The organism is Ruminococcus sp. (genome assembly GCF_024684275.1).
In genome coordinates, this window is the sequence record NZ_JAIKXF010000010.1 from 57672 (window position 1) to 115342 (window position 57671).

At 41.5% G+C, this 57671-nt stretch carries 55 protein-coding genes and 1 other RNA gene (2 of these 56 cut by a window edge); 33 read left to right on the forward strand and 23 right to left on the reverse strand.

Translation table 11 applies throughout. The features are described 5' to 3' along the window. From K5677_RS01150 to K5677_RS01205, 12 genes are all read right to left on the reverse strand, one after another. Nucleotides 1-653 carry the 5' portion of a lactate utilization protein gene (locus K5677_RS01150; RefSeq protein ID WP_296723694.1) on the reverse strand. It extends 19 nt beyond the left edge of the window, so only the first 653 of its 672 coding nucleotides appear in the window; it begins with the start codon at nt 651-653; the stop codon falls past the left edge of the window. Between the two features lie 66 nt (nt 654-719). Further along, nucleotides 720-1247: a ribosome-associated translation inhibitor RaiA gene (gene raiA / locus K5677_RS01155; protein ID WP_028515516.1), complete on the reverse strand. Its 528-nt coding sequence runs from the start codon at nt 1245-1247 to the stop codon at nt 720-722. A 141-nt stretch (nt 1248-1388) separates the two neighbouring features. After that, complete coding sequence (locus K5677_RS01160) at nt 1389-2750, reverse strand: penicillin-binding transpeptidase domain-containing protein (RefSeq protein ID WP_296723698.1); 1362 nt, start codon at nt 2748-2750, stop codon at nt 1389-1391. Then, the gene (locus tag K5677_RS01165) at nt 2747-4039 is read right to left on the reverse strand and encodes an FtsW/RodA/SpoVE family cell cycle protein (RefSeq protein WP_296723699.1); all 1293 of its coding nucleotides are present in this window, start codon (nt 4037-4039) and stop codon (nt 2747-2749) included. Before K5677_RS01165 ends, K5677_RS01160 begins: the two co-directional genes overlap by 4 nt. Beyond that, nucleotides 4029-4448, reverse strand: a complete 420-nt coding sequence (locus K5677_RS01170; RefSeq protein WP_296723701.1) for an FHA domain-containing protein — start codon at nt 4446-4448, stop codon at nt 4029-4031. Before K5677_RS01170 ends, K5677_RS01165 begins: the two co-directional genes overlap by 11 nt. Nucleotides 4449-4689: 241 nt before the next feature. Beyond that, the gene (gene ftsH, locus K5677_RS01175) at nt 4690-6597 is read right to left on the reverse strand and encodes an ATP-dependent zinc metalloprotease FtsH (RefSeq protein WP_296723703.1); all 1908 of its coding nucleotides are present in this window, start codon (nt 6595-6597) and stop codon (nt 4690-4692) included. A gap of 17 nt (nt 6598-6614) precedes the next feature. Then, a complete protein-coding gene (gene tilS, locus K5677_RS01180; protein ID WP_296723706.1) occupies nt 6615-7949 on the reverse strand; it encodes a tRNA lysidine(34) synthetase TilS in 1335 nt (444 codons plus the stop codon). Then, nucleotides 7949-9304 carry a replicative DNA helicase gene (gene dnaB / locus K5677_RS01185; protein ID WP_296723707.1) on the reverse strand — a complete coding sequence of 452 codons (1356 nt, stop codon included), beginning with the start codon at nt 9302-9304 and terminating at the stop codon, nt 7949-7951. The genes tilS and dnaB overlap by 1 nt, the downstream gene beginning before the upstream one ends. Nucleotides 9305-9316: 12 nt before the next feature. Next, entirely contained in the window at nt 9317-9763 is a 447-nt protein-coding gene (gene rplI, locus K5677_RS01190; RefSeq protein WP_296723709.1) for a 50S ribosomal protein L9, read from the reverse strand. 18 nt (nt 9764-9781) lie between these two features. Further along, nucleotides 9782-11758: a DHH family phosphoesterase gene (locus K5677_RS01195; RefSeq protein WP_296723711.1), complete on the reverse strand. Its 1977-nt coding sequence runs from the start codon at nt 11756-11758 to the stop codon at nt 9782-9784. 55 nt (nt 11759-11813) lie between these two features. Beyond that, complete coding sequence (locus K5677_RS01200; protein ID WP_296723713.1) at nt 11814-13643, reverse strand: ribonuclease J; 1830 nt, start codon at nt 13641-13643, stop codon at nt 11814-11816. 527 nt (nt 13644-14170) lie between these two features. After that, nucleotides 14171-15409, reverse strand: a complete 1239-nt coding sequence (locus K5677_RS01205) for an amino acid carrier protein (RefSeq protein ID WP_296723714.1) — start codon at nt 15407-15409, stop codon at nt 14171-14173. Nucleotides 15410-15515: 106 nt separating this feature from the next. Between K5677_RS01205 and K5677_RS01210 the strand changes: the two genes are divergently transcribed. The 3 genes from K5677_RS01210 (at nt 15516) to rnpB (ending at nt 17799) form a co-directional block, all read left to right on the forward strand. Continuing rightward, the gene (locus K5677_RS01210; protein ID WP_296723717.1) at nt 15516-15968 is read left to right on the forward strand and encodes a PH domain-containing protein; all 453 of its coding nucleotides are present in this window, start codon (nt 15516-15518) and stop codon (nt 15966-15968) included. Then, complete coding sequence (locus K5677_RS01215) at nt 15958-17421, forward strand: PH domain-containing protein (RefSeq protein ID WP_296723722.1); 1464 nt, start codon at nt 15958-15960, stop codon at nt 17419-17421. Before K5677_RS01210 ends, K5677_RS01215 begins: the two co-directional genes overlap by 11 nt. Before the next feature lie 31 nt (nt 17422-17452). After that, nucleotides 17453-17799, forward strand: an RNA gene (gene rnpB / locus K5677_RS01220) — RNase P RNA component class A. A 32-nt stretch (nt 17800-17831) separates the two neighbouring features. On the opposite strand, the gene K5677_RS01225 is transcribed toward rnpB, so the two are convergent. Genes K5677_RS01225 through K5677_RS01235 form a run of 3 tightly spaced genes read right to left on the reverse strand, consistent with a single transcriptional unit; the run spans nt 17832 to nt 19856 of the window. Beyond that, nucleotides 17832-18692: an AraC family transcriptional regulator gene (locus K5677_RS01225; protein WP_296723724.1), complete on the reverse strand. Its 861-nt coding sequence runs from the start codon at nt 18690-18692 to the stop codon at nt 17832-17834. 40 nt (nt 18693-18732) lie between these two features. Continuing rightward, nucleotides 18733-18984 carry a hypothetical protein gene (locus K5677_RS01230; RefSeq protein ID WP_296723726.1) on the reverse strand — a complete coding sequence of 84 codons (252 nt, stop codon included), beginning with the start codon at nt 18982-18984 and terminating at the stop codon, nt 18733-18735. A 50-nt stretch (nt 18985-19034) separates the two neighbouring features. Continuing rightward, on the reverse strand, nt 19035-19856 hold the full coding sequence (locus K5677_RS01235; protein ID WP_296723728.1) for a DNA glycosylase: 822 nt from the start codon (nt 19854-19856) through the stop codon (nt 19035-19037). Nucleotides 19857-19957: 101 nt separating this feature from the next. On the opposite strand from K5677_RS01235, the gene K5677_RS01240 reads away from it, so the two are divergent. From K5677_RS01240 to K5677_RS01260, 5 genes are all read left to right on the forward strand, one after another. Beyond that, nucleotides 19958-20848 carry a TPM domain-containing protein gene (locus K5677_RS01240; RefSeq protein ID WP_296723730.1) on the forward strand — a complete coding sequence of 297 codons (891 nt, stop codon included), beginning with the start codon at nt 19958-19960 and terminating at the stop codon, nt 20846-20848. Nucleotides 20849-20868: 20 nt separating this feature from the next. Next, nucleotides 20869-22737, forward strand: a complete 1869-nt coding sequence (locus tag K5677_RS01245; RefSeq protein WP_296723732.1) for an ABC transporter ATP-binding protein — start codon at nt 20869-20871, stop codon at nt 22735-22737. A gap of 18 nt (nt 22738-22755) precedes the next feature. Then, nucleotides 22756-23448 carry a GTP pyrophosphokinase family protein gene (locus K5677_RS01250; protein ID WP_296723735.1) on the forward strand — a complete coding sequence of 231 codons (693 nt, stop codon included), beginning with the start codon at nt 22756-22758 and terminating at the stop codon, nt 23446-23448. A gap of 146 nt (nt 23449-23594) precedes the next feature. Beyond that, a complete protein-coding gene (locus K5677_RS01255; protein ID WP_296723738.1) occupies nt 23595-23897 on the forward strand; it encodes a hypothetical protein in 303 nt (100 codons plus the stop codon). A gap of 106 nt (nt 23898-24003) precedes the next feature. Beyond that, nucleotides 24004-24240: a PC4/YdbC family ssDNA-binding protein gene (locus tag K5677_RS01260; protein WP_296723741.1), complete on the forward strand. Its 237-nt coding sequence runs from the start codon at nt 24004-24006 to the stop codon at nt 24238-24240. 35 nt (nt 24241-24275) lie between these two features. On the opposite strand, the gene K5677_RS01265 is transcribed toward K5677_RS01260, so the two are convergent. After that, the gene (locus K5677_RS01265; protein WP_296723743.1) at nt 24276-25139 is read right to left on the reverse strand and encodes an undecaprenyl-diphosphate phosphatase; all 864 of its coding nucleotides are present in this window, start codon (nt 25137-25139) and stop codon (nt 24276-24278) included. 100 nt (nt 25140-25239) lie between these two features. Further along, nucleotides 25240-25908: a Crp/Fnr family transcriptional regulator gene (locus K5677_RS01270; RefSeq protein ID WP_296723746.1), complete on the reverse strand. Its 669-nt coding sequence runs from the start codon at nt 25906-25908 to the stop codon at nt 25240-25242. 102 nt (nt 25909-26010) lie between these two features. Between K5677_RS01270 and nrdD the strand changes: the two genes are divergently transcribed. From nrdD to K5677_RS01305, 7 genes are all read left to right on the forward strand, one after another. Continuing rightward, nucleotides 26011-26277 carry an anaerobic ribonucleoside-triphosphate reductase gene (nrdD, locus tag K5677_RS01275; protein WP_296723749.1) on the forward strand — a complete coding sequence of 89 codons (267 nt, stop codon included), beginning with the start codon at nt 26011-26013 and terminating at the stop codon, nt 26275-26277. A gap of 73 nt (nt 26278-26350) precedes the next feature. After that, nucleotides 26351-26902, forward strand: a complete 552-nt coding sequence (locus K5677_RS01280; protein WP_296723752.1) for an NADH peroxidase — start codon at nt 26351-26353, stop codon at nt 26900-26902. 142 nt (nt 26903-27044) lie between these two features. Continuing rightward, entirely contained in the window at nt 27045-29822 is a 2778-nt protein-coding gene (locus K5677_RS01285; protein ID WP_296723754.1) for a glycoside hydrolase family 3 C-terminal domain-containing protein, read from the forward strand. Nucleotides 29823-29824: 2 nt separating this feature from the next. Beyond that, the gene (locus K5677_RS01290; RefSeq protein WP_296723757.1) at nt 29825-30166 is read left to right on the forward strand and encodes an arsenate reductase family protein; all 342 of its coding nucleotides are present in this window, start codon (nt 29825-29827) and stop codon (nt 30164-30166) included. A 180-nt stretch (nt 30167-30346) separates the two neighbouring features. After that, nucleotides 30347-31693 (forward strand): SPFH domain-containing protein, encoded by a 1347-nt coding sequence (locus K5677_RS01295; RefSeq protein ID WP_296723760.1) that lies wholly within the window; start codon nt 30347-30349, stop codon nt 31691-31693. 225 nt (nt 31694-31918) lie between these two features. After that, nucleotides 31919-33757: a glutamine--fructose-6-phosphate transaminase (isomerizing) gene (gene glmS / locus K5677_RS01300; protein ID WP_296723765.1), complete on the forward strand. Its 1839-nt coding sequence runs from the start codon at nt 31919-31921 to the stop codon at nt 33755-33757. Between the two features lie 124 nt (nt 33758-33881). Beyond that, nucleotides 33882-34520 carry a class I SAM-dependent methyltransferase gene (locus K5677_RS01305; RefSeq protein WP_296723768.1) on the forward strand — a complete coding sequence of 213 codons (639 nt, stop codon included), beginning with the start codon at nt 33882-33884 and terminating at the stop codon, nt 34518-34520. Nucleotides 34521-34528: 8 nt separating this feature from the next. Here K5677_RS01305 and yunB read toward each other — a convergent pair whose 3' ends face one another. Continuing rightward, nucleotides 34529-35170 carry a sporulation protein YunB gene (gene yunB, locus K5677_RS01310; protein ID WP_296723771.1) on the reverse strand — a complete coding sequence of 214 codons (642 nt, stop codon included), beginning with the start codon at nt 35168-35170 and terminating at the stop codon, nt 34529-34531. Between the two features lie 135 nt (nt 35171-35305). On the opposite strand from yunB, the gene K5677_RS01315 reads away from it, so the two are divergent. The 14 genes from K5677_RS01315 (at nt 35306) to K5677_RS01380 (ending at nt 48886) form a co-directional block, all read left to right on the forward strand. Then, a complete protein-coding gene (locus tag K5677_RS01315) occupies nt 35306-37876 on the forward strand; it encodes a TetM/TetW/TetO/TetS family tetracycline resistance ribosomal protection protein (RefSeq protein WP_296723774.1) in 2571 nt (856 codons plus the stop codon). A 226-nt stretch (nt 37877-38102) separates the two neighbouring features. After that, a complete protein-coding gene (locus K5677_RS01320) occupies nt 38103-39500 on the forward strand; it encodes a pyruvate carboxylase subunit B (RefSeq protein WP_296723776.1) in 1398 nt (465 codons plus the stop codon). A gap of 12 nt (nt 39501-39512) precedes the next feature. Beyond that, a complete protein-coding gene (locus K5677_RS01325; protein ID WP_296723778.1) occupies nt 39513-39899 on the forward strand; it encodes an OadG family transporter subunit in 387 nt (128 codons plus the stop codon). A gap of 2 nt (nt 39900-39901) precedes the next feature. Beyond that, nucleotides 39902-40303 carry a biotin/lipoyl-containing protein gene (locus K5677_RS01330; RefSeq protein ID WP_296723779.1) on the forward strand — a complete coding sequence of 134 codons (402 nt, stop codon included), beginning with the start codon at nt 39902-39904 and terminating at the stop codon, nt 40301-40303. Between the two features lie 12 nt (nt 40304-40315). Then, the gene (locus K5677_RS01335; RefSeq protein ID WP_296723781.1) at nt 40316-41536 is read left to right on the forward strand and encodes a sodium ion-translocating decarboxylase subunit beta; all 1221 of its coding nucleotides are present in this window, start codon (nt 40316-40318) and stop codon (nt 41534-41536) included. A 108-nt stretch (nt 41537-41644) separates the two neighbouring features. Beyond that, entirely contained in the window at nt 41645-42406 is a 762-nt protein-coding gene (locus K5677_RS01340) for an alpha/beta hydrolase (protein ID WP_296723785.1), read from the forward strand. A 174-nt stretch (nt 42407-42580) separates the two neighbouring features. Continuing rightward, nucleotides 42581-43801 carry a phosphoglycerate kinase gene (locus tag K5677_RS01345; protein WP_296723790.1) on the forward strand — a complete coding sequence of 407 codons (1221 nt, stop codon included), beginning with the start codon at nt 42581-42583 and terminating at the stop codon, nt 43799-43801. Nucleotides 43802-43930: 129 nt separating this feature from the next. Beyond that, the gene (locus tag K5677_RS01350) at nt 43931-44152 is read left to right on the forward strand and encodes a hypothetical protein (protein WP_296723793.1); all 222 of its coding nucleotides are present in this window, start codon (nt 43931-43933) and stop codon (nt 44150-44152) included. Nucleotides 44153-44170: 18 nt separating this feature from the next. After that, on the forward strand, nt 44171-44947 hold the full coding sequence (gene tpiA / locus K5677_RS01355) for a triose-phosphate isomerase (protein ID WP_296723796.1): 777 nt from the start codon (nt 44171-44173) through the stop codon (nt 44945-44947). 49 nt (nt 44948-44996) lie between these two features. Continuing rightward, nucleotides 44997-46517, forward strand: a complete 1521-nt coding sequence (gene gpmI / locus K5677_RS01360) for a 2,3-bisphosphoglycerate-independent phosphoglycerate mutase (RefSeq protein WP_296723798.1) — start codon at nt 44997-44999, stop codon at nt 46515-46517. Nucleotides 46518-46630: 113 nt separating this feature from the next. Then, nucleotides 46631-47668, forward strand: a complete 1038-nt coding sequence (locus tag K5677_RS01365) for an FAD:protein FMN transferase (RefSeq protein ID WP_296723799.1) — start codon at nt 46631-46633, stop codon at nt 47666-47668. After that, the gene (locus K5677_RS01370; RefSeq protein ID WP_296723801.1) at nt 47661-48017 is read left to right on the forward strand and encodes a NusG domain II-containing protein; all 357 of its coding nucleotides are present in this window, start codon (nt 47661-47663) and stop codon (nt 48015-48017) included. Before K5677_RS01365 ends, K5677_RS01370 begins: the two co-directional genes overlap by 8 nt. A 1-nt stretch (nt 48018) precedes the next feature. Next, nucleotides 48019-48519: a Gx transporter family protein gene (locus K5677_RS01375; RefSeq protein WP_296723803.1), complete on the forward strand. Its 501-nt coding sequence runs from the start codon at nt 48019-48021 to the stop codon at nt 48517-48519. Between the two features lie 139 nt (nt 48520-48658). After that, complete coding sequence (locus K5677_RS01380) at nt 48659-48886, forward strand: hypothetical protein (protein ID WP_296723805.1); 228 nt, start codon at nt 48659-48661, stop codon at nt 48884-48886. Nucleotides 48887-48915: 29 nt separating this feature from the next. On the opposite strand, the gene K5677_RS01385 is transcribed toward K5677_RS01380, so the two are convergent. Next, a complete protein-coding gene (locus tag K5677_RS01385; protein ID WP_296723807.1) occupies nt 48916-49431 on the reverse strand; it encodes a cob(I)yrinic acid a,c-diamide adenosyltransferase in 516 nt (171 codons plus the stop codon). Nucleotides 49432-49552: 121 nt separating this feature from the next. Here K5677_RS01385 and K5677_RS01390 point away from each other — a divergent pair, with 121 nt between their 5' ends. From K5677_RS01390 to K5677_RS01400, 3 genes are all read left to right on the forward strand, one after another. Beyond that, nucleotides 49553-50341 (forward strand): HAD-IIB family hydrolase, encoded by a 789-nt coding sequence (locus tag K5677_RS01390; protein WP_296723809.1) that lies wholly within the window; start codon nt 49553-49555, stop codon nt 50339-50341. Nucleotides 50342-50525: 184 nt separating this feature from the next. Next, on the forward strand, nt 50526-51743 hold the full coding sequence (locus K5677_RS01395; RefSeq protein WP_296723864.1) for a 6-phosphofructokinase: 1218 nt from the start codon (nt 50526-50528) through the stop codon (nt 51741-51743). Between the two features lie 211 nt (nt 51744-51954). Next, nucleotides 51955-54051 (forward strand): glutamine synthetase III, encoded by a 2097-nt coding sequence (locus tag K5677_RS01400; RefSeq protein WP_296723812.1) that lies wholly within the window; start codon nt 51955-51957, stop codon nt 54049-54051. Nucleotides 54052-54084: 33 nt separating this feature from the next. Here the strand turns inward: K5677_RS01400 and K5677_RS01405 are convergent, their stop codons facing one another. The 4 genes from K5677_RS01405 to K5677_RS01420 all read right to left on the reverse strand — a co-directional run bounded on the left by K5677_RS01405 (nt 54085) and on the right by K5677_RS01420 (nt 57377). Then, complete coding sequence (locus K5677_RS01405; protein ID WP_296723814.1) at nt 54085-55638, reverse strand: hypothetical protein; 1554 nt, start codon at nt 55636-55638, stop codon at nt 54085-54087. Next, nucleotides 55628-56134, reverse strand: a complete 507-nt coding sequence (locus tag K5677_RS01410) for a sigma-70 family RNA polymerase sigma factor (RefSeq protein WP_296723816.1) — start codon at nt 56132-56134, stop codon at nt 55628-55630. The genes K5677_RS01405 and K5677_RS01410 overlap by 11 nt, the downstream gene beginning before the upstream one ends. Nucleotides 56135-56227: 93 nt before the next feature. Then, entirely contained in the window at nt 56228-57115 is an 888-nt protein-coding gene (locus tag K5677_RS01415) for a radical SAM protein (RefSeq protein ID WP_296723818.1), read from the reverse strand. Next, on the reverse strand, nt 57105-57377 hold the full coding sequence (locus K5677_RS01420; RefSeq protein ID WP_296723821.1) for a hypothetical protein: 273 nt from the start codon (nt 57375-57377) through the stop codon (nt 57105-57107). Before K5677_RS01420 ends, K5677_RS01415 begins: the two co-directional genes overlap by 11 nt. Nucleotides 57378-57549: 172 nt before the next feature. Here K5677_RS01420 and proC point away from each other — a divergent pair, with 172 nt between their 5' ends. Continuing rightward, nucleotides 57550-57671 carry the 5' end (the start) of a pyrroline-5-carboxylate reductase gene (gene proC / locus K5677_RS01425; RefSeq protein WP_296723823.1) on the forward strand. It continues 679 nt past the right edge of the window, so 122 of the gene's 801 nt are visible here — the first part of the coding sequence; the start codon lies at nt 57550-57552; its stop codon lies off the right edge, out of view.

Sequence of the window (57671 nt, forward strand, 5' to 3'; positions counted from 1 at the left end):
CCAACAATTATCACCTTGATACGGCCCTTATGGCGCTGTTGTGCGGAAATAAGGTAATTGCAGCATATTCTGCCGTCGCCGCCGCACCCGTCATACATCTGGTGATTTGCTTTTGTAAGTGATACACATTCGCCCTTTTCCTTACAGTAGGTATCACAGTTGAGGCGTACACAGTTAGGTGGTGCTGCCTCTCTTTTTACACGAAGCTCTGCTTCTTTAAGATCCTTTACTATTTTATTATATCCTGCAATAATGATGACAGACTTAGGACCGAAAGCGATTGCAGCGATTCGGTTGCTGTTGCCGTCTACATTATAGAGAACACCGTCCTCTGTAATAGCATTGGAGCTTGATATATATACATCTGCAAAGAAAGCCTTTCTGTATAGCTCTACAACCTCCTCTGGAGTTTCTACTTTTGCACGGTCGAGATATTTATACTTTGAAGATTCAAGCAGCGGTTTAAGTCCTATCTCTCCCATTGTCACTGTACCGCCGTTTGTGATAACATCTCCCTCTTTTAAAAGAGACTCAACTATAGGACAGACATCATCTTTTGTTTCGGCATAGTAGAACTCCATATTGTTCTTTTTCAGGTTTTCTCCCACCTTATTGATACGTTTTTCGATAATTGTTTTTTTATTAGCGTCCATTTTTATACTCCTTTATAAATTTAATATGCGGAACATAAAGTTCCGCATATTATTTCAATTAACAAATTAAGCGTTGTCAGGCTCAAGTACAGCGTAGTTTCCGTCGTCACGCTTATAAACTACGTTTATCAGACCTGTTTCGGCATTTGTGAACATGAAGAACTCATGATCGAGCATATTCATCTGAAGAATAGCCTCGTCGATGTCCATAGGTCTCATCTTGAACTTCTTGTGCTTGATTACCTCATATTCAACAGTCTCTGGTACGGGATAAGCAAAAGCCTCCTTGAAAGCTGCATCTTTGAGCTTTTTCTCGACCTTAGTCTTGTTCTTGCGGATCTGTCTGATGATCTTGTCGATAGCGTCATCGAGGGCAACATATTTGTCCTCAGCAGACCTTTCTGCACGGAAAATAATGCTGTTATATTTTACTGTGAGCTCAAGAACTATCTGAGTCTTGATCTCAGAAATTACGATTTTTGCATCAGCGTCCTCTCCAAAGAATTTTCCCAGACGGGAGTCGATTCTCTTTTCAGCGTACTCTGTAAAGTTTGTCGGAATCTGCATTTTTTTAGCTGTGATAGTTGTTTTCATATTGGTCCTCCTTTTTGCTTTGTAAAAACAAAGCATAAGTTTATGGTTATATTATACCATAATACTTTGCGGTATACAATAGATTTTTATTAATTTTGTTTAAATGCACAAAGAGTTTTCCATAATTTGTTTGTTTTGACATCAATAATTGTTTTTTAAATTATCAAGAAGCACCTGTGCAACTTGTTCAGTTGTAAGGTATCCGCTGTCCTTGTCCTCTATAAGAATACAGAAGGCGATAGGGAATAACGGATCGTCCACAAAGCCAACAAGCAGAGAATTTTCCTTTGCACCTTCGTCTACCTGAGCTGTACCGCTTTTTACACCGACCTTATAACCGCTGATGAGGTATGAATACCTGTCAGAACCGTTGGCAAGCATTATTTGCTTTACAGATGAAGCGGTGCTTTCAGAGAAAAGCTTTTCGCTGTAGCGAGTTTTTGCTTTCTCCTTCTGATGATCGTTAAGGTCAGTGACATGGTCAATAAGATAGGGCATTGTCATTTTGCCTGTACCGTTTGCAATTGCACTTTGCCACATCATGAGCTGGATCGGGCTTACAAGGGTATCGCCCTGACCGATACATCCCCACTGTGTCTTGAACTGGTATTTATCTTCAAGTGTTGTTGAAGCTGTTTCACACTGTATCCCGTTAATATCAATATAGGTCGGCTTCTCACCGTTGAGCACATATCCCATTTTTTCGTACTGTTTTTTGACCTTATCGAGAGGCATTGCGTCGTCCTCAATAAGCTGTGCAAAAAAAGGATTACAGCTGTTTTCAAAGGCTTCCTGGATATTCTGAGTGCCGTGACCGTAGATGTTATGGCAGTCTATATCATTGCCTGTTCTGTTGGTGTATTTGCCGTTACAGGTATAGCTTTTGGAAAACAGCTGAGCACTTCCCATTATTTCAACCGCAGAAATAACGGTTGAGACTTTCTGGGTAGAGCCCGGAACAGTTTTGTACATAGCTTTTGACCATAGCGTTCCATCCTTGAAGCTGCCAACATCAGCATAGCCTTTTGTAACATCAAGAGAGGGAAGACTCGTACAAACAAGGATTTCTCCTGTCTTATAGTTGTATGCTGCAACACAGCCCTCCATATACCCGTATGTATTGAATACAGCACGGTTGGAATTGTGGTCAAGAGTAGTGTATATAGCAGATTTTCCGTCTTTTTTCTTTAGTCCGTCGGAGAAACTGTAGTTATTCAGAGCTTGTAAATTCTGTGCTACAAGAGTGTTGCTCATCTGACCTGAATCATCACCAATGATATTTCCTACGTCGATAAAATAATTTTCAGGATACTGTCCCTGACCTGTACCGTCAAAAAGAACATCACCCTTGCGGTCATAAACAAAACCGAGCTGACGGGTATCTGAATTCATCATATAGAAATTGGCTTCGTGATTTATTTTTAATACAAGAAATGCCATGCCTGCAATAAAAAGCATGATGATCAGACTTATTATACGCTGTGTCCTTCTGATACTCTTCATTCCTGCCACCTCCAAGTCGGTACATCTTCTTCCTTTTTCTTATGCTTTGGTTCTTTGAAGGAGGGGGACTGAGCGGCCATAAGCATTCCCACCATGAAACCGCTTACCATAAGTGAGCTTCCACCTGCGGAAATAAACGGTATAGTTACACCTGTAAACGGTATAAGATTGCATGAGCCGAAGATATTAAGCGCCATTTGTACTATCAAGGCTGCGCATACACAAGCCGATATTGTTCCGTGGTAGTACGAGCGAGCGGGATTTACAAGGGGAACTGAGGTCATGACGAGGATAGCGAATATCGCCATAAGAGCGTAGATAAGTCCCCATTCTTCGCTTATAGTAGCAAATACTATATCATTTTCATAAGCGAAAACGTTTGAAAGGAAGCCCTTTCCGGGACCGACTCCGAACCAGCCGCCTTTAGCAATGGCAATAAGCGCCTGCGACTGCTGATAGCCATCACCCGTCTTATCGCTCCATATGTCAACATGAAGTCTGTGCTGAACGTACTCGGGAGCGTACTTTAAACCGATAAGAACGAATACTATTACAAGGGCTATAACGCCTATAAGCTTCTTTTTTGAGAATTTAGCCTTTGGATAGCATATCCTGAGAAGAAATCCTGCGGCAAATATGCTTAAAAATGTTGGGAGACTTCCGTAATCGTGTGATTTTACCTGAATAAGACAAACTATAGCCGTAAGTGCAAGCAGTGCGAGATTCTCATAAACAACGCTGAATGTCATAATTTTGTGTTTCTTCTGCTGGTCAGCAATAGATGTTGCACAGGCAAGAATGAACAGCGGTTTTGCAAATTCTGAAGGCTGTATCGCAAAGCTGCCTATTCTTATCCACATATCCTCGGGACTGGTAAATACGAGAACTATAAGCATAACAAAGATAACTCCGCCGTATATATATGGCTTTTTGTCCTGTAACAGCTTATGATTTCTGCAAAGGATATAACCCGCCTTGCAGGAAGCAAGACAAACGATACAGGTTATGAGGTGTTTTACATCAAATCCGACTTTCCCAAAGCAGGATTGAAAGATAAAGCTCATATTCAGCACGAGTATCAGAAGAAAATCAAGAACATATGATGTCTGCTTGAACAGCAGGATCACTATAAAGTAAGCAATATCAAGTATGAGAACTGCTGCACCGAGAACTGCAACATCTCTTGCTTCGGTATAGTTTCCGTTGAAAAAAATGTTCAGAAGCATTGCAATGTGAGCTATAAGTACAAAAATGCATGAGAAAACGTATGCAACGGGGTTAGCGTACACGTTCAGACCTCCTTTTTCTGAATATAAGTCGGCGGTTGCCGAGAGTAATGAGGTCGTTTTCGTGAAGAACTGCCTCACGAACCATACTTCCGTTTACAAAGAGTCCTGATTTAGAGCCCATGTCGTGTATTGTCCATATGCCGTCTGATACAGTCAGCATAGCGTGGTATCTGGATACGGACAGGTCAGGAAGTCTTATATCCGCCGAGGCATGACGTCCTATCAAAACCTCGTCGCAGCCTAATTCGTAGGTTACGTTTTGTTCGCTCAGCACCATATCGTGTGAAAGTTCATGCCATGTCTTCTTTGACGACTTTCGTTCGCGATAAGCTGTCAGAAGAAGAACGAATATACACACATCAAGTGCTGCGGCAGCAGCAATACATAATATCATATCGATTGATTCCAAAAATAGACCTCCGATCAGAGAATTTTTTTATAACCTTATGTGTATTCAATAACCGCTTATGCAGCTATTAAAAGCACTTTGAATATTATAACATATAAGTCTGAAAATAGCAATAATCGCGGTAAAAGTGGTGCAGATATTTATTTAAGCGCGAAAAAGCAGGTTCTTCGCTTATGCATTTTAACAAATGAACTTTGTAAAGCAAAGAAAATCCCGAAGAGCGGATCTTCGGGATAAATTCTTATAAATTACTGTCTGAATCCTCAAGATTTGTCTTTTCGTAAGGCGGAATCTCGTCAGGGATATCTGAAACATCAACTATGAGCTCGTTTCTCATAAGCTTTTCAAAGTCATCGCCGTCGATCTTTTCATACTTCAGCAGATATTTTGCAAGAAGGTGCATTTTATCTGCATTTGCCTTGAGTATCTCAAGACAATTCGCGTATGCCTTGTCGATGATTGACTTTACTTCCTCGTCGATCTGAGCAGCTACAGTTTCGCTGTAATTTTTAGTATGACCGTAGTCCTTGCCAAGAAATACCTCGTCGTTATCCGAACCGTAAACTACAGTGCCAAGCTTTTTTGAAAAACCGTATTTTGTAACCATTTTTCTTGCTGTTGATGTAGCTCTTTCAATATCGTTTGAAGCACCTGTACAGATATCATTTGTAAATAATTCCTCAGCACAGCGTCCGCCAAGCAGTGAAATGATATTTTCGAACATTGTTGTGCGTGAGAGATGCTGATCGTCTGTATCGGGACGATAAATTGTCATACCGGCTGCCATACCACGCTGAATAATAGTAACCTGATGAACTCTGTCCTGTGTCTTGAGGTTATAGGATGCAACTGCGTGACCGGCTTCATGATAAGCAGTAATAAAATTGTCACGAGGAGTAACGACCCTTGATTTCTTCTCAGGACCGGCTATTACCTTTAGAGTAGCTTCTTCAATATCAGCCTCTGTTATTGACAGCCTATCGTTTCTTGCAGCAAGGAGAGCAGCTTCGTTGAGCACATTTTCAAGATCAGCACCTGTAAAGCCTCGTGTCGTTCTTGCGATGCGCTTGATATCCACATCAGGTCCGAGAGGCTTATTCTTTGAGTGAACGAGAAGTATTTCCTCACGTCCCTTGACATCAGGATATCCGACAACGATCTGTCTGTCGAAACGGCCCGGTCTGAGAAGAGCGGGATCAAGGATATCTCGTCTGTTTGTAGCGGCAAGAACAATAACGCTGTCGTTGCCTGTAAAGCCGTCCATTTCAACGAGAAGCTGATTAAGCGTCTGTTCACGCTCATCATGACCGCCGCCGAGACCTGCGCCTCTGTGGCGTCCTACGGCGTCAATCTCATCAATGAAAATTATAGCAGGAGCGTGCTTCTTAGCCTGCTCAAAGAGGTCTCTTACACGTGAAGCACCGACACCAACGAACATTTCAACGAAATCAGAACCCGATATAGGGAAGAACGGGCAGCCTGCCTCACCTGCAACTGCACGGGCAAGAAGTGTCTTACCTGTACCGGGAGGACCGAGAAGAAGAACACCCTTTGGCACCTTTGCGCCGAGATCGGTATATTTCTTAGGATTTTTGAGGTAGTCAACTATCTCTATAAGCTCCTGTTTTTCCTCGTCAGCACCTGCAACGTCCTTAAAGGTAGCCTTGCGTCCGCTTGAGCCGTTTTTCAGGTTAGCCTTGCCGAATGTTGCGTACTTTCCGCCGCCGCCGCTCTGCTTCATCATAAAGTAGAGGATAGCTATACCGAGAAGTATGGTGAGGATTACCGGAATGAGAGAGTACAGCCATGTCCTGTCTGTTATCTTGATGTAATCCTGTTCAAGAGGCTTATCATGTGAGGCATTGTATTCCTTACGGTAATCCTTTGTATCCTCAAGGAAAATATTAACATTAGGAACAGTATAATGCCTGTCCTTCTCTTCGTCATTGATCCTGTATGTCAGTTCGCCTGTACCGAGGTCAAGCTCGTAATACGAGACATCATAATTGTCAAAGTAACTGATTATAGTTGTGTACTCGGTTTTATCGGTATTAGCATTGAGCTTTGAGCTTATAAGAATAAGACAAAGAACCGCAATGGTAATAACGATAAGGTAGGTGAAAACTCCCTTGTTTCTTTTTGGTGTCAAGTTATCCTCTCCATTCTTTAGTGTCTTTCTACTGAAACTTTAAGACATCTGACCGTATTATTATCAGGTGCAACACGGTCGGCTATACCTATGCCCTCCGCAAAAATTGTACCTGCTTCATCTTCGATGAAGTGAAGCGTAGGACGTAACTCAGCATCAATAGTTTCATTTATCAGCTTTTTTATCGAAGAAGTAAAGCGTCTTCCGCTAAGCATTATTTTGTCGCCGAACCTTCGGCTTCTTAATATAGCCCTTCCATTTATTTTATCATAATCAAGGAGATAAAATGTGGATTTTTTATGAACAGCTTCAATTTTCTTCAAATTATCACATTCGACAATTTCACAGATAAGCTCGCAATTGTCGAAAATTCGGTTTTTACCGATGATGAGCGGTGATCGTATTACATTATTTGACTGAGCAGTTATTTTTTTTAGTATCAAAGAATCACCTGTGCCGATCAGATAAATATCTCCCGAGATATTTATCTTTCCGCCGTTCATCAGGGCATTATCAGCTTCCTCAAGGCGTTTATGAGAGTAGGGAAGTTTATTTTCACTGAGTAGTCTTGATATACACCGCTTTCTGATGACAGGCGGATATATGCAAAGTCCATTCAGAGCATTTTGGTTTTGGCAATTATTCATTGCTTCATTTGTCTGAGCTTCAATATAGGCATTTTCTTCGCGGACAGTATTTATTGAATTTATAGACGTTTCCACGGCTGAGCAGTTTATTTCCGCAAGCATAGGCAGGATTTTATGCCTTATCTTGTTTCGGGTGTAGTCGTCCGAGAGATTTGTACTGTCGGTCACATATGACTGATGACGTTCTGAAAGAAAACTTTCTATTTCCTGCCGTGTAACAGTAAGAAGCGGTCTTATGATATTTCCGCGGACAGGAGGGATGCCGGCAAGTCCTTTTATCCCTGTACCGCGGGCAAGATTCAGGATAACTGTTTCAAGGTTATCGTTAGCATTATGAGCAGTTGCAAGCTTCTTGCCCTCGGAATATTCATTGAAAATACTGTATCTGAGCTTTCTTGCGGCTTCTTCAGTTGACAGGGAATTCAGCTCAGCATAGCTTCTCACATCACATGATACAGCTCTGAAAGGTACATTCAGTTTTTTGCAGAGTTCACAGCAGAACTGTTCATCGCCGTCGCTTTCAGCTCCGCGGAGACAGTGATTCACATGAAGCGCTTCAACGTTTATTCCAAGTCTTTGGCTGAGCTCAGATAAAGCAATAAGAAGTGCAACACTGTCAGCACCGCCGGACAGTCCGCATACGACTGAATCGCCGCAGGATATCATGTTATTAACAGTAATAAAATCATATATCTTAGTCAACATCATATATTCTCAGGCGGAGCATTGTAATCGGGATTTGAAAAGCGTGTGAACTGTCCGTCCCAGATGAGCTCAACAGTACCTGTTTCGCCGTGACGGTTTTTCGCCACGATACATTCGGATATATTCTGTCGCTGACTTTCCTTATTATAGTAAGCGTCGCGATAGAGAAAAAGCACTATATCGGCATCCTGCTCAATAGAACCCGATTCACGGAGGTCAGACAGCATTGGTCGTTTATCGGTACGGCTCTCAACAGCACGAGAGAGCTGTGAAAGCAGTATTACAGGAACATTAAGCTCCTTAGCCATGACCTTCAGCTGACGGGTTATTTCACTGATAACGGTAACACGGTTATCTGAACGCGAGGTGGATTCCATAAGCTGTAGATAGTCGATGATGACAAGTCCGAGATTCTTAGTTCTGCGGAGCTTTGCCTTCATCTTCTGAACAGTCATGCTCGCGGTATCGTCGATATAAAGGGGGAGTGTGCTGAGATAACCTGCACTTGTGGCGAGCTTTACCCAGTCATCACCTGATATTCTGCCGTTTCGGAGCGTATTTGACTCAACAAGAGCTTCTGTGGAAAGGATTCTTGTGGCAATTTGCTCCTTGGACATTTCGAGGTTGAATGTAACGACCTCTTTATCAGCTCGTCTTGCAACATTTGTTGCGATATTCATTGCAAAAGACGTCTTTCCCATACCGGGGCGGGCAGCGATGATTATCAGGTCGGATTTATTAAGTCCGGAGGTAATGCTGTCAAGTAGAGTAAATCCTGTCCTTGCGCCGACATACTTGTCCTTATCTGGACCTGAGATCTTTCCGAGGCGGTCATAAGCCTCAGAGATCGCCTCGGATAGTGGAACAAGACCTCTTACATCACGCCCCTGACGGATATCATAAATCTTTTGTTCAGCCGCATCAAGAAGAAGCTGTGCATTCTGCTCACCTGACTGTACTTCCTCAAGAATTGATCTTGCAACATAGCTTAGACTTCTGAGGAAGTATTTATCTGCAACAATTTTGCAGTAGCTTTCGATATTGGCGGTCGAGGGGAGAAGATTTCCTATCTCTGCAAGATAGCGTCTTCCTTCGGCAGGGCTCTCAAATATATGCTGCTTTTCAGCCTCATTGAGTACAGTTACGATATCAACGGGCAAACTCATTGAATTCATTTGCAGCATTATCGAATACAGCGCCTTATGCTGGTCGTTGTAGAAGTATTCGGGCTTAATTAGCTCAATAACGTCCGAAAGAACCTGCGGATCTGAGATTATCGCACCTAAAACAGACTGCTCCGCCTCGATACTGTGTGGCAGTTCTCTGGCGGAGAGCAGAATATCGTTTTCGTCCATATTACGCACCTATCAGCCTTCGCTGACTTCAACGTCGATAGTCTCTGCAATGCCGTTATAGAGCTTTACTGTTGCGGTATATGAACCGAAATTCTTTATATCTGTGCTGAGAACTATCTTTTTCTTATCTACATTTACACCAAGCTGGCGTGATAAAGCGTCGGCAACATTTGCAGCCGTTACAGAGCCGAAGAGCTTTCCGTTTGAGCCAGCCTTTGCGGTTATCTCAATCTTTTTGCCCTTGAGTTTTGCAGCAGCATCCTTTGCAGACTGAATATCAACGTCTATCTTGTGCTGAGCAGAAGCCTGAGCTCCCTCAAGCTTGTTCATATTCTCTGGTGTTGCTTCAACGGCATAGCCCTTAGGAAGAAGCATATTACGTGCATAGCCGTCTGCAACATTTTTTAATTCGCCTTTTTTGCCAGAGCCTTTAACGTCCTGTAAAAAAATAACCTTCATTGGTGATACCAACCTTTCTTACTGTGTATTTTCCGCATTTTTACGGCATTCATCTATTGCATATATAAGTGATTTTACAGCGTCTTCAACCGAGATACCTTCCAGCTGAGCTGCAGCCATAGTCTGATGACCGCCTCCGCCAAGCTGTTCCATAATTACCTGCACGTTGAGAGCGCCCAGTGATCTTGCTGATATGTTAAGTGTACTTCCTGTTTTGTAGATAACAAATGAAGCATCTACATCGGTTATTCCGAGCAGCTCATCAGCAGCCTGCGGAGCTACAAGGCGTATATCGTCAGACTTGAAATCAGCTGCGGCGATAGCGCAATTATTATGTATCTTCGCAGAAGCAACTATCTGAGTTTTTCTTCTGTATGAATCAATTGAATTCGAGAACAGCAGCTTTACGGCGACTGTATCAGCTCCCAGCTTTTTCAGGAAAGCGGCAGCTTCAAATGTCCTGACACCGGTCCTCATAACAAAATTCTTTGTATCCAGCATTATACCTGCAAGGAGAGCATCAGCATGACAGTTCATAAGCTTCTCTTCACCGTCATAATTGAAATACTCAAGAAGTTCCGTTACCATTTCAGATGCCGATGAAGCATAGGGCTCGTGGTGAAAAATGACTGCATTGTCAATAAAATTGACATTTTTTCTATGGTGGTCAATAACTACTATATTCTTTGATTTTTCATAGAGAGCTCTGCTTTCCACGTAATCCTTATTGTGGGTGTCAACTATAATGAGCAGATCGTTCTGTGCGATCATGCTTTCAGCCGCAGACGGTGTGATAAACAAATCACCGCCGGTCTCTTCGTCCACGATGTCAATAAGGTTTGAGGCGAGATTCTTTGTTCTGTCAACAGCTATATATACAGGCTTGCCCACAAGGGAGATAGCTCCTGCAAGACCGCAGGCAGCTCCTACTGAGTCAAGATCGCCGAAACGATGTCCCATAATGAATATCTTGTCGCTGTTCATTATCAGATCCTGCAAAGCGTTTGCGATGATACGTGTTTTTGAGCGTGAACGCTTTTCAACACCATTTGATACGCCTCCGAAGAAGCGGTATCCGTTATCTGTTTTTACTACAGCCTGATCTCCGCCTCGTCCAAGAGCCATATCAAGACACTGACGGGCGAATTTTTCGCTTTCTGCAAGGGAAGAAGCTCCCTGACCAACACCAATGGAGAAGGTGAGGGAATATTTTCCTGAGATCTTTATATTCCTTGCAGCATCAAGTATCTTGAACTTGCTGTCGATTATCTCATTTATATGATGATTTTCAAGTACTGCAAAGAAAGTGTTGGACGAGGTTTTTTTGATAAAGCCATTGGTCTTGCTCATGAAGTTCTCTATGAGCTTTTCTGTTTCAACAGAAGCCTGTGCCTTTTCGCTTTCCTTTGCATTCTGCATGATATCGTCATAGTTGTCGATGTTTATGATAACAACGTTGGGGTGTGACTCGTCCATTCGCTTTTTGACGGTATAATAGCTTGTATCGTCGTGAAAATACAGAACAAGGAATGACATATCGTTCTTGTCGAACTTTTCGGCTGTGACATTGTATATCGAGCCGTTCATGGGACATATTGCAGTGCCGTCTTTTAAAAGCATATTCATGTCTATCTTGACGAATCCCTCAAGTTCAAGCCCGTATACGTCCTGTCCCAGACCAATTTTTTCAGCAAATATCTGATTATACCAGACGAATTGACGGTTATCATCGATAACAGCCACAGGAGCAGGCAGTGAATTCATAAATTCAGCGGCAGAGCTTTCAAGATGCTGATTCATTTTAGAAATGCGCCGCATTGAATTCTTGGAATATATTATAGTATAGATAACACAAATCAGTATAAGTGTGACCACTGAGAGTATCAGTGTATTGAGCACTGTGTTTTTGCGGTCACTCAGCAGATATGTTGGGATAAGTACTCCAAGCACCAAAATATGGAGTATCATCAGAACTGCCGGAAATTTCTTTTTCAACTTTAAGCTCCTTTCGGATATGCCTGCCGAAGCTGTGAAGCCGCGGCACAGCTTATCATGTTTCCATGATAATGGGGAGTATCATAGGACTGCGCTTTGTTTTCTGATAAATATAATCAGAAAGCGCGTCGCGAAGCTTGCCTTTGAGTGAATTCCATTCTCTGAGCTCGCTTGCGGAGCATTTTGCGAGAGTATCGGTCAAAAGTCCCTTTGCTTCGTCCATGAGCTCCTCAGATTCACGGACATATACGAATCCGCGTGATATTATATCAGGACCTGCAACTATCTCATTGCTGCTTCTTTCGATACCGATAACGATGATGATAAGACCGTCCTGAGCAAGGTGTTTTCTGTCGCGGAGAACTATTGAACCTACATCTCCGACACCGAGGCCGTCAACAAGAACTCGACCGGCAGGGACCTGTGAAACGACTTTCATCGTACTGCCGTCAGTTTCGATGACATTGCCTATTTCAGCGATTATAACGTTATCCTTTGGCATACCGAGCTGGAGCGCAAGATCTGCGTGTTTTTTCAGGTGCTTGTACTCGCCGTGGACAGGGATAAAGAACTTTGGCTTTGTAAGTGACTGCATGAGCTTCAGCTCTTCCTGACAGGCGTGTCCCGAAACGTGGACCTCGTACATAGCCTCATAAACTACCTCAGCACCTGATTTCATCAGTTCATTTACTACTCTGGTAACAAATTTTTCATTGCCGGGAATAGGAGTTGCCGAAATAATGATAAAGTCCATAGGCGTAATATTGACCTTTTTATGGTCGTTCATAGCCATTCTTGTAAGGGCTGACATCGGTTCGCCCTGACTGCCAGTAGTTATAAGAACAATCTGCTCGCTTGCATAACGGTTCATCATTTCAATGTCGATAAATATACCGTCAGGAGCATCAAGATATCCCAGTTCGATAGCGGTATTGATAACATTGACCATGCTTCTGCCGAATACAGCTACCTTACGTCCATATCTTGCGGCGCAGTTCACTATCTGCTGAACACGATGTATATTAGATGAGAAGGTAGCGATAATTATACGTTTGCCTTCGCCCTTCTGGAAAAGCTTATCGAAGGAATCTCCGACGGTTCTTTCAGAATGTGTATAGCCCGGGCGTTCAGCGTTTGTAGAGTCAGCCATCAGCGCCAGTACTCCGCGGCTTCCGAGCTCACCGAAACGTGCAAGGTCTATAATTTTGCCGTCGATAGGGGAGTAATCTACCTTGAAATCGCCTGTATGGACGATTACTCCGGCAGGAGTATGGATAGCCATACCGACCGAATCAGGTATAGAATGGTTTACTTTTATGAATTCAACGGCCATGCAGCCCATTTTTACAGTCTTTTTGGGCTCAACGATGTTGAGATTCACCTTGCCGTAGAGTCCCTGTTCCTTGAGCTTGCCCTCAATAAGCCCGATAGTAAGTCTTGTAGCATAAACAGGTACATTTATCTTTTTAAGCAGATAAGCAAGACCGCCGATATGGTCCTCATGACCATGTGTTATGACGATACCTCTAACCTTTTCCTTGTTTCGTTCAACATAGGTAAAATCAGGGATAACTATGTCAACACCGGGCATATCAGCGTCAGGGAAGGCAAGTCCGCAGTCGAGGATAAACATATCGTTAGAACATTCAAATACGGTCATGTTCTTTCCGATCTCGTTAAGTCCTCCGAGAGGAATTATCTTAACAGGGGTTTTTTTGACTTCCTTAGGCTGTCTTGTACGTGCTTTAGTCTTTGCAGGTGTGGATACTTCAGCCTTTACAGCAGTATCCTTTACGGGCTTTTCCTTTGTGGAAGTTCTTCTTCTGTATGTCCTTTTAGGGGCAGCAGCAGACTTCTTTGTATTGTTTTTTTCTTTTTCGTTCACTATATGACCTCACTTTCAAAAATAGGGAAGACTTTCACATGAACGCAGTGAAGGTCTCTATGATATGTAAAAACGCTCCGAAATATTACAAACTGTAAATGTTATACAAAACTCACAACGAATGTAAAATTAATGTTATCAACAAAATAGCGATAAAAATACTGACCACATCAAGCAGGCAAACGTACAAGCTCTTTGAATTTGAGCCAAACCTGTTGGTATATGTGACCTGATAACATTATGATCCCGAAGCTGTTGACCGTATATCGCCGTGCGGTCTTATATCTTAATGGCGATTTTCCGCCATAAAAGCCTTTTAAAATACATTGTGGCATAATTTGCCAAGCATAACTATTCAAATATAATTATACATAATCAGATGACTGCTGTCAAGAGAAAAAGTGTGACTATTTCAACATTAGTCAAAATCAATAAATTTTTACAGAGAGTTGAATTTTTTGTATAGTGAAATCATTCATCTTCTATTCTTTTCTTCTCAGTTTAGTTATTGGCGCAGAAACGCTCTTTTATTCTCGTTTTACGTGTTTTATAAGCATTAGCAGTGCTAAAAGGTTTGGAAAAGCCATTAAACCATTAAAAATATCCGATAATGTCCATATGCTTTCAGCTTTGAATATTGCTCCGAGTGATGCTGTAAGAGAAAAAACAAAAGCGAAAAAGAAAGCTTTACTATTCTTAAAAAAGTATCTGAATGCAGTTTCGCCGCAGTAAAACCAGCCTATAACTGTACACAGAGAAAAAACAGACATGATGACAGCAAGAAAAATATCTGTTTTGCCGCCTGTGACATGAAAAAAAGCAGTTCTTACCGTATTGTCCTCTGAAGCACATAGAATAACTAAAGCTGTCAGCGTGCAGCAGAGCATTGTATCTATAAAAACCTCAAGCATACTGCTCATACCCTGCATAACACCACAGTCAGCGTTTTGGGACGAGCTATGAAGTATGGGCGAACTTCCCAGACCGGCTTCATTTGAAAAAACGCCCCTGCGAATGCCAGCCGAAACAGCTTTTGAAAGAGTATACCCTGATATTCCGCCTGCGGCTTGCTTTACTCCAAAAGCCTCTTTTATTATCTGTGAAAGAACTGACGGTAATCTATCCCTGAATTTAGTTATTGCAATGATGCATAATATAGTATATAAAACAGTTGCAAACGGCAGTAATATCTGTGAGGCTGTGCCTATACGCTTTGCTCCTCCGCATATTATTAAAAAAATCAGGCTAAATAATATTATTGCCAGAAAAAACGGCGAAATACCCGTACAGTTGATTACGCTTTCCGAAAGAGTATTTATCTGGACCATTCCGCCCATTCCAAAAGAAGCAAGCAAACAGCAAAATGCAAAAAAGCCTGCCAGATGCCTGCTTTTAAGTCCTTTTTCTATGTATGCCATTGTTCCGCGGACTTTTTTATCAGAATATATCGCTGAAAGACTGTTTTCTGCGTAAACTGTAGCCATTCCGAGAAAAGCTGATATCCACATCCACATAACAGCTCCGGCACCACCTATGGATATTGCAGAAGCAACACCTGTAATATTTCCTGTTCCCATTGCCGTTCCAAGAGACATACATACAGTACGGAATTGACCTTTGTTTTCACCGTTTTTCATACTTTTTAAAACATATGGAAACGATCTGAACTGTATAAATCTTAATTTAAAGGTGTATATTATCCCTGTTATCAAAAGCAGCGAGATCAAACCTACGCCCCATATATGTGAATTGATCTTTTCCAGCATACTGCAATAAGCTCCTTGTAAAGTTTACAATTTGTTATCAAATTTTGTTTTACAATAAATTGTATTTGTGATATAATATAGAGAAACCATTGAGAGGGGGCTGAGAATGAAGCAATACGTACCTGACAGACACTGCCTGTCGACATTGAGGATATTAATAACTGCGGCAGTCGTTATTATCAATTTTGCGGCTAAGTATTTTATACCTGTTGATAAAATAGTATTTTTCATAATGCTGCTAACTGTTTCTGCCGGCTGCATTGAAATGTTCATTCATTTACCGCTGTATTTTTCTTCAATAAAATATACAGCTACCGAAACGGAAGTAATGAAGAGCAGCGGCGTTTTTATAAAGGTACATCAGTCTGTCCGTTACTCATCTATACAGTATACGACCATAATCAGCAGCCCTTTTTCTCAGTATACGGGATTTAATTTCATAATATTCTTCGTTTACGGCGGACAGCTAAGACTTCTCTTTCTCAAGCAGTCAGATGCAAAGGAGATAATAAAGCTTTCCGGAAGCATAAGCGTAAAGGGGGACAGGTATGTACCATGAACACCCTCTGAAAATACTGAAATACTCCGCAAAGAATATCTGGCTCCTTATCTTTCCTTTACTTCGCGGAATCTATACCTACCATTTTGACAAAAACTGGCTGTACAGCTGGGTAAAAGGCGCATGGTTCGATATTGCAGTCCTCGGGGCGATCATTATATTCGGTTTTGTTCGCTGGTTCTTTTCACGCATTGACTTTACACAACAGGAGCTTGTACACCGTGATGGCGTATTCGTTCGTGTAAATACCTATATACCGTTTAAAAATGTAAGCTCCGTAACAATAGAAAGACCTTTTTATATGGCGCCTTTCAGGGCTATGCGGTTCAGATGTGATACCCGTGCCGGGATCTTCAAGACCGTTGACTTAAAGCTTCTTGTGAGCAAAAAGACTCGTAATGCTATAATGAAGCATATGCCGGATATTAACGAAAACGATAAGATAAACGGCATACCGCAGCCTACATCGCTGTCTGTTTTGCTTTTTTCTGTGTTCTTTTCCAGCGGATTTTCGGGAACTATCTATCTTGCCACGTTCTTTTTCAAGGGCGGAGACATCGCATATAATATCATCAGTCATTCCTTAAATATTTTGACAAGCGAAACTGAAAAGCTGACAGAAAAGCTTGTCTTAAAGATACCTACAGCAGCAATATTTATCGGTGTTTTCTTTATCGCTTCATGGTTTTTGTCCTTTCTTGTAAACCTTTTCAGATATGGCAGATTCAGTATTGACTGCGACAAAAGCTGCATGAAGGTCGCCTACGGTATTTTTGACCGTAAGGAATACAGGATAAAAAATTCTCATATTAATTATACAGACCTGCGTCAAAATCTTATAATGAAGCTTTTCAAGGCTGTTGCCGTCAATATAAGTTGTGCAGGCTACGGCTCTTCAAAGAACAGGCTTCCTGTTCTTCTGCCTGTTAAGCTTGAAAAGAAATTGGGCAGCAATCTACAGGTAATAGGTATCTACAGCGGCATAAAGAATGATTACAGTGCTCAGCCTGCCGGTATAGGTTCATATCTGCTTATTCCTCTGATAGTTGCCTCGATGATAATCCCTTCACATGACTGGCTGGCAAAGCTGTTTCCAAGTTTTTCAGAACTTTCATTCTTCGTTGCTGTTATGCTGGAGATACCTGCGGTTTGGTTTATCATTGTGAAATTTGTCGCGCTCCTCACAAGCGGTGTAGCGCTGTATGACGATAAAATAATGATACGCTGTTCCGCGTGGACACGCTTTCATACAGTGGTATCAGAGAGAGACAAAATAGTTAAGATAGAGCTTGAACAGAACCTTTTGCAGGCTATGAGCGGCAGATGTGCCATGAGCATATGGTTCGAGGGCGAAGAGCACAAAAGGTTCAAGATAAAGGCTATGAAAGCTGCTGATGTTAGGAAAATTGCTGATATTCTCGGATATAAGCTGGGTGAAAAGGTTGAAACTTGACTTTTTTTCAAAAAAATGATATTATATCATTAGAGCAGACTATGCGGTAGCGGAAACGATTTAGTTTACGAGGAAAGTCCGAGCATCATAGAGCAGGGTAGCTGCTAACGGCAGCCGAGGGCGACCTTAGGGCAAGTGCAACAGAGATATACTGCCGCATTTATGGCGGTGATGGTGGAAAGGCGAGGTAAGAGCTCACCAGAGCGCTGGAGACAGCGCTGCTATGTAAACCCTATCCGATGCAACGTCTATTGGTGCCTGTTATCTTAACGTCGGCTCGGCGGATAACAGGTAATGACGGCTGGAGCTTACCGGCGACGGTAAGCGTAGATAAATTACCGCACACGACAGAACTCGGCTTATCGGTCTGGTCATAAAAAAGAGAGCTTACGCTCTCTTTTTTTATATATTCAGTCGCGCCACATCTTTCTGTAGGAAAAACAGGTGAGATTTTCGGATCTTTTGAATTGTCTTGCAAAATAACTCTGGTCATTGAATCCACATAAATGAGCGATCTCCTCTACAGACTTGTCTGAAAAGCGAAGAAGCTTCTTTCCGTAGTTGATACGTGCTGTGATTATGTGCTGGAATATTGTTTTTCCGTAAATATGCTTATATTCGCGAGTTAAATAGTATTTGCTTATGTAGAACTCAGATGAAAGCTTTTCAAGTGAAATATCTTCTGTAAAATGGTCGTCTATGTATCTGTTTACAGCCGCCAGCTTTTGCTTCAGAGCAGAGTCGTACTGCTGTTCGCTGTTATTGAATGTTAGGGAAATAGTAAGCAGATCAACAATATATTTTGAAGTATAAAGCTCAGCATTTTGATCATTTTTCTCATGAAGCTCTATTATTTTGCTGATATCGGAAACCACCCTGTCAAAAAAAGGCGGTCTGAAGGTGTGTTTTGAATTTGATGAAAAGAAGTCATGATACTGCTGAGAGGTGCTTCCGTTAAAATGTACCCACATCAGCTCCCACGGCTCGGAATTTGAGCTTTTATATGAATGAATTTTGCGGCAGTCTATGAAAAAACAGTCACCCTTGACAAGTGATATGGTATCATCATCAACTGTCAGCTCGCCTCGTCCGCTGACAACTGCACCAATAAGGAACAGGTCGAGCTTGCGGCGATTAACGGTATATGCATCCTCTTTCATGGTACAGCCTGCTTCCTGTATATAAAAGAAAGCATTTTTTGCAGCAGGAGTCGGTGTGGATATTATTCTTTTTGAAAGCTTATTTGTGAATTTTTTTTCAGGTTGTTCCATGTTATGCCCCTTTTTTTAGATTTTTGATTAATGTCTTCTATCAGCGCATTAACTGTAATAATAAGAGACTCAGCGTTACTATCGCCGCTGAAATAATATATTTTCTTAGTTTCCTCTTTTTTCTTATCCTCGGATCAGGAAGAATGCTTCTAAGAAGTCTTTCGCTCTCTTTTCGCCTTAAAGTCTCAGGAAAAATCGTAACATTTGGTCTTACGTAGAGAACTGCTTTTTCAAAATAGAGACTGTCAGGATTTTTGATCTCGATGATATTTTTATTTACGCCTTTGATCATAGAATCTCCTCAATAGTTATTTATTTGGAGTATTGGCAGCTTTTGAGGATTTATTCGCCTTGTTTTGAGATGCTTCTTATATAATGGAAAAGATACTGCTGAGCTATACCGCCTTTTTCTCTGGCAAATTCGGGAAAACCATTTGGATAATACTGAGCAAGAACACGTTTTATCCAAACATCTATGGGGAAGGCTTCTGTTCGGTACATTCCGAAAAGGAGAACACATTCTGCTACTTTTGGACCTACGCCCTTAATTTGTTTCAGAGCTGAACGCGCCTCATCGATAGGAAGTGAAGCTATATTCTCAAGAGAAATCTCATTATTTGATGTTTTTCTTGCAGCGTCCGCTATATATTTTGCGCGGAATCCGCTTCTGAGATAAGCGAGGCTTTCCTCGGTTTCGCCGCCTAATTGCATCGGATCAGGAAATTTTTCGTGATAATGCTCGCAAAGACGGTCTATTATGCCTTTTATACGGGGAATATTATTATTCTGGGAAATAATAAAGGAAATAAGGCATTCCCAGCTATCCTGCCTGAGAAGTCGTATACCCTGAGCGAATTCACAGGCTTTCGAGAGTGTTTCGTCCTCGGAAAAACAGCGCTTGAGCTCGGAATAATCTGTTTCAAAGTCAAAATATTTTATCCATTTTGAGACAAAATCGTTTTCTGATGTATCATGAAATATGAAATTACTCTTGCTTTCCTGCGATATCATAAGCTTATCGTTTATAAAATAGCCTTCATATGTACATTCATAGTCGGACGGTATCTTTTTCCAGCGAAAAGCCTGTCCGCAGTCAAGTGTTTCGTCAAGATCAAGGTCAGGCTCATATACGATAATATCTCTGCCTTGTACGCGATAATCCATAACACAGCTCCTTTTTTAAATTTGTTGAACGGTTGTACTTGATTTTTCTATTAAATTATACTAAAATATAATAGTAATTACAAGAGTAAGGAATGATTTTTTTGAAAAAATTTTTATCCGCAGCGTTTTTTGCAGCTTCTGTCGCGCTTACAATATGCAGCTGTTCTTCAAAAAGCAGCAGCTTTTACGAACCCAAAAACAAAATTGAAACAACAAGTCAGCCCTTCACAGAGCGTGAGGTACGTGCTGCTGAGGGAAGCTATGTATATGATAAAGCAGGTATCCTAAGTCCCGAGGATATTAAAGCCTGCAATGACTACGCTGGCTGGCTGTATAACGAAAAGCTTGTCAATGCAGCAGTCATAACTGTCAATGAGCTTGGCGATAAATCACCATATGATTATGCTGCTGAAGCATTTGCCGATATTTACGAAGCAAAAGGCAGCGGTATGATAATCCTTATCAACAATGATACAAATGAAGATGTTGTATTCAAAACCGGCAATTGTTTGACCAATATAAGCGATAAAGCACAGGAAAACTCTGTTTATTGGGCGACAAAGGAAATAATGAGGGGCGATTACAGAAGGGGTATCATGCGGCTTTTGCAGCTTGGAGAGCTTTGTCCTGCACATATTGCCGATAATGTTCAGCTCTTTGAGTATGAGCAGTCAAGAGTTCTTGAAAAAGCGCTCGCTTCGTGCAAGGATGATATAACACTTTTAGCTTCAAAGAATAATTCTTCTGCGCCAAATGAAGAAATTTTAAAGACATATTATAAGCGGAAATACATAGACAGAGACGGAATAATGCTTATGATCGACACAAAAAGCAAAAAAATGATCGCATATTCCGATAAAAAGACACCAAAGGAGCTTGAAACAGCACTGAAATCAGCTAATGAGCTGACTGCTAAAGATGATTATTATGGTGCTGTCAATAAAATTGTTGAGGCATTGGACGGAAAAGCAGCTTCAGATAAAAAGGAATAATTATTAAGGAGTTGGTGCTTATGCCGCCTGTTGGTGGACCGCGAGGAATGGGATATCTTACCGATGAGGAAAAGAAAAACCGCCCTAAAGTTACAAAAGAGCTTCTAAAAAGGATATTTTCATATTTAAAGCCCTATTGGAAGCAAATGTTGATAGTTCTTGCAGCAATAATCATTTCATCTACACTTAATCTGCTTCCATCAGTGCTTACAGGTAAAATAATCGATGAAGGACTTATCGGAAGAAGCATCAATAAGCTTATATTCTTTATTGTCATGTCCCTTGCTGTAACTCTCGGAGCCAATCTCATAGGAGTTCTTGAAAGCTACATGAATACGTGGATAGCTCAGCATATAACCTATGATATGCGCAACAAGATGTACGCCCATTTGCAGAAAATGTCACAGAGATTCTTTACATCTAATAATCAGGGCGATATCATAACACGAATGACAAGCGATATATCCGGAGTTCAGCAGATAATAACCAATACGCTGACAAGTATCCTGTCAAATTCCATAACACTTATTGTTGCTATGATAGTTATGTTCAGGCAGAACTGGATACTTGCCATTGTAGGCATACTTGTTGTACCGCTGTTTGCGATCCCTACAAGAAGCGCAGGAAAGACACGCTGGTCCATAACCAAGGAATCACAGGCTTGCAGTGACGAGATAAACGGTATCCTTAACGAAACGATGTCTGTAAGCGGTCAGCTTCTTGTAAAGCTTTTCGGCATGGAGGATACTGAGTACAAAAGATATGAGAACGTCAACCGCAGGATGATCAAGCTGAATATCCGCGAGGGTATGGCAGGACGCTGGTTCAGAGTTGCACTTACTACTTTTTCAAGCATAGGACCTATGCTCATCTACCTTGCAGGCGGTATGCTTATGATGAGATTTGATTCTGACCTCAGTGTGGGAGATATAACAGTGCTTGTAGCACTTCTCGGAAGAATGTACGGTCCTGTTAATCAGCTTCTGAACATTCAAGTGGACTGGATTCGTTCTATGGCTATGTTTACAAGAATCTTCGAGTATTTTGATATGCCTGTTGAGATCAAGAATGCTCCTGACGCCATAACTCCCGATAAAGAGCCTGAGGGGAAGGTCGAGTTCAGAAATGTCGGCTTTTATTACGACAAAGAGCGACAGATCCTAAGCGATATCAATTTCGCTCTTGACAGCGGAAAATGTATTGCTGTTGTAGGTCCTTCAGGTTCGGGAAAGAGCACCCTTGTGAATCTTATCCCTCGCCTTTACGACGTTACCGCAGGAAGTGTGCTGTTTGACGGTATTGATGTTCGTAAGCTCGACCTTGCATATCTGCGCAAGCATATAGGCATAGTCAGTCAGGAAACATATCTGTTTAATGGAACTATCCGTGAAAATCTGCTTTACGCAAAGCCTGATGCCACGGAGCAGGAGCTGATCGAAGCCTGTAAGCAGGCAAATATCTATGAATTCATCGAAAAACAGGAGACAGGATTGGATACTGTTGTCGGAAACAGAGGACTAAAGCTCTCAGGCGGCGAAAAACAGCGCATTTCTATAGCGCGTGTACTGCTCAAGGATCCCGCTCTTATGATATTTGATGAAGCCACTTCTGCTCTTGACTCTATTTCAGAGCAAAAGATACAGGACGCTATTGAGCCTCTTATTTCTTCGCGAACAAGCATACTTATCGCCCACAGACTATCGACTATCCTTGCAGCAGACGAGATACTCGTCATAAAGGACGGTGTAATATCAGAAAGGGGTAAGCACAGTGAGCTTGTTAATCGGGGCGGAGTATATTCTGAGCTGTATAAGACACAGTTCAGCAAGGCTGAAAACGGGGCTGAGCGGTTTGAATACACGGAAGGCGAGGATAACACAGGTCAATGACAGAAAGGAAGGATTCATATGAGTGAAAAGGATTTCATAATAGAAGCATTTGACAATCTTCCTGCCCTCACTGATAACAGTGAGTCAATGAAAGAGATGTTTTCTCATGTTTTCTATGATTTTTTACAATTGCAGCATCTTTACGATTCAGCTATTGAAGTCGTAAGAACACATCTGAATATACTTGACAACGAATTCAGTGTGAAATTCCAGAGAAATCCTATTCATAATATAGAAAGCAGACTGAAATCACCTCAATCAATAATAGGAAAGCTCCAGAAAAAAGGACTGCCTATTTCAACAGACGCAGCAAGGAAAAATCTTCTCGATCTCGCAGGCATCCGTGTGACCTGTTATTACATATCGGATATATATGCAATTGTGGAAATGCTTAGCAGGCGAGATGATTTTACAGTGATCAAACGCAAGGATTACATAAAAAATCCAAAGCCGAGCGGCTACAGAAGCTATCATATGATACTGAATGTTCCTGTTTATCTGTCGACTCATAAGGAATATGCTCCTGTTGAGATACAGATAAGGACAATTGCTATGGATTTCTGGGCAAGTCTTGAGCATCAGCTCAAATACAAGACATCTTCGGAGATAACTCCGGAAATCTCCGAGGAGCTCCGCGAATGCGCAGAAAGAATTGCCGAGACAGACATACAAATGCAGAAACTATATATGCAGATAAACGATATTGATTAGGAAAACTCGCCTCATTGGCGAGTTTTTTCGTCAAAAAGCCGCTTAAAGCTTTCTGTTTTACAAAAAAACACCCGTTCACAAGGTGTTCTGTCGATGCTATAATAGTAATGTCATATGACGGAACAGAAATTGAAGGGAGCATAAAAATGTTCGGGATAGTAAAAAGAATAACACATGAGGTAAAAGACAAGACCGTATATATGGAGATATTCGGTGATAACAAGGTAGCATACAGAGTCCTCAGCGGCAGACTTTTCATGTACGGTGATGAATTTATTACATACGGAATAGAGGTCATTGACAGAAAAAGCGGGGAAAAGGAATGCATTCCTGATTTTTCACGCAATATCGAGGATGCAGTAGCCTTTGCGGAGCTTCTTATCTCTGAAAGATGCCGTCCGAGAAAGCTTTATAGTAAAGCACTTGATTTTCTGAGAGTATCTATCTGAAAAAAATTTACAGGTTATTTCTTCATGAGGCTTGCTATTTCAGAAATTATATGTTATAATCTTAAATTGAATGGTAAACAGCCAGAAATTGAAAGGAGAAATGAAAATGGCAGAGCTAAAATACGAGATCACAGAAAAGATAGGAGTTCTTTCAGAAAACGCAAAGGGTTGGACTAAAGAGCTTAATATGGTAAGCTGGAATGAGCATGAGCCTAAATATGATATACGCGAGTGGGCACCTGATCATTCAAGAATGGGCAAGGGTGTTACTCTCACAGCTGATGAGCTTGCAGAGCTTAAAGAGCTTCTTGTAGGCATTGATCTTGATTCGTTTGACGAATAATAATAAAAAAGGCAGCTCAGCTGAGCTGCCTTTTATCATTTAATAAGCGCTTTTGCACCAAAATATATAAGTACAAGTATACCGAGGATTATTCGATACCAGCCGAATACCTTGAAATCGTGCTTTTTGATATAATCCATAAGGAATTTAATGACAAATACAGATACAAGGAAGGAAACAACACAGCCAACAAGAAGAACAGCAAGCTCGCTTCCTGTAAAATCAAAGCCGAATTTAACAAGCTTTAGCAGACTTGCACCGAACATTACAGGTATTGCAAGGTAAAAAGTGAACTCAGCCGCAACTGTACGTGAAATTCCGATAAGAAGTGCTCCGACAATTGTAGCGCCTGAACGTGATGTTCCGGGGAAAATAGCTGCAATAAGCTGGAAACCGCCGATTATCAAAGCAGCATTGAATGTAAGCTCTGATATAGTTGTTACTTTAGGATTTTTGTTCTTGTTCCAGTTCTCGACAACAATAAAAGCTATGCCAAATACGATAAGAGCGATCGCAACTGTCCACGGATTATAAAAGTGCTCGTCGATCCAATCATCAAGCAGAAGCCCCACAGCAGCCGCAGGTATACAGGCAGCAAGTACCTTGAACCACATCATGAAAATATCTGTTTTTATCATTTGACCGAAAGGCGACTTATTTAACGGATGGGCATTATCCTTCTTTCCGAAGGGCCATAGCTTTTTCCAGAATATAACGACAACTGCCATTATAGCTCCGAACTGAATAACAACGTCAAACATTTCCTTGAATTCATCAGATTTATCAAGGTTCAGAAATTCACTGACAAGTATAAGATGCCCAGTACTGCTTATAGGCAGCCACTCAGTGATTCCCTCGACGATGCCGAGAATAATTGTTTTGATTATCTCCCATATCATAGTTTATTTTGTTCCTTTCAATTAAAAATCAACATTTATTAGTTTAACACTTCATTCAAGAAAAGTCAACATATTTTTTATTAATTCCAAAGTTGTTGTTCTAAATGTCGTGATCCGGATTATGCTGCAATTTGAATTTTCGCTTTGATATTGTAAGTATACCAGCCTTTTTCAGCCTTGAAATCTCACGCTGCAAGGCGCTTCTGTTGACACAGAGATAGTCAGACAGGGCAGTAGTTGAAAATGGTATCTGAGGTGATTTGCCTTTCGGAGTTTTTTCCTCGATTATACTCAGGCAGCTGATAAGCTTATCTTCTATAGAGCGCTGACTGAGAACTTCTATACGCTCATTCAGGGATATAGCCTTTTCTGACATAAGATCAAGAAGATTCTCAACCACCCGAGAATGACACTGACAGGCATTTTCACATCGTTTCGTTATTTCCGAGCGCCTTACGAACATGATCTCACAGTCAGTGTCGGCTGCTATTTCGATCCCGCTGCGCTGTGAAGCTGTAAAAGTAAAATAAACTCCAAATACGCTCTGCTCACCGAGGGATTCCATAATAGAACGCACTCCATTTGCATCGTATCGAACCATAACAGCAGTACCGCTAAGTACTATTCCAAGCTTGTCAGGATTATCAGAGTAATCCATGATTCGGCTGCCTGACTTGAATTTCCTTATATCAGCATTAAAACAGCCTATCATACGGCTGCAATCCTCACGTTCTATTCCTTTAAATAAAATATTATCTTCCGGTAACATAAAAACTCTCCAAAAGTTGCATATGCAACAGATTTTTGATTTCTTTTATGATACAATATATTCAGACATTTGTCAATACTATGTTTATGGAGGTCAAAAATTATGAAAATCAATGTAATTGGCGAGCAGCTCTCACAGGAAGAGATCAACGCCTATATCGACTATGGCAAGAAGAAGTACAGTGACAGAGAGATTCTTAGTATGACTGTTAAGACCGACGGTGAATACGTTGATCTCCGCTATGATTTTGCACAAGATGTTCCGTTTGACAGAATAAGAAGGATCACAGGATATCTTGTTGGTACTCTTGACCGCTTCAATAACGGCAAACGCGCCGAGGAGCGAGACAGAGTAAAGCATTCAGTTTAAAATGTCCATAACAGCATGGCTTTCAGCTTAGCTTGGACTAAAAAATTTTTTCAAAACAATGGAGGTAATTATTATGAAAACTTATGTATGTCCAGTTTGCGGATACGTTCACGAAGGAAATGAACCACCTGAAAAATGTCCACAGTGCGGTGTTCCGGGCTCAAAATTCATTGAAAAAGAAAAAGGTGAGAAGCTGGTTTTTGCTTGCGAGCATGAACTGGGAGTTGCAAAGGCTGTAACAGATCAGGAGATACTTGATGGCCTCAGATCTAACTTCAACGGCGAATGCTCTGAAGTTGGTATGTATCTTGCAATGGCAAGAGTAGCTTATAGAGAAGGCTATGCTGAGATCGGTGCTTACTGGGAAAAGGCTGCATATGAGGAAGCTGAGCACGCTGCTAAATTTGCTGAGCTTCTCGGTGAAGTTGTTTCAGCTTCAACAAAAGAAAATCTTGAAAAGAGAGTTGCTGCAGAGCACGGTGCTACTGAGGGTAAACTCAAGCTTGCTAAAAGAGCTAAAGAGCTCAATCTCGATGCTATCCACGATACTGTTCATGAAATGGCAAAGGATGAAGCTCGTCACGGCAAGGCTTTTGAGGGGCTTCTCAAGAGATACTTTGGTTAATAAATACATTGAAAGCGAGGCAAATGCCTCGCTTTTTTTATAAAAATGAATTTTTTGTATACTAATGACTAAAGTCCTTGCAATGATATAATAAATTTGATATAATGTATTCATAATATTTTTCACAAAGAGGTTAATAGCTATGAAAAGAACTCTTGATTGGAATAAATACCTTGAAAAAGCCGCAGAAACTGTTTCAGAGGGAATTGTTATGCTGAAAAATGATAACAATGCCCTTCCTCTTGATACAGGTAAAACAGTTTCCGTTTTCGGACGTATACAGCTTCACTATTATAAGAGCGGTACAGGCTCAGGCGGAATGGTCAATGTTTCAAAGGTTACGGGGATCGTTGACGGACTTATCGAAGCGGGCATAAGTATAAATGAAAAGCTTTATGACATATATCGAAAATGGGACGAAAAAAATCCCTTTGATCAGGGCGACGGCTGGGGCGGAGAACCGTGGAATCAGAAGGAAATGCCCCTTGATGAAAGCATAGTAAAAGAATCCGCTTCTGTAAGTGATACAGCCATTGTCATAATAGGAAGAACAGCAGGTGAAGAACAGGACGCTCGTCTTGAAGAGGGTTCATATCTTTTGACATCGACAGAGCTCGGTATGCTCAAAAAAGTGAGAAAGCACTTCAAAAAAGTCATTGTACTGCTTAATGTGGGCGGGCTTATTGATCTTGAACAGATACTGGAGTGTTCTCCTGATACATTATTATATGTATGGCAGGGCGGAATGACAGGAGGCACAGGCACAGCTGCTGTTCTTACAGGCAAGGTAAGCCCTTCTGGTAAACTGCCTGATACTATTGCATATAATATTTCAGATTACCCCTCTGATAGTTACTTCGGCGATAAGGAAAAAGCAGTTTATACCGAGGATATCTTCGTAGGATATCGCTGGTTCGAGACATTTGCCCCAAATAGAGTGCTTTATCCATTTGGCTACGGACTATCTTATACTAAATTTGATATAAAAACTGAAAATATCACAAGAAAAGGCAACGAAATAACATTTGAAGTAAAGGTATCAAATATCGGCGGATATAATGGAAAGGAAGTAGTACAGATATACTGTGAGGCGCCGCAGGGCAGACTTGGCAAGGCGTCAAGAGTTTTATGTGGTTTTGCCAAAACAAAGGAGCTTTCTCATGGCGAAGAACAGACTATATCGATTTCAGTTGATCTTAATGATATAGCTTCATATGACGATAGCGGCATAACAGGTGAACCCTATTGCTGGATACTTGAAAAAGGTGAGTACAGATTCTTCGTTGGAAGTGATGTAAGAAGCGCTGAATATGTATATTCAGCAGAGCTCGGTGAAGATACAGTAACCGAAAAATGCTCACAGGCTCTTGCCCCTGTTACTGAATTTGACAGGATAAAGGCTGTTTCATCGGATAATAGTGTAGCTTATGTTATGGAAAAAGCACCGCTAAGCAAGGTGGACGAGGAAAAGCGCCGGCTCGACAGGCTGCCTGCTGAAATAGCCTACACCGGTGATAAGGGTATCAAGCTTGCAGATGTAAAAAAAGGAAAATACACTATGGAGCAATTTGTTGCGCAGCTTTCCGAACACGATCTATCATGTATCATACGCGGTGAAGGAATGGGCAGTCCGCGTGTTACCGCAGGTACTGCTTCTGCTTTCGGAGGTGTCTCAGATGAACTCGTTAAGTTTGGAATACCGGCAGGATGCTGCTCTGACGGTCCGTCGGGCATGAGACTTGACTGCGGAACAAAAGCTTTCAGTCTGCCTAACGGAACTCTTATCGCATCAACTTTCAACCGCAAACTTATAGAGGAGCTTTTTGAGTTCACAGGAACTGAAATGATAGCAAACAGGGTGGATTGCCTGCTTGGGCCCGGTATGAATATTCACCGTCACCCTCTGAACGGCAGAAATTTTGAGTATTTTTCTGAAGATCCGTTTCTTACGGGACATATGGCATCTGCGGAGTTAAAGGGACTTCATAAAGCTGGAGTTGCAGGAACTATCAAACATTTTTGCGCAAATAATCAGGAAACCAATCGCCATTTCCTTAATTCCATAGTTTCCGAAAGAGCTCTGCGTGAAATTTATCTTAAAAGCTTTGAAATTGCAGTTAAGGTCGGAAAAGCAAAAACTGTGATGACTACATACGGAGCAATAAACGGTTTATGGACGGCAGGAAGCTTCGACCTTAACACCATAGTGCTGCGTGATGAATGGGGATTTAAAGGGTTTACCATGACAGACTGGTGGGCTAATGTGAATTACCGCGGAAAGGATCCTGAGCGGAACAACTATGTACCTATGGCAAGAGCCCAGAACGATGTATATATGGTATGTTCAGACAGTTCCTGCGTTGATGAGGACATTGAAGCTGCACTCAAAGACGGAATTCTTACAAGGGCTGAGCTTCAGAGGAATGCTTTGAATATACTTGGATTTATAATTGATACTCACGCCATGAAGCGTGTTATGGGTGAAGACGAAACCGTTGAGATAATTAACCGCACAGACGGCGAAGATGCTTCTGATGAGCCCGTTGTTTTCCATGAAGTTGACGATCACTTCAAGCTTGATCTCACAGGTGTAAAAAGTGAAAAGGGCAAAAATCATTCATTTGCACTTATTATAAGTAAACAGGGCTGGTACGATGTTACGATCACAGCTTCGTCAACTCAGAGTTCTCTGGCACAGATACCTGTTACAATATTTGCGATGGGGACTGCAAGCGGAACTCTCACATGGAACGGAACGGACGGCAAACCGGTTGCTTTGAAATGTGAAATTCCGTTTTTCTCGCGTTTTACAGCGATACGCCTTTATTTTGCTCAAAATGGTCTTGATCTTCACAGTATTGAATTCAGGCTTGTTCGTGCGGCTGATGATATGGACCTTGCATTTGCGGAGGATAATTGACGATGAATATACAGATATTTGGAACTAAAAAGTGCTTTGACAGCAAAAAGGCTGAGCGTTACTTTAAAGAACGAGGAATAAAGTATCAGTTTATAGATATGAAAGAAAAAGGAATGAGCAGGGGGGAATTCAATAATATCAAACAGGCTGTAGGCGGAACAGATAAGCTTATCAATAACGAACACAAGGATAAGGAGTTCCTAACGCTTCTTCAATATCTTTCCGACGAGGATAAAGAAGAAAAGATATTGGAAAATCCCCGGATAATTCGTACTCCTGTAGTCAGAAACGGCAAAAAAGCTACAATAGGTTATTGTCCGGATATATGGAAAGAATGGGATTAATATTGTTAAAAAATAAAAATATTATAAAATCCGTAGAAAATTGCTAAAAGGTAGTGCATTTTTTCTTAAAATATGTTATAATTACATTATGTTGGTTCGCATACTAACAGGATAATGACGGAAAACAGCTATTTTCCGTGAAATATTTATAGGGATTATTTCCCGAAAGGAGCTATAATTATGGGACTTATCAAGGCAGCTCTCGTAGGAGCAAGTCAAACACTGGCTGATACATGGCTGGAATTTTACGTTTGCGAGTCGATTCCGACCGATGTTCTTGTTGTAAGAGGCAAGAAGCAGCTTGGCAAACACTCTTCCAACACAAAGGGAAATGATAATGTTATCTCAGACGGAAGCGGTATCGTTGTTCATGAAGGTCAGGCTATGATCATGGTAGATCAGGGCGTAGTAACCGAAATTGCAACAGAGCCCGGTATCTATAAGTACGAAACAGGTACATCTCCAAGTATCTTCTCAAGCAGCTTCGGTGCAGGTCTGAAGGAAACTTTCGAGGAAATGTGGGATCGTATCAAGCATGGCGGTACAGCTGCTAAGGATCAGAGGATATATTTCTTCAACATGAAGGAGCTTGTTGATAATAAGTTCGGTACACAGAATCCTGTTCCTTTCAGAATGACATATCCCGATCTTGGCAGAAGCTTTACAGTAGGCGTTCGCTGCAACGGTATCTATTCCTATAGAATAGCCGATCCTGTAGTTTTCTACGTAAATGTTTGCGGAAATGTAACTGACAGATATACACGTTCAGAGCTCGATAATCAGCTCAGAGGCGAGTTCGTTGACGCTCTCCAGCCTGCATTTGCTGCTATTTCGGCAACAGGCATCAGATATGACGAGCTTCCCGGAAAGCAGAGTGAGGTAAAGCAGGCTTTCGAGACACAGGTAAATCCTGTTTGGATCGAAAAGAGAGGTCTTAAAATATGGTCTGTAAGCATCCTCTCTGCTACAGTCAGCGATGCTGATATGAAGCGAATCCAGGAATTTGAAGACAGAGCATGGAATCGTGACCCTGGAAATGCTGCTGCAACTCTTGTTGAAGCTCAGGCACAGGCTATGCAGAATGCTGCAAGCAATCCTAACGGCGCTGCAATGGGACTTTTTGGTATGGGTATGGCTCAGCAGGCAGGAGGTATGAACGCTCAGGCTTTATTTGGAATGGCTCAGCAGAATCAGGCACAGATGCCACAGGCACCTCAGGTACCTGCTGGCGGCGGAGCTCCTGCAGCTGATTCATGGAAGTGTGAGTGCGGCAAAACAAATACAGGCAAGTTCTGTGCAAGCTGCGGCAAGCCTAAGCCTGTAGTTCTTACTCCGGACGGCTGGACCTGCGACTGCGGTTCAGTAAACAAGGGAAGATTCTGTTCCAACTGCGGAAAGAAAAAGCCTGAGGGTGCACCGCTCTATAAGTGTGATAAGTGCGGCTGGGAACCCGAGGATCCTAAGAATCCTCCTAAGTTCTGCCCTGAGTGCGGTGATCCTTTCACTGATGATGATATTGTAAAGTAATTACATATGCTAAGAAAAAGCTGCGTATCCAAAAGATTACGCAGCTTTTATATTATTAAGGGCATATTTCCTGCTGAATAACCGATAAAAAAATAATATGGTCCGCAATATTTGAGTTGACAAAATCACCGCTTTGTTATATAATATTTATGTTATACTGTTTTCAATATAATTTATTGATATGCAAATAATTATTAAATAATATATGTTGGAGGAAATGAAACTATGTGCGGAATCGTTGGCTTTACAGGAAGTGCTCAGGCAGCACCTATTCTGCTTGACGGACTTTCAAAGCTGGAATACAGAGGATACGACTCGGCTGGTATCGCTGTTCGTGACGGAGAAAAAGATACTGAGGTCGTTAAGGCTAAGGGCAAGCTTAAAGTCCTTAAAGAAATGACAAATAACGGCGACGCTGTAAAGGGTGACTGTGGTATAGGTCATACACGCTGGGCTACACATGGTGAGCCTTCTGCTCTCAATGCACACCCACACAGCAGCGATGATGAGAATGTTATAGCTGTTCACAACGGTATCATAGAGAATTATCAGGAACTCAAGGAGAAGCTTGTAAAGAGTGGTTACACTTTCAATTCTCAGACTGATACAGAGGTAGCTGTAAAGCTTATCGATTATTATTTCAAAAAATACGGTCTTGGTCCTGTTGATTCTATTGCACGTGCTATGATAAGAATAAGAGGTTCTTACGCTTTATGTGTAATGTTCAAGGATTATCCGGGTGAGATATACACCGCACGTAAAGACAGCCCGATGATCATTGGTATCGCTAACGGTGAAACGTACGTTGCTTCTGATGTCCCTGCTATACTTAAATACACAAGAAATGTATACTATATCGGGAATATGGAAATAGCTAAGCTCGAAAAGGGTGCTGTAACTTTCTTTAATATTGATCGTGAAGAAATAACAAAGCCTCTCACAGAGATCAAGTGGGATGCTGAGGCAGCTGAAAAAGGCGGTTTTGAGCACTTTATGCTCAAGGAGATACATGAGCAGCCAAAGGTAGTTCGTGATACTATCAATTCAGTTATCAAGGACGGTAGGATCGATTTCTCAGATGTAGGTCTTACCGATGAAGAAATGCAGAAGGTAAGCCAGATATATATTGTTGCCTGCGGAAGTGCTTACCATGTTGGTATGGCTGTTCAGTATGTTATTGAGGACTTTACATCTATCCCTGTAAGAGTTGAGCTTGCTTCTGAATTCAGATACAGAAAGATGACTCTTGTCAAGGACAGTCTTGTTATCGTTATCAGTCAGTCCGGTGAGACAGCTGACAGCCTTGCAGCTCTCAGAGAGGCAAAGTCTAAAGGAATAATGACTCTTGGTATCGTTAATGTAGTCGGTTCTTCAATTGCCCGTGAAGCAGATAACGTTTTTTATACACTTGCTGGTCCTGAGATATCTGTCGCTACAACTAAGGCATACAGCACACAGCTTATCGCAGGTTATCTCCTTGCTCTAAGGTTTGCAGTTGCACGCGGTGAAATGACAGAAGAAAAGTGCGATGAGCTTCTCAAAGAGCTTTATACGATTCCTGACAAGATCGAGAAGATACTTGAAGATAAGGAGCGTATCCAGTGGTATGCCAACAAGCTTGCAAGTGCTAAGGACGCATTCTTCATAGGACGCGGCATAGACTATGCAATCGGTCTTGAGGGAAGTCTAAAAATGAAGGAGATCAGTTATATCCACTCTGAGGCATATGCAGCAGGTGAGCTCAAGCATGGTCCTATCAGCCTTATTGAGGAAGGAGTACCGGTAATCGGTGTACTTACTCAGCAGGAGCTTTATGAGAAGACTGTAAGCAATATGGTTGAGGTAAAGAGCCGCGGAGCTTCTCTCATGGGACTCACAACATACGGCAACTACAGCATGGAAGATCTCGCAGATTTCACAGTATATATTCCACAGACTGACTGCCATTTTGCAGGTAGTCTCTCTGTTATCCCGCTTCAGCTTCTTGGATATTATGTATCCGTTGCAAAGGGCTATGATGTAGATAAGCCGAGAAATCTTGCAAAGAGTGTTACAGTAGAATAATTATAAAAAGGCTGTCGTTTTACGTCAGCCTTTTTAGGTTGGAGTTATTATGGGCGATATGCCGCTTTTTCTGTAACCTTTTGCTCACCATTGAGCTGCAAAGCTGCTTGAAAGGAGAATAATTGTGAACGATAAAAAAGTATCAATAACTGAGTTGGGAGATCCAAGAAAGCCTCACGGAAAGGCAGGAGCAGAAATGCTGGCAGGCATGAATACTCATCATTCTCCTGTAACAGAGTGGGCTCTGGGATTTTTTGATTTCAATGATAACGACAGGGTGCTGGACATAGGCTGCGGCGGCGGTGAAACAATAAATAAAATTTCAAAAAGACTGAATAATAGTACTGTTTTGGGTGTAGATTATTCTGAATTATCGGTAAAGCTTTCAATGGAGCATAATGCTAGTGATGTGGAAAGCGGAAAAGTTCGCATAATTGAAGCCTCGGTTGAAAAGCTTCCGTTTGATGATAATTATTTTGAAAAAATAATCACAGTTGAAAGCTTTTATTTCTGGCCTGATCCGCAGGAAAATTTAAAGGAAGTATACCGCGTTCTTGCAAAAAGCGGCAGATTTCTTATTGTTGCCGATATAAATGGAGACGCAGAGCTTGACGAAGATGATATTGAAGGAGTACAGAAATATCAGCTTTTTAATCCAACTCTTGAAGAGTTTCGGATTCTGCTTGAAAATGCAGGCTTTAAAGATATAAAAATACATACTCAGGAAGGTAAAAAATGGGTATGTGCTGAGGGAAACAAGTAAATAATACTCTACCTGATATTGTAAGGTGAGATTTCTGGAACTCTCCCTACTATGACATTTTCAGCAAGTATAAACTCAAATTCTGTATTTATATCAAAACTGTAAAGCGGCACAGATGATGTCATTTTTACCGTGATCACCGCAGATATCCTGTGACAGGTCTGATTTAGTCCTCCGCTTGAAAACTCGTTCTCTATTTTTATCTGTGCTGAACCAACAGGTGATATTCGGATATTTATTTTTGGACCTTTTCCGGCTAAAATATTTGAGTTCATCAGGGAACCTACAGGTATTTCAGCTGCCTTTCCGCAGTTCCTTTCGAGATTCTTATTTATTAATGCTCCAAGCTCTGACTGCACTTTATTTATGTTATAGGGGATAGTCTCAATTGCTGACACTTTTTTCTCGTTATCATATAAAACTGCTGCAAAATCACTGTATGTAAATCTGTTAGCTTCAAGGTAATCCGAAACTGTTTTTTCGATTATCTGAGCAGCAGTTTTCTGTGCAATGTGCTCTGACTGTAACTCAGCCACGGGCTTTATGCTTTTTTCTGTTTTTATCATAGCGATAAGAACTATTATCACTGCTGATAAGAGAAAGATGAATAATCTACATTGTGATCTGTTTGACCTTTTTCGATATCGCATAGTTCACCTTTTGTTGAAGTTGTTTTTGATATTATATGCTTTGATCAGAGTTCATGTGATAAGATAATATTATTCCTAAGATGGACAAAAGTTGTTTTTTATGATAAAATTCTATAATAAATGTGAGGCGATACAATGAAAAAAATAACTGTCGGCATAACAGCCCATGTTGACTCGGGTAAAACTACTCTTGCGGAAGCAATGCTCTATAAATCGGGGAGCATTCGTAATTTAGGACGTGTTGACAGTGGAAATACTGCTCTTGACACTAATTCTATTGAGCGAGAACGCGGTATCACAATTTTTTCAGCACAGGCAGAGCTCTATACAAAAGATTCGCGCATCACACTTCTTGATACTCCGGGGCACGTTGATTTTCTTGCCGAAACCGAGCGTACTATGTGTGTTCTCGATTATGCTATATTAGTAATAAGCGGCTCTGACGGTGTTCAAAGCCATACCTCGACTCTATGGAATATGCTCAGAAAATATGAAGTTCCTGTTTTTATCTTCGTAAATAAAATGGATCTTATAAGCGCCGATAAAAGCTTTGTGATAAACGATCTGAGAAAACGTTTATCACAGAACATAGTCGATTTTACAGGAAGCTTCGATGATATAACAGAAAACGCCTCTCTTTGCAGTGAAAAGCTTATGGAAAAATATCTTGACAGAGGTTCTGTTGATAAAACAGATATCATACAGGCTGTAAGCGAAAGACGTATTTTCCCTTGCTTTTTCGGTTCTGCATTAAAAATGCAGGGAGTTGATGAATTTTTGTCAGCTCTTAGTGAGTATACCTGCGAAAAAAAGTACAAAAACGAGCTTGGAATGAAAGTATATAAAATATCCTATGATTCTAAGGGTAGCCGCCTTACTCACATGAAGATCACAGGCGGTTCTCTGAAAATGAGGGACGAGCTCTGCTATATGGACTGTGATGGAAACGAACAAAAATGCAAGGTAAGCTCGATCCGTTTCTACACAGGCGATAAATTCAGAACAGCTGATGCAGCAGAAACAGGTGAGATATGCGCAGTAACAGGACTTGTCGGAACATTCGCAGGGCAGGGAATAGGTTCTGAGCATAATTCAGACGATGTATTATTCGAGCCTGTTATGACGTATCGGGTTATTTATCCTGATGACAAAAACGCCTTTGATGTTCTTAAAGAGCTAAGGCTTCTTGAAGATGAAGATCCTCAGCTACATATCTGCTGGAATGAACAGAACAGGGATATACATATCCAGATAATGGGTGCTGTTCAGCTGGAAGTGCTTGTTAAGCTTATTTCGGAGCGTTTCGGATATACAGTTTCATTTGAAAACGGAGCAGTTACTTATAAGGAAACAATAAAAGCTCTTGTAGAGGGTGTTGGACACTATGAGCCGCTGCGTCATTACGCCGAAGCTCATATACTTCTTGAGCCAATGCCAAGAGGGAGCGGTCTGAGCTTTGATACTGTATGCTCCGAGGACGAGCTTGACCGCAACTGGCAGAGGCTTATCCTGACACATCTTACTGAAAAAACGCATATAGGCGTTCTGACAGGTTCTCCAATAACAGATATGAAGCTGACGCTTGTTGCAGGAAAGGCACATCTGAAGCACACAGAGGGAGGCGACTTCAGACAAGCTACATACCGTGCAGTAAGACAAGGTCTTCGCTGTGCGGAATCAGTACTTCTTGAGCCTTACTATGATTATGAGATAGAAATCCCAACTGAAAACGTTGGCAAAGCAATATCTGACCTGCAGCATATGTGCGCTGAATTTGAAGCTCCTGAAAACCACGGTGATATGACTATAATTCGCGGAAACGCTCCTGTTTCGGAAATCAGCGGTTATCGTTCGGAGCTATTGGCTTATACTCACGGAAATGGAAATATCTCGTTTGTGCTCAGCGGCTACAAGGAATGTCATAATACAGATGAAGTCATTGCAGAGATCGGCTATGACTGCGAAAGTGATGTCGAAAACAGTGCAGATTCCATATTCTGTTCACATGGCGCAGGTTATGTAGTTAAATGGGACGAGGTATATGAGCATATGCATCTGCCTCTTTCGATTGATGAAAGTGAGGAGAACGAAAGCAAAGATCAAAGAAATGCCAAAGCTGCAAAATTCATGGAAAAAGCCGTAAGTGACGAGGAGCTTATGGCGATATTTGAAATGACATACGGTAAGATCAACAGAGATCCTGTAAGAGCCTTTAAAAAGACAAAAACAGTTTCTATTGAAGATAAAAAAGTAAGACTTCCGCAGTATGAAGGTCCTGACTATCTGCTCGTTGACGGCTATAATATTATCTTTGCATGGGACGACCTCAAAAAGATAGCAGAGGAAAGCTTAGATGCAGCAAGAGCTGAGCTTATACACAGGATGTGCAATTATCAGGGATATAACGGCAGCGAACTCATCCTCGTTTTCGATGCATACCGCGTTAAGGGAAAACACCGTGAGATCGAGAAGTATTGCAATATCAATATCGTTTATACACAAGAGTCTGAAACTGCTGATTCATATATAGAAAAGGTAAGTCATGAGCTTTCTAAAAAGCACAGAGTACGTGTTGCTACATCTGACGGACTTGAACAGATGATAATACTCGGTAACGGAGCAATGAGAATATCTGCTGCTGAGTTCCGCAAACGTGTACAGGCTGCCGAAAGTGCAATAAAAGAGTACATTGATACAATAAAATAGCAATAAAGGACTTGCTTTACGCAGGTCTTTTTTATTGTTGATCAAAAGATTTTGTTTAAACAAAAAAATAATTATTTAATTGGAAAAAATAGTGGAAATTTTATAACAACTGTGTTATAATAAATTTTGATTGGGATTTTTGCAGATAATGCAGCTATTCCCTCCGCTTTATTTTCTATAATAAATTTTTTCTGCTATGCAGAGTTATTTTTGAGGAGGCTTGTACATGAAAAAAGTGCAACTGACAGAAACCGTTTTGCGTGACGCCAATCAGTCATTGATGGCAACACGTCTGCCTTATTCGGATTATGAGGGTATCCTCTCCGATATGGACAAGGCAGGATATTACTCTATCGAGTGCTGGGGCGGAGCTACCTTCGACTCTTGTCTCCGTTATCTCGGTGAGGATCCATGGGAGAGACTTCGCAATCTCAGAAAGAATCTTCCCAACAGCAGACTCCAGATGCTTCTCAGAGGTCAGAACCTTCTGGGCTATAAGCACTACCACGACGACGTTGTAGAGAAGTTCATTGAACTCTCTATCAAGAACGGTATCGATGTTATCCGTATTTTTGACGCACTTAACGACTTCAGAAACATTGAAACAGCACTGAACGCTACAAAAAAGTATGCTACAGAAAAAACTATCGCTTCCGGCTGTATCTCTTACACCCAGAGTCCTGTACATACTGTTGATAAGTACATAGAGATGTGTAAAGAGCTTAAAACTATGGGCTTTGATACTATCTGCCTTAAAGACATGGCAGGTACAATGTCTCCATACGAGGCTGAGCATCTTATCAAGGGCATCAAGGATGCTATCGGTGACATGACACTTATTCTCCATACTCACTGCACAACAGGTATGGCTTATATGACACTTACAAAGGCAATCGAGTCAGGCATCGACGTAATCGATACAGCTACATCATGCTTCTCAGGCGGTACATCACAGCCTGCTACCGAGACTATGTTCTATGCTCTAAGCCAGTATTGCATTGAGTCCGGTCTTAATGAGGATATCATCAATAAGGTAAATGATTACTTTAAGCCTATCAAGCAGAAGTATATAGACAACGGCCAGCTCAATCCAAAGAGCCTTGCTACAGACGCTCAGGCTCTTGTATACAAGGTACCCGGCGGTATGCTTTCAAATATGATCGCCAACCTTACAGATATGCACGCTATGGATAAATTCGATGACGCTCTGGCTGAGATCCCGAAGGTAAGAGCAGACATGGGATATCCTCCGCTTGTTACACCTCTTTCACAGATGGTCGGAAATCAGGCTGTTACAAATGTGCTCGTTGGTGAAAGATACAAGAATATCTCAAAGGAGATAAAAAACTACATCAAGGGAGAGTACGGCAATCCTCCTGCACCTATTGCACAGGAGCTTGTTGAAAAGGTGCTCGGTGACAGTGAAGCTGTTGACTGCCGTATCGAGGATCAGAAGCGTACAGGTGAAGAATTCGCAGCTGCAAGAGAAGCTCTTGGCGATCTCTGCCGCAGTGAGGAAGATGTAATGAGCTACATCTGCTATCCTGATCAGACTGTCAAGTTCCTTAACGACCGCAAGGCTAAGGAAGAAAATGAAGCTGTTTACACTATCGAGGAAATGTAAGGAGGCAGAGGTATGTTTGATAATATGCTTATTTCTGCCGCAGCTGAAACAGCTGATGAGCTTTCTATCGGCGATGCTGCCATAACCGCCATTTTTGGATATTCAGTTGTTTTTGCAGGTCTTGTTATCCTGATGATCGTTCTCTATATCACAGGAGCTATTTTCAAGTCAAAAGATGCAAAAGCCAAGGCAGCCGCAGAAGCTGCTGCAAAAAAGTCTGCTCCGGCAGAGGCTGCTGAAACCAAGCCCGAGCTTCCGCTTGCACCGGGTTCGGCAGGTCATGTAAAGCTCTTTGACGTTCCGGATAAGGAAGCTGCAATGATAATGGCAATTGTTGCCGACAAAATGCAGAAGCCGCTCAATGAGCTGCACTTTATTTCCATTAAGGAGGTCAAATAATCATGAAATATAAAGTTACACTTAACGGTAAGACATATGAAGTAGAAGTTGAGCAGGGAAAAGCTGTTCTTCTCGATGAATATGAGGCGCTTGCTCCTGCACAGGCAGCTCCAGCTGCTCCGGCTGCCGCTGCTCCTACAGCAGCTCCCGCACCTGCAGCTGCACCAGCCGCTCCTGTAAATCTTGCAGCAGGTGAGACTGTAACCGCTCCTATGCCCGGTAATATCCTCAGAGTCGATGTTGCTCAGGGTGATACGGTAAAAGCAGGTCAGATACTCATCATACTTGAGGCTATGAAAATGGAAAACGAGATCGTTGCTCCTAAGGACGGTACTGTAGCTCAGGTCGTTACAAGCAAGGGCTCTGTTGTTGATACAGGTGCTCCACTTGTTGTTATAGCATAAGGGGGACAGAAAATGGACATTCTTGAAACCCTAAAGACCCTTTGGGAAAGCTCTGGCTTTCATAGCTTTCTCATTGAAGGCGGCTGGAAAAATCTCATAATGATCGCTGTTTCCTGCGTCCTTCTTTATCTTGGTATAAAAAAGAAATTTGAACCGCTTCTTCTCGTTGGTATCGCGTTTGGCTGTCTCCTTGTAAATCTTTCATACTTTACAGGCGGAGATACTTCTGATGCACTCTATCATGTTGATCTGTGGGATAACTTCCTAAATCACGATCACGCTGATTATCACAGCTACGGCGCTGTCATGCGTAACGGAGGACTTCTTGATATCCTCTACATAGGAGTAAAAGCCGGTATCTATCCGTCACTGATATTCCTCGGTGTAGGCGCTATGACAGACTTTGGTCCGCTTATTTCCAACCCCAAGAGCCTTCTTCTCGGAGCAGCTGCTCAGATGGGCGTATTCCTTGCGTTCTTCGGAGCTGTATGTCTCGGCTTTACAGGTAAGGAAGCTGCTTCTATCGGTATCATCGGTGGTGCAGACGGTCCTACAGCTATATTCCTGACAACACGACTTGCTCCACATCTTCTCGGAGCAATTGCAATTGCTGCATACTCTTATATGGCTTTGATCCCGATGATCCAGCCTCCTCTTATGAAGCTCCTTACAACCAAAAAGGAGAGAGAGGTAAAAATGGAGCAAAACAGAGTCGTTTCAAAGACAGAAAAGATCATCTTCCCGATCATTGTTGCAATGTTCGTAATCCTGCTTCTTCCTTCAACAGCTCCTCTTATAGGCTGTCTTATGCTTGGCAACCTTTGGAGAGAATGCGGAGTTACAGAGAGACTTTCCGACACTGTTCAGAACGCCCTCATGAACATCGTAACCATATTCCTCGGAATCTCCGTTGGTGCTACAACAGCTGCTGACAGATTCCTTTCACTGGAGACTATAAAGATCGTCGTTCTCGGTCTTACAGCATTCTGTTTCTCAACAGTAGGCGGACTTCTCGTTGGTAAGATCATGTATATTGTTACAGGCGGCAAGATCAACCCGCTTATCGGTTCAGCTGGCGTTTCTGCTGTACCTATGGCTGCCCGTGTATCTCAGATGGAAGGTCAGAAGGCTAATCCTTCAAACTTCCTGCTCATGCACGCTATGGGACCGAACGTAGCAGGCGTTATAGGTTCTGCTATTGCAGCAGGATTCCTCCTAGCTGTATTCAAGTGATATAAACTGAACACATTGCATATAAAGTCACGGCATTCAGGTGCCGTGACTTTTTTGTTGACAGTCGATCATAAATCCATTATAATTATGTCATAACGGAGGTTTGATATGAGTTATTTTACATTTGATAATAAAAAGATATATTATGAGGAGAATGGCTGCGGAACACCACTGTTATTCCTTCATGGCAACACAGCTTCTTCTAAAATGTTCACAGATTTCAGCCAACGATACACGGACAGTTACAAAGTTATACTCTTAGACTTCCTCGGACACGGAAGATCGGAAAGGTTATCGGAATTTCCTGCCGATTTATGGTTTTATGAGGCTCAGCAGGCAATTGCCTTCCTCAGGCATAAACATTATGACAAGGTTAACATTATAGGGTGCAGCGGGGGAGCAATTGTTGCTCTGAATGTAGCACTTGAGGCGTCCGAATGTGTGGACAAAGTCATTGCTGACAGTTTTGAGGGCGAGAAAGCTGATGAAGCCTTTGTAAAAAATCTGCTTTCCGACCGCAGTTCTTCGCTGGAAGATACAAATGCAAGGGTATTTTACTCCTATATGCACGGTGATGACTGGGAGCAGATCGTTCATAATGACACATCGGCTATAATCAGACACTCAAAAGAAACTGTGAATTTCTTCCACAAACCTATCAGCGATCTTAAAGCTAAGGTGCTGCTCACAGGAAGTAAAGGCGATAAGTTCATGTACAGTGTTGCACATGATTACTACGAAAAAGTATACGGTAATATGCTTGAAAAGCTGACCAATGGCAGTATGCACCTGTTTGAAAGCGGAGATCACCCTGCAATGATAACAAATGCAGACAAATTTTATGATCTCAGTATCGATTTTATGAGATAATACATGGCAATTTCAATATATAAAGCAGTTTTACAAAAAGTTTTCATGTTTATCATGAAAAATATTACGGAAACGCTTGCAAAATATTTCAAAATAGTGTAAAATAGAAATGTACGTTGTTAATAATATAACAACAGCTAAGAATGTATTTTATTACGAAAGGATGTCATACCAATGGCAGGATTAAACAAGGTTACTGTAGAAGACATTAACGTTAAGGGCAGAAAGGTACTCGTAAGAGTAGACTTCAACGTTCCTATGAAGGACGGCGTTATCACAAATGATAACAGAATCCAGGCTGCTCTTCCAACTATCAATAAGCTCGTTGAAAACGGTGCAAAGGTTGTCCTTTGTTCACATCTCGGCAAGCCTAAGAACGGTCCGGAGGCTAAGTTCTCACTTGCTCCGGCTGCTAAGAGACTTGGTGAGCTCGTTAAGACAAACGTTATTTTCGCAGCTGACGATACAGTTGTTGGCGAAAATGCTAAGAAGGCTGTTGCAAATATGAAGGACGGCGAGATCGTTGTTCTTGAGAACACTCGTTTCCGCGGCGATGAGGAGACAAAGAACGGTGAGCAGTTCTCTAAGGAGCTTGCTGACCTTATCGACGGCGAAGTATTCGTTATGGATGCTTTTGGCTCAGCTCACAGAGCTCATGCTTCAACAGCAGGCGTTACAAAGTTCGTAAAGGAAACAGCTGTTGGCTACCTTATGCAGAAGGAGATACAGTATCTCGGTAATGCAGTAGAGGTTCCTGAGAGACCTTTCGTTGCTATCCTCGGCGGTGCTAAGGTTGCTGATAAGCTCAATGTTATCTCTAACCTCCTTGAGAAGTGCGATACACTTATCATCGGCGGCGGTATGGCTTATACATTTATTAAGGCACAGGGCGGTTCTATCGGTAAGTCACTCGTTGATGAAGAGAAGCTTGACTACTGTAAGGAAATGCTGGCTAAGGCTGAGAAGCTCGGCAAGAAGATCCTTCTTCCTGTTGACACAGCAGTTGCAGCTTCATTCCCTGATCCGATCGATGCAGAGATCAGCGTAGAGTATGTTGACGCTGACAAGATTCCTGCTGACAAAATTGGACTTGATATCGGACCAAAGACAGCTGCTATCTTTGCTGAGGCAGCTAAGACAGCTAAGACTGTTGTTTGGAATGGTCCTATGGGCGTATTTGAGAACCCGACTCTCAAGAAGGGTACAGTTGCTGTATGTGAAGCTCTTGCACAGGCTGATGCTACAACTATCATCGGCGGCGGCGACTCTGCTACAGCTGCTATCCAGCTTGGTTTTGCAGACAAGATGAGCCATATCTCAACAGGCGGCGGCGCTTCACTCGAATATCTTGAGGGCAAGGTTCTCCCAGGCGTTGCAGCTATCGCTGAAAAGTAATCATATCAATAATAGGGCGAGTAGAGATATTCGCCCTTGATTGCTATTTGATAAAGTGAATGATCCTACAGAATATAATGTTTTTTGTTTGTATTATTCGCTTTGTTTTCCAATCAAGAGGAAATTATCATGAAAAATTGTAATTGCAATTGTAAATTTACAGAGGAAGTCAAGAAGAGTTCAACGGCAGTATGGCTGTTTGCTGTATGCAGCTTTTTTGCAGGTATCATCGTTGGATTTTTCCTTTCTCCTATAAAAAAGGGCATAAAGATAGGCTGCAATAACGGCAACACTACTTATGAAAAGGAAACAGAAGCACTTCCTTATTATGATGATGAATTAAAATTTTGATTAAAGGAGTTTATTAACATGAACAAGTCATTAAGAAAAGCAATTATTGCTGGTAACTGGAAGATGAACAAGACAAGACCTGAGGCTAAGGCTCTCCTTGAGGCTATAAAGCCACTCGTAGCTAACGCTGAGGGCAAGATCGAGGTTATCGCTTGCGTTCCTTTCACAAACCTTGAAACAGCTATCAACACAACAGCAGGCAGCAACGTAAAGATCGGTGCTGAGAACGTTCATTTTGAAAAGAGCGGCGCTTTCACTGGCGAAATTTCTGCTGATATGCTCACAGAGCTTGGCGTTGAGTACGTTGTTATCGGTCACAGCGAGAGAAGACAGTACTTCGGCGAAACAGATGAGACTGTTAATAAGAGAACTATTGCTGCTCTCGAAGCTGGTCTCAAGCCTATCGTTTGCGTTGGCGAGCTCAAGTGGGAGCGCGAGTGCAACATCACTGAGGAGGTTATTGCTCGTCAGATCAAGCTTGATCTCTGGTCACTTACAGCAGAGCAGGTAAAGAATGTTGTTATTGCTTATGAGCCTGTTTGGGCTATCGGTACAGGTCTCACAGCTACTCCTGATCAGGCTGAGGAAGTATGCGGATTTATCCGTGCTCAGCTTGCTAAGCTCTATGATCAGGCAACAGCAGATGCTGTAACGATCCAGTACGGCGGTTCTATGAATGCTAAGAATGCTGCTGAGCTTCTTGCAAAGCCAAATATCGACGGTGGTCTCATCGGCGGTGCTTCACTGAAGGCTGAGGACTTCAACGTAATCGTTCAGGCTGCTATAAACGGCTAAGATAGAAGGGCGGATTTTATCCGCCCAAAATTTTGAAAGGATAATTTTTATGTCAAAAAAACCTGTAGCACTTATAATTATGGACGGCTTCGGCTACAATCCCGATACATACGGCAACGCTATTGCTGCTGCTAAGAAGCCTAATTTAGATAAGTATTTTGCAGAGTGCCCAAATACTATCATCGGAGCAAGCGGTCTTGATGTCGGACTTCCTGACGGACAGATGGGCAACTCTGAGGTAGGTCACACCAATATCGGCGCAGGCCGAATAGTATATCAGATGCTTGTCAAGATTTCAAAGGACATCAAGGACGGCACTTTCTTTAATAATAAGGTTATTCTCGACGCCATGAACAACTGCAAGACTAAGGGCAGCGCTCTGCATCTTATGGGACTTCTTTCTCCCGGCGGCGTTCACAGCCACATGGAGCACCTTTATGGAATAGTTGAAATGGCTAAGAAGAACGGCCTTGACAAGGTATACATACACGCATTCCTTGACGGACGTGATGTTCCTCCGTCATCTGCTGCTGAGTATATGGAAGAGGCTGTTGCAGAGCTTAATAAGATAGGTCTTGGAAAAATAGCAACGATCTCAGGACGTTTTTATGCTATGGACAGAGATAATGCGTGGGACAGAGTTGAAAAGGCTTACGCTGCACTTGTTTACGGCGAAGGAGTCAAGGAATCTGATCCTGTACAGGCAATAAAGAATTCCTATGCTAACGATGTAACTGATGAGTTTATGCTGCCAACAGTCATCGAAGGCGGCGCTCAGATCAAGGCTGACGACAGCGTTATATTCTTTAACTTCCGCCCTGACAGAGCAAGACAGATCACACGTTCATTTGTTGATCCTGAGTTCAGTGGGTTTGAGAGAAGAAACGGTTTCTTCAACGTTAAATTTGTATGCATGGCTCAGTATGACGCTACAATGCCTAATGTTTCTGTTGCATATCCGCCTGAGCAGCTTACAATGACAATGGGTGAGTACCTTGCAAAGCTCGGCAAAACTCAGCTTCGTATTGCAGAAACACAGAAGTATGCACACGTTACTTTCTTCTTCAACGGCGGCGAAGAGAAACAGTTTGAGGGCGAGGATCGTATCCTTATCAAGTCTCCTGATGTTCCTACATTTGATCTTAAGCCTGAAATGAGTGCTTATGAAGTATGTGACGCTGTATGCGAGGCTATTGACTCAGATAAATATGATGTTATCATTCTCAACTATGCTAACTGCGATATGGTTGGTCATACAGGAATCTTTGACGCAGCTGTAAAGGCTGTTGAAGCTACAGATACCTGCGTAGGACGCATGGTAGAAAAGATACTTGCAAAGGGTGGCGCAGCTCTTATTACAGCCGATCATGGTAATGCTGACAAAATGATGGAACCTGACGGAAGTCCATTCACAGCACATACAACAAATCCTGTTCCTCTTATCGCTGTCGGCGTTGAGGGCGAACTTATCGAAGGCGGTGTACTTGCAGACCTTGCACCTACAATGCTTGATATTATGGGTGTTCCACAGCCGGCTGAAATGACAGGAAAGAGTCTCCTTAAAAAGTAATATCAAAAGCGGATCATAAGATCCGCTTTTTTGTTGCACTCGGTTTACTAAAATGGTTGCAAATGCTAACATTATGTGATATAATTAGCACAGTTTTAATTAGGAGTACATTTATGTCTTTGAGAAAAAATCTTTTTTTCACTGTAATTGCCGCTGTTTCAATGCTTTATGGCTGCACAAATAATTCAAAAAGTGATAAGAACATTTCGGTAACGCGTGATGTGTTTGCGATGGATACATATATGAATCTAAAAGCCTATGGAAAGAATGGAGAATCAGCTATCGATGAAGCTGAAAAACGTATCTATGAGCTTGAAAATGAGCTTTCAGCAACTTTACAGACCAGTGATATATGGAAAATAAATCATGCTTGCGGAGCAGAAACCGCGATAAACGATGATACAGCTTTACTTATTGCTAAAGCCTTAGATATTGGCGAAAGTACTCATGGAGCGCTTGATATAACAATTTTCCCTGTTTTAAAGGAATGGGGGTTCACGACAGGTAAGTATCATATTCCAAATAATTCCAAGATCGACAGTTTGCTTGAAAACGTCGATTACAGCAAGATAAAACTCGTAGAGAACAACGTTTCTATCCCTGAGAGTTCGGAAATAGATCTCGGTGCTCTTGCAAAGGGCTATACCGGCGATGAAATAATGAAAATATTCAGATCATACAATATTGATTCAGCGATTGTAAGTCTTGGCGGTAATGTTCAGGCTTTAGGCAGTAAGCCCGACGGCAGCAGCTGGAAAGTAGCGGTTCGTGATCCATATTCCCCCGAAATGGATATGTGTGTTGTAGAAGTAAATAACAAGGCAGTTATAACCTCCGGAAATTATGAGCGATTATTTACAGGAGATGACGGCAGCAGATACTGGCACATAATTGATCCTGCTGACGGGTATCCTGCGGATAATGGTTTTGTATCAGTAACAGTTATCGGCGAAAATGGTCTGAACTGCGACTGCCTTTCGACTGCGATTTTTGTTGCTGGTTTGGGCGGATATAAGGATATTATCAAGGATTATCCAAGCTATGATTTTGTCTTTGTGACAGATGATAAAAAAATACTTTATACCAGTGGAATTACAGATAAATTCCAAAACATCAGCTCAATGACTGCCGAGGTGATAAATATTGACTAAGACATTTAAGCTGCTTATAGCGGCGATAGCATTAATTTTTACTGCGTCTGTTATAGCAATAATTCTCGGAATGAAAAAGTCGGACAGTACTGATGTAGAGATCGTTCAGAATAACAAGATAATTTACAGATTAGATTTGTCAAAGGAAGAAAACAGAACCATCCGCGTCAAAAGCTCAGACGGAGGCTGGAATGATATTAAGATCGAAAACGGCGAAATATCGATCATAGATGCTGATTGTCCTGACAAGACCTGCGTAAAAACCGGGATACTGCGCTCTGAAAGCGTTCCAATTGTTTGCCTGCCTCATAAGCTCGTTATCAGATTTGCAGATAGGGAGAACAAATAGTATGAAAGCTCGAAAAATTGCCAGACTTGCGCTTTTGACAGCAATTGCTCTCATTATATTTATTATTGAACTGCAAATCCCGAATATTATCCCGATACCGGGGGTAAAGCTTGGACTTGCTAATATTGTCACAGTATATTCTGTTTATAAATATTCTGCAAAAGAAACAGCCGCAATAGTTATAATAAGAGTAATTCTCGGTGCTATTTTCGGAGGAAATATTGCTGCAATAATGTACAGTATGTCTGGAGCATTGCTGTGCCTTGCAGGTATGCTTCTGATAAAAAGAATAGTTCCGCTCAATTATATCTGGGTGAGCAGTATTTTAGGCGCGATATTGCATAATACGGGACAAATGATTGTTGCTGTAATTGTTATGCGTTCATTTGCTGTCATTTCCGTTTATCCGTTTTTGCTTGTTTCGGGCTGTATTGCAGGAGCTTTTACAGGATTATGTGCTCAATTCCTTATCAAAAGAGGAAGTCTGGAAAAAACGATTTGAAATCACATTTGGAATCAACTATAAGCAGCGCGGAGCCCGCGCTGCTTTTTCGCGCTGAAGTAAATATCCGCACCACTTTTTTGCTGCGATTGTTGCTATTTTCTAAATTATATGCTATAATACAATAGAGGTGAAAAAAATGAATCCAATGAATCTGCTAAAGCTGAAATCTCTTCTCGACAGATTTAAAGAAAATCACCCAAAGGTACCGCTTTTTTTCAAGGCAGCCGTTGGTTCGGTAAGAGAGGGAAGTATAATAGAAATTAAGGTCATTCCTCCTGAAGCCGACAGCAAGACTATAATAACAAATCTGAAGGTGAATTCCGAAGATATAGCATTATTTGAAGAACTCAAAGATATTACATAAGAAAAACTGCCGCATGACCGCGGCAGTTTTTAGTATTCTATGCCTTTTCTTGCTGAAACGCCTTTAGTGTAAGGGTGTTTTACTGCTGTCATTTCTGTAATATAATCGGCAGCAGCCTTCAGCTTTTCCGTTGGAGCACGTCCTGTCATTACGACTTCGCCTTTACTTATAACATTGTCAATAAAATAGTCAGCATATTCGATATCTATCAGCTTTTTGTTATATGCATCAAGGAATTCGTCAAGTATAAGCAGCTTGACTTCACCCTTTAAAAGTAATTCGGCAGCTCTTTTGAGCATTACGGTGTGCTGATGTGAAACGTCTTTGAGCTCCTGCTCATTCATTGCAAAAGTAAATTTATTGCATTTATCACAGACAAATACTTTGATGTTATCTGTATTATTTAAAACATTTATTTCGGATGAAGTTCCGTTTTTTAAAAACTGAAAGAATGCAGTTTTCATTCCTGCGCCGCTTGCACGCACAGACAAACCGACAGCAGCTGTTGTTTTGCCTTTTCCGTTTCCGCAGTAAATATGCAACATATTTCATCACCTCATATATATTATATCATTTTACAGTATGATTTGCAACTTCAAAATTTCTTGACAATGCCTTTGTTTCGTAATATAATGATTATTGTTAATTGATAAGGAGTGTTTTTTGATGAGATCAATAATATTTTTTGATATAGACGGAACTCTTGTGACCGAGGACGCAAGAGCAATAATTCCGCAAAGCACCTGTGAAGCTATAAAGCTTACGCGACAGAAAGGGAATCTCACTTTTATAAATTCAGGAAGAACCGCATTTAACATAAGCAGCAGAGTCAAGGAGCTTGGATTTGACGGCTATATCTGCGGCTGCGGAACATATATCGAATATAACGGAGAAGTGATTTTTTCAAGAACTATCCCACAGATAGAGTGCAGAAATATAGCTGAACTGATGAGAAAATGCAATGTAACTCCGGTGTATGAGCATTCAGAAGGCTATTTCTTCGATGATAAAGCTCCTATAACAGACGGACTTAAAGAATTTATGGAAGTATTTGTTGATTCGGGAATAGACATAAGCGGCAGAGTAGAGGACTATAATTTTGGATTTGATAAATTCGTTATTTGGGTAAATCCTGACAGTGACATGGAGCTTTTCAGACGTGAAGTTGGGAAAAGCTTCTCGATAATAGACCGTGGCGGCGGATTTTACGAAAATGTTCCTCTCGGATACTCAAAAGCAACGGGGATAGAAATGGTGCTGAATAAACTTGGCATATCGATCAATAATGCCTATGCAATTGGAGACAGCATGAATGACCTTCCTATGCTTGAGGCAGTACCTAACAGTATTGCAATGGGCGGAGCTGAGAGGATATATCCCTATGTTAAATATATAACAAGTAATATTGAAGAAGACGGCATAAAAAACGCGTTGTTACATTTTAATTTGATATAACTTTATGTATATTTACTGTGCAATAATTGCTGTTTTATTCAAATATTGCGCTTTTGTGTTGCGCTTTTTTGGATTTTATACTTATTGAAAAATACTATTCATCATGATATAATATAATTAAAGCCATAAGGCTAATATTATGGGAGGGACGACTTAGCATATCATGCTGGGTCAAGATACAAATATGAATATTGCAGTTGCACAGTCAGGAGGTCCGACCTGCGCGATAAATGCATCTTTGGCAGGTGTTTTCAATGCAGGTAAAAAATCCGACAAGATCAATAAGATCTTCGGCGTTCTCAACGGTATAGAAGGTATCATCAATGACCAGATGGTCGATCTTTCCGAAAAAATAGACAGCGATGTAAGCTATCAGCTGCTTCTCAGAACACCATCTGCCGTTCTCGGTTCATGCAGAAAAAAGCTGCCGAGCTATAAAGAAAGCACTGAGATATACGAAAAGATCACAGCTGTGCTTCGCTGGCGTGATATAGGTTTATTTTTCTATATCGGCGGCAACGATTCTATGGATACTGTTGCCAAGTATTCAGAGTATCTTCAAGCAAACAATATAGATGATATAAAAATAATAGGTATCCCCAAAACAATTGATAATGACCTCTGTGAAACAGACCACTCACCGGGATTCGGTTCGGCTGCTAAATATGTAGCTGCTACTGTTCAGGAGATAACCCGCGACAGTAATGTTTACAGTATACCGTCGGTAACGATTATAGAGACAATGGGACGTCATGCAGGCTGGCTCGCTGCTGCTTCATGCTGTATAAGAGCAAACGGGGAGAGCGCACCTCATCTGGTATATTTACCTGAAACAACATTCAGCATCGAGGGCTTTCTCAAAGATGTCAAGGAGCAGATGAAAAAACACCGTGCAGTTATCGTTGTTGTATCCGAAGGAGTAAAGACTGCTGAGGGCAAATTTGCCGCTGAGGAATATCAGTCAGGTCAGAAGGACGTATTTGGTCACAGCTATCTTGCCGGTATCGGAAAATTTCTCGAAAAACTTGTTGGCGCTGAGATAGGCTGCAAGGTTCGTTCAATAGAGCTGAACGTTATGCAGAGATGCAGTTCTCATATCGCTTCACTTGAGGATATACAATCAGCTGAAGCAATAGGAATGGCAGCTGTTAATGCAGGGCTTGAAGGAAAATCAGGCTGTATGATGACGTTTGTAAGAGAATCAAATATGCCATACAGCTACAGGATCGATACAGTAGACGCAGCAAAGGCTGCTAATACTGAAAAATTCTTTCCTCGCGAATGGATAAATGAAGAAGGCAACAATGTTCTTCCGCCGGCATATGATTATCTAATGCCGCTTATACAGGGCGAACTTCATGCAATCATGAAAAATGGTATGCCGCTTAATTTTGTAATATAATATATTATCCTCGGAGCGATCCGAGGATTTTTATTTTAGCATGGCAAAATATACTTTTTTTACCTTTGAGGCACATATATTTTGTATCAAGAAGAAAAACTGCATCGCCCGAGTATAGGTTATATTGACAAATTAACACCATAGTGGTATAATTGATTAATATAATGGAGTATTGTATTTAGGAGCGTTAATGCTCTGAGGAGGAAAGAATATGTCAGTTAATATCCCCGAGATTTTTGCCTGCAATGTCTTTAACGAGGAAGTAATGAAAACAAGACTTCCTAAAAATGTTTACAAGGCATTAAAAAGAACAATGCAGAACAATGAGCCCCTTGCAGATATGGAAACAGCAGATGTAGTTGCTAATACTATAAAGGAATGGGCTATTGAAAGAGGCGCCACACATTATACCCACTGGTTTCAGCCAATGACAGGTTCTACAGCTGAAAAGCACGATTGCTTTATTAATCCGGCTCCTAATGGTATGGCTATCATGGAGTTCTCAGGTAAAGCCCTTGTAAAAGGCGAACCGGATGCTTCATCATTCCCATCAGGCGGACTCAGAAGAACAAGCTCGGCAAGGGGATATACCGCATGGGATCCTACTTCATACTGCTTTGTAAAAGAGGGGAGCCTCTATATTCCTACCGTATTTGTATCATATACAGGCGAAGTTCTTGATAAAAAGACTCCGCTTCTCCGTTCAATGCAGGCTCTCAGCAAGACAGCAGTGCGCTTCCTAAAGCTTTTCGGAAATGATAAGGTTACAAGAGTTACTTCTACTGTCGGTGCAGAACAGGAATATTTTCTTATAGATAAGAAGAAATTTGATCAGCGTGAGGATCTTATCCTTACAGGCAGAACTTTGTTTGGTGCAAAGCCGCCAAAGGGACAGGATCTTGATGATCAGTATTTCGCAAATCTTCGCCCGAGAATAGCTGCTTATATGGCTGACCTTGACGAAGAACTCTGGAAGCTTGGCATCTACTCCAAGACCAAGCACAACGAGGTCGCTCCTGCCCAGCATGAAATGGCACCTATTTTTACTACTTCCAATCTTGGTACAGATCAGAACGAGCTTGCTATGGAGGTAATGGAGAAAGTCGCTTTAAAGCACGGTCTTGTATGCCTTCTTCACGAAAAGCCTTTTGAGGGTGTAAATGGCTCAGGTAAACATAATAACTGGTCTATGTCTACAAATGATGGTCAGAATCTTCTTGATCCGGGCGATACTCCAATGGATAATCTTCAGTTTCTTACAATACTCTGTGCACTTATCAAGGGTGTTGACGAGTATGCCGATCTTATGAGGCTTTCTGCTGCTTCAGCAGGCAACGACCACAGACTTGGTGCTGACGAGGCTCCTCCTGCGATCGTTTCAATGTTCCTCGGTGAAGAGCTTGAGGCTGTATTACAGGCTATTGAGGACGACGGCGAATATAAGACAAAGACACGTACATTCAAGATAGGCGTTGACGCTCTTCCTTCGTTCCCAAAGGACTCCACCGACAGAAACAGAACATCACCATTTGCATTTACAGGAAACCGTTTTGAGTTCAGAATGGTCGGTTCTTCCGATAACATTGCTTGCCCTAATGTTCTTCTCAACACTATCGTGTGTGAGGAGCTTAGCCAGTTCACCGAGATACTTGAACCATTCAAGGGCAAGGATAACTTTGATGCAGAGGTAAGAAAGCTTCTCAAGAGCGTTCTCAAAGATCACAGAAGGATCATTTTCAACGGTGACGGATACTCTGCAGAATGGGTCAAGGAAGCAGAAAAGAGAGGACTTCCTAACTACGCTTCTACTGTTGACTGTATGCCTCACTATACAGACGAAAAGAATATTCGTATTTTCCGTAAATTTGAAATATACAATCAGAATGAGGTAGCTGCAAGAACTGAAATTCATCTTGAGAAATATTCCAAGACAGTACGTATTGAGGCTCGTACTATGGTGGAAATGGCAAGAAAGCAGCTTCTTCCTGCAACTATGGAGCACGTTCAGAATCTTTGTGAGGCTATCGCTACAAAGAAACAGATAGGATTCACAAGCAACACAGATGAAAAGATCGCTAAGAAGCTCAACGAGCTTGCTGACCGCTTCTATGATTCGATAGAGCGTCTTGAAGCACGTATTGCTGAGGCTAACGCTGTTAAGGAGATACAGGCTCAGGCTGAATTCTTCCATGATAAGGTTCTTGCTGAAATGGATATCATGAGAAGCATTGCAGACGAGATAGAGCTCAATATGCCAGCTTCAAAGTGGCCTATTCCTGCATATTCAGAAATTATTTACAACGTATAATTTAAAAGCCGTCCATTTGGACGGCTTTTAATATTATTTGATGCTTTTTACAGGTAAGAGCGGATATTTTACCGAGTTTTTAGAATATGAGTGATTTAATGCATGGCCTGTAAAATCGACATAGAGATCATCAAGATCATCTGCATTTGCGATAAGAGAAATTTTAACGTGAGTTTCTCCGCCGGCAGGTATATTGATACTGTTTTTCGAACCTTTATTGTCAGTTTCAAGCGACAGGTAATCCTCAGAAGCTATTTGATCATGATTAAGAAGGCAACTTCCTTCTTTTTGGCTTTTTACCCTCCAGTTATACTCCCATTCGGGAGCTTTTAAAAGATTAGGGTGGATACAGTAGCTATCTTTGCGGTTTTCAGAATCATCATATATATCTTCACTGCCGACATTTTTATACGTTAGGCTGAGAACTATGATCTTCTTTTGAACTACTATTGTTTCTGTTATCTCGTCGAGAGTATCAATTCCGTCACCGATAGTACCATACTGGTATGTCTCGTCTATCTTTCCGTCCTCGCTGAGATATCCACTATAGTCGGCAGGCATACCGCAGCCGTCCGTGTAAATATCGTCAAAATTATCCTGAATCCATGCATCGTTGATAGTTATCTCGACATTGTTTCCGAAAGCATCTTCATCATATACAGTATCACCTACACTGACTATGTTAAAATCGTCAGCACTTTTGCTGCTTGTCGCAGCCTCAGCAATAGACGTGCCTGATGTTTTTTCTCTTTGGAACCTTATTCCTGCGGTCTGTTCTCCGGAGTTTGCCAGCTTCATACCGTCAATAATACTTTTAACGTCATCATCGGAAATATCACCGGTAAAGAAAAGCTCAGCAATAAAGTTTGTTCCCTTGAAGTGTATCCACGCTAAACGCCCGAAAGACTTTGTATCTTCCAGACCTAAATAGGCATTTTCCTGACGTTGGAAAATATATGCTGTTTTTTCATCGTTGGAAACATCGTCAAGCTGAACTATTCCCCCTACCTTTTCTATCATAGGCGTTGTGGCTGAAACACGGTAATAACATGAGTCAAATGTACCGCCCGGGGCTGTACCGAAAGCGTTCTTTACGATTCTCATACTTTTGTCATATGCGCCGTCAGGAAGCCATGTATAGTCTATGTCGTATTTATTCTCATCATTTGCTTCTTCATCGGTAGGTGTAAATCTCAGGATATACTGGTATTTGCCATTCTTTTCAAGCGTGAGCACACCTGCCGTTTCATCGGGAGCTTCTGAGAGCTTTTCGGGAGTAGTAACAGTCTGTGTCACTTCCTCAGACTCATTATTATCTGCCTCAGCCATAGGAGCTGAAGCAGGAAACGTCCTTGAAATGGCATAAACTGATACAGGCGCGCCAATAACTACAGCTGCAGCCGCCGCTACCATTCCGATATATCGTCTTTTTATATAGTTCGTTTCCTTTTTCATAGTAAAACCTCTCTGTATGTTCACCCTTTGAAGTTCATACCTCACGGAGAAATCATGCTTTCTGGTCGATGAAAAAGCCTCGTCGATTATATTGTCCCATTCTTTTTCAGAAGGTAAGCCTTTATTTCTCATTGTCGATCTCTCCTTTTGATCTTAAACGCTTTTTTGTACGTTCAAAGCGTTTTCTTACATTTACTTCTGTGAGGGATAATTTTTCAGCAACTTCCCTCCATGACAGTTCATCAACACACCGCAGAGTAACTATTTTTCTGTCAGTTTCACCCAATCCGCCTAGAATTTCGTTTATTGAGGGCTGATCAGAATAAATAAGAGTTCTGTCTGCTATTTGTACAGCATTATCAATAGGAACTTCCTCGTTATATCTGCGTTTATTCTTACGATAAATGTTTATGGAAGTACTTTTTATGACCTTAACGATATAAGCCTTAGTTTTATCGCTTGTGCATTCATTTAATCTGGCAAGCCTACGCATTATACGGATAAAAGCATCAGATACGGCGTCCTCGGCAAGCCCTTCGTCGTGTAAAACAGCATATGCAATACGGTACATAGGCTGCTCGTATACTTCATAGAGCTTTTTCAGCTTTTCAGATTCATCGTATGTCATTTTATCACCTCGATTGAAACGTTTCATAAAATATAACACATCAGGAATAATATTTGTGACATCGTAAAGAAAAAAGCTCCGATCCGGAGCTTTTTATATTCCCGAAAGGTCAAAATCAGGAACATATTCCTGTGAAGCAGAATTTTTGTGCTGCGTAAAACCGTTTATGCCAAGCTCGGCTGCAAGATTTACAACGCTGTTGTATTCCATTTTTGTAACTCGGCGTTTGAGCTCTGGAAAATCATCAGAAATAAATTCAAATGGAGTATATTGGTTCATTATGCTGACGAGAACATTATCCGTTGAGGTGTTTTCGGCTATCCATTTGATTATGCTCATTGAGTCATGCCTGTGAGAGGGGAGTACCATATGACGTATTATAGTACCCTTTATAAGACCGCCCTCATTATTGAATTTAAGATGACCTGTCTGCTTTGACATGGCAAGCACAGACTCAGAGGCTTTTTCAAAATAGTCGGGAGCATTTGAGTATTTCGCAGATATTTCAGACGAGTAATATTTTATATCGGGGAGATAAATATCGATATAACCGTCAAGCATTTCAATGGTTTTTACCGATTCATAGCCTCCGCAGTTATAAACTACAGGGATAGAAAGCTTATTCTTTATCATATCAAGCGCTTTTATAATATTCGGGACGAAATGAGTAGGTGTAACAAGATCAATGTTATCTGCTCCACTGTCCTGCAATCTAAGAAATATCTCGCTTAATTCTTCATTGGTTATCTCTTTTCCGAAAAGTTCATTGCTTATTTTATTATTCTGACAAAAACAGCAATGCAGGTTGCAGCCTGAAAAGAAAACCGTTCCGGCACCGTTTCTATAAGAAATACAAGGTTCCTCCCATTTGTGCAGCGAAGCTCTCGCAACTATAACGCTGTTTCCTGCACCGCATACTCCTTTTTGCTTTGTCCTGTCCGTACCGCATTCCCTCGGACAAAGCCTGCACTCATAATTCATATTCATCTTCCTTATAATCTCTGAAATCAAAATTTTCGGAGGTGGCAGTACTGTTCAGAAGTTCTTTTGCACTTACATTATTGTTTATGCAGTACATAGCTGCACAAGCAAGAAAGATACTTTTAGATATTCTGTTCTTTTTGCAAAAATCCGTTATGAGCCTGTCTTCATAAATACTTGCTCTGCAAGAAAGGCTTTTATAATAGATAACACTGTTGGAATAACGTGTTATTATGTTGTTCTTCGGTTTCTTTCTGTCCATTTTTGCTGCCTCCGTAGACTAATTAATCTAATTTTAGCACCGTAATAATAAAAAGTCAATAAATGCCGCAAAAAAACGCCGATCAACCTTTAAAAGCACAAAATTTTCACTTGCTTTTTTGTATAAAGTGATGTATAATTAATAGTGCATTATTACATAAGGAGCTATAGCTATGATGAATATAGGTTTTATCGGTGCAGGCAACATGGGCACCGCAATAATGAAGGGTATCTCAACAAGTACTCTTGGAGCTGAGGTAAAGCTTTTCGCATTTGATCCATGCACAGAAAAGCT

Coding starts and splice junctions, on each gene's coding strand:
- tpiA (WP_296723796.1), top strand. CDS start 44,171: ATGAACAAGTCATTAAGAAAAGCAATTATTGCTGGTAACTGGAAGATG.
- K5677_RS01230 (WP_296723726.1), bottom strand. CDS start 18,984: ATGATCAAAGGCGTAAATAAAAATATCATCGAGATCAAAAATCCTGAC.
- K5677_RS01395 (WP_296723864.1), top strand. CDS start 50,526: ATGAATATTGCAGTTGCACAGTCAGGAGGTCCGACCTGCGCGATAAAT.
- K5677_RS01340 (WP_296723785.1), top strand. CDS start 41,645: ATGAGTTATTTTACATTTGATAATAAAAAGATATATTATGAGGAGAAT.
- K5677_RS01265 (WP_296723743.1), bottom strand. CDS start 25,139: ATGATATGGGAGATAATCAAAACAATTATTCTCGGCATCGTCGAGGGA.
- K5677_RS01380 (WP_296723805.1), top strand. CDS start 48,659: ATGAATCCAATGAATCTGCTAAAGCTGAAATCTCTTCTCGACAGATTT.
- K5677_RS01235 (WP_296723728.1), bottom strand. CDS start 19,856: ATGGATTATCGCGTACAAGGCAGAGATATTATCGTATATGAGCCTGAC.
- K5677_RS01375 (WP_296723803.1), top strand. CDS start 48,019: ATGAAAGCTCGAAAAATTGCCAGACTTGCGCTTTTGACAGCAATTGCT.
- gpmI (WP_296723798.1), top strand. CDS start 44,997: ATGTCAAAAAAACCTGTAGCACTTATAATTATGGACGGCTTCGGCTAC.
- K5677_RS01420 (WP_296723821.1), bottom strand. CDS start 57,377: ATGGACAGAAAGAAACCGAAGAACAACATAATAACACGTTATTCCAAC.
- K5677_RS01400 (WP_296723812.1), top strand. CDS start 51,955: ATGTCAGTTAATATCCCCGAGATTTTTGCCTGCAATGTCTTTAACGAG.
- K5677_RS01260 (WP_296723741.1), top strand. CDS start 24,004: ATGGCAGAGCTAAAATACGAGATCACAGAAAAGATAGGAGTTCTTTCA.
- K5677_RS01405 (WP_296723814.1), bottom strand. CDS start 55,638: ATGAGAAATAAAGGCTTACCTTCTGAAAAAGAATGGGACAATATAATC.
- K5677_RS01270 (WP_296723746.1), bottom strand. CDS start 25,908: ATGTTACCGGAAGATAATATTTTATTTAAAGGAATAGAACGTGAGGAT.
- K5677_RS01315 (WP_296723774.1), top strand. CDS start 35,306: ATGAAAAAAATAACTGTCGGCATAACAGCCCATGTTGACTCGGGTAAA.
- glmS (WP_296723765.1), top strand. CDS start 31,919: ATGTGCGGAATCGTTGGCTTTACAGGAAGTGCTCAGGCAGCACCTATT.
- K5677_RS01345 (WP_296723790.1), top strand. CDS start 42,581: ATGGCAGGATTAAACAAGGTTACTGTAGAAGACATTAACGTTAAGGGC.
- K5677_RS01215 (WP_296723722.1), top strand. CDS start 15,958: ATGTACCATGAACACCCTCTGAAAATACTGAAATACTCCGCAAAGAAT.
- K5677_RS01365 (WP_296723799.1), top strand. CDS start 46,631: ATGTCTTTGAGAAAAAATCTTTTTTTCACTGTAATTGCCGCTGTTTCA.
- K5677_RS01390 (WP_296723809.1), top strand. CDS start 49,553: ATGAGATCAATAATATTTTTTGATATAGACGGAACTCTTGTGACCGAG.
- raiA (WP_028515516.1), bottom strand. CDS start 1,247: ATGAAAACAACTATCACAGCTAAAAAAATGCAGATTCCGACAAACTTT.
- K5677_RS01285 (WP_296723754.1), top strand. CDS start 27,045: ATGAAAAGAACTCTTGATTGGAATAAATACCTTGAAAAAGCCGCAGAA.
- K5677_RS01225 (WP_296723724.1), bottom strand. CDS start 18,692: ATGGAACAACCTGAAAAAAAATTCACAAATAAGCTTTCAAAAAGAATA.
- K5677_RS01330 (WP_296723779.1), top strand. CDS start 39,902: ATGAAATATAAAGTTACACTTAACGGTAAGACATATGAAGTAGAAGTT.
- dnaB (WP_296723707.1), bottom strand. CDS start 9,304: ATGGACGAAAACGATATTCTGCTCTCCGCCAGAGAACTGCCACACAGT.
- K5677_RS01290 (WP_296723757.1), top strand. CDS start 29,825: ATGAATATACAGATATTTGGAACTAAAAAGTGCTTTGACAGCAAAAAG.
- nrdD (WP_296723749.1), top strand. CDS start 26,011: ATGAAAATCAATGTAATTGGCGAGCAGCTCTCACAGGAAGAGATCAAC.
- K5677_RS01325 (WP_296723778.1), top strand. CDS start 39,513: ATGTTTGATAATATGCTTATTTCTGCCGCAGCTGAAACAGCTGATGAG.
- rplI (WP_296723709.1), bottom strand. CDS start 9,763: ATGAAGGTTATTTTTTTACAGGACGTTAAAGGCTCTGGCAAAAAAGGC.
- K5677_RS01205 (WP_296723714.1), bottom strand. CDS start 15,409: ATGCTGGAAAAGATCAATTCACATATATGGGGCGTAGGTTTGATCTCG.
- K5677_RS01245 (WP_296723732.1), top strand. CDS start 20,869: ATGCCGCCTGTTGGTGGACCGCGAGGAATGGGATATCTTACCGATGAG.
- K5677_RS01250 (WP_296723735.1), top strand. CDS start 22,756: ATGAGTGAAAAGGATTTCATAATAGAAGCATTTGACAATCTTCCTGCC.
- K5677_RS01295 (WP_296723760.1), top strand. CDS start 30,347: ATGGGACTTATCAAGGCAGCTCTCGTAGGAGCAAGTCAAACACTGGCT.
- tilS (WP_296723706.1), bottom strand. CDS start 7,949: ATGTTGACTAAGATATATGATTTTATTACTGTTAATAACATGATATCC.
- K5677_RS01320 (WP_296723776.1), top strand. CDS start 38,103: ATGAAAAAAGTGCAACTGACAGAAACCGTTTTGCGTGACGCCAATCAG.
- yunB (WP_296723771.1), bottom strand. CDS start 35,170: ATGCGATATCGAAAAAGGTCAAACAGATCACAATGTAGATTATTCATC.
- K5677_RS01280 (WP_296723752.1), top strand. CDS start 26,351: ATGAAAACTTATGTATGTCCAGTTTGCGGATACGTTCACGAAGGAAAT.
- K5677_RS01210 (WP_296723717.1), top strand. CDS start 15,516: ATGAAGCAATACGTACCTGACAGACACTGCCTGTCGACATTGAGGATA.
- K5677_RS01350 (WP_296723793.1), top strand. CDS start 43,931: ATGAAAAATTGTAATTGCAATTGTAAATTTACAGAGGAAGTCAAGAAG.
- K5677_RS01410 (WP_296723816.1), bottom strand. CDS start 56,134: ATGACATACGATGAATCTGAAAAGCTGAAAAAGCTCTATGAAGTATAC.
- K5677_RS01385 (WP_296723807.1), bottom strand. CDS start 49,431: ATGTTGCATATTTACTGCGGAAACGGAAAAGGCAAAACAACAGCTGCT.
- K5677_RS01415 (WP_296723818.1), bottom strand. CDS start 57,115: ATGAATTATGAGTGCAGGCTTTGTCCGAGGGAATGCGGTACGGACAGG.
- K5677_RS01335 (WP_296723781.1), top strand. CDS start 40,316: ATGGACATTCTTGAAACCCTAAAGACCCTTTGGGAAAGCTCTGGCTTT.
- K5677_RS01255 (WP_296723738.1), top strand. CDS start 23,595: ATGTTCGGGATAGTAAAAAGAATAACACATGAGGTAAAAGACAAGACC.
- K5677_RS01160 (WP_296723698.1), bottom strand. CDS start 2,750: ATGAAGAGTATCAGAAGGACACAGCGTATAATAAGTCTGATCATCATG.